At 58.7% G+C, this 56,563-nt stretch carries 53 protein-coding genes and 1 pseudogene (2 of these 54 running past the window's edge); 29 read left to right on the top strand and 25 right to left on the bottom strand.

The window, feature by feature from the left end:
• Both M5G18_RS26970 and mfd read right to left on the bottom strand, forming a co-directional pair.
• Positions 1–51, bottom strand: the 5' portion of a protein-coding gene (locus M5G18_RS26970; RefSeq protein WP_007953029.1) for a CsiV family protein. It extends 516 nt beyond the left edge of the window; 51 of the gene's 567 nt are visible here — the first part of the coding sequence; its start codon is at positions 49–51; its stop codon lies off the left edge, out of view.
• Between the two features lie 10 nt (positions 52–61).
• Positions 62–3,511: a transcription-repair coupling factor gene (gene mfd / locus M5G18_RS26975; RefSeq protein ID WP_273900303.1), complete on the bottom strand. Its 3,450-nt coding sequence runs from the start codon at positions 3,509–3,511 to the stop codon at positions 62–64.
• Between the two features lie 354 nt (positions 3,512–3,865).
• Between mfd and M5G18_RS26980 the strand changes: the two genes are divergently transcribed.
• Positions 3,866–5,329: a glyceraldehyde-3-phosphate dehydrogenase gene (locus tag M5G18_RS26980; protein ID WP_127799034.1), complete on the top strand. Its 1,464-nt coding sequence runs from the start codon at positions 3,866–3,868 to the stop codon at positions 5,327–5,329.
• A 65-nt stretch (positions 5,330–5,394) separates the two neighbouring features.
• On the opposite strand, the gene tcuC is transcribed toward M5G18_RS26980, so the two are convergent.
• On the bottom strand, positions 5,395–6,687 hold the full coding sequence (gene tcuC / locus M5G18_RS26985; protein ID WP_007953024.1) for an MFS transporter: 1,293 nt from the start codon (positions 6,685–6,687) through the stop codon (positions 5,395–5,397).
• 53 nt (positions 6,688–6,740) lie between these two features.
• Here tcuC and M5G18_RS26990 point away from each other — a divergent pair, with 53 nt between their 5' ends.
• Both M5G18_RS26990 and sthA read left to right on the top strand, forming a co-directional pair.
• Entirely contained in the window at positions 6,741–7,790 is a 1,050-nt protein-coding gene (locus M5G18_RS26990; protein ID WP_273900302.1) for an FAD:protein FMN transferase, read from the top strand.
• A gap of 197 nt (positions 7,791–7,987) precedes the next feature.
• Positions 7,988–9,382, top strand: coding sequence for a Si-specific NAD(P)(+) transhydrogenase (sthA, locus tag M5G18_RS26995; protein WP_007953019.1), 1,395 nt, complete (start codon positions 7,988–7,990; stop codon positions 9,380–9,382).
• Between the two features lie 42 nt (positions 9,383–9,424).
• Here sthA and M5G18_RS27000 read toward each other — a convergent pair whose 3' ends face one another.
• Both M5G18_RS27000 and M5G18_RS27005 read right to left on the bottom strand, forming a co-directional pair.
• Entirely contained in the window at positions 9,425–10,147 is a 723-nt protein-coding gene (locus M5G18_RS27000) for a glycerophosphodiester phosphodiesterase (protein ID WP_007953017.1), read from the bottom strand.
• Positions 10,148–10,161: 14 nt separating this feature from the next.
• Positions 10,162–10,743 carry a PilZ domain-containing protein gene (locus tag M5G18_RS27005; RefSeq protein WP_207983433.1) on the bottom strand — a complete coding sequence of 194 codons (582 nt, stop codon included), beginning with the start codon at positions 10,741–10,743 and terminating at the stop codon, positions 10,162–10,164.
• Positions 10,744–10,837: 94 nt separating this feature from the next.
• Here M5G18_RS27005 and M5G18_RS27010 point away from each other — a divergent pair, with 94 nt between their 5' ends.
• The 3 genes from M5G18_RS27010 to M5G18_RS27020 all read left to right on the top strand — a co-directional run bounded on the left by M5G18_RS27010 (position 10,838) and on the right by M5G18_RS27020 (position 14,087).
• Complete coding sequence (locus M5G18_RS27010) at positions 10,838–12,088, top strand: lipoprotein-releasing ABC transporter permease subunit (RefSeq protein ID WP_011335182.1); 1,251 nt, start codon at positions 10,838–10,840, stop codon at positions 12,086–12,088.
• A gap of 7 nt (positions 12,089–12,095) precedes the next feature.
• Positions 12,096–12,779, top strand: coding sequence for a lipoprotein-releasing ABC transporter ATP-binding protein LolD (lolD, locus tag M5G18_RS27015; protein WP_162831788.1), 684 nt, complete (start codon positions 12,096–12,098; stop codon positions 12,777–12,779).
• Between the two features lie 63 nt (positions 12,780–12,842).
• Complete coding sequence (locus M5G18_RS27020; RefSeq protein WP_085686803.1) at positions 12,843–14,087, top strand: lipoprotein-releasing ABC transporter permease subunit; 1,245 nt, start codon at positions 12,843–12,845, stop codon at positions 14,085–14,087.
• Positions 14,088–14,117: 30 nt separating this feature from the next.
• On the opposite strand, the gene M5G18_RS27025 is transcribed toward M5G18_RS27020, so the two are convergent.
• Together M5G18_RS27025 and M5G18_RS27030 are read right to left on the bottom strand one after the other, a co-directional pair.
• Positions 14,118–15,458 (bottom strand): heavy metal sensor histidine kinase, encoded by a 1,341-nt coding sequence (locus M5G18_RS27025; RefSeq protein ID WP_273900301.1) that lies wholly within the window; start codon positions 15,456–15,458, stop codon positions 14,118–14,120.
• The gene (locus M5G18_RS27030; RefSeq protein WP_011335179.1) at positions 15,458–16,138 is read right to left on the bottom strand and encodes a heavy metal response regulator transcription factor; all 681 of its coding nucleotides are present in this window, start codon (positions 16,136–16,138) and stop codon (positions 15,458–15,460) included. The genes M5G18_RS27025 and M5G18_RS27030 overlap by 1 nt, the downstream gene beginning before the upstream one ends.
• A 154-nt stretch (positions 16,139–16,292) precedes the next feature.
• Between M5G18_RS27030 and copI the strand changes: the two genes are divergently transcribed.
• Positions 16,293–16,826 carry a copper-resistant cuproprotein CopI gene (gene copI / locus M5G18_RS27035; RefSeq protein WP_273900300.1) on the top strand — a complete coding sequence of 178 codons (534 nt, stop codon included), beginning with the start codon at positions 16,293–16,295 and terminating at the stop codon, positions 16,824–16,826.
• Positions 16,827–16,887: 61 nt separating this feature from the next.
• Positions 16,888–17,718, top strand: a complete 831-nt coding sequence (gene queF, locus M5G18_RS27040; protein WP_085608218.1) for an NADPH-dependent 7-cyano-7-deazaguanine reductase QueF — start codon at positions 16,888–16,890, stop codon at positions 17,716–17,718.
• A 63-nt stretch (positions 17,719–17,781) separates the two neighbouring features.
• Here queF and M5G18_RS27045 read toward each other — a convergent pair whose 3' ends face one another.
• Together M5G18_RS27045 and M5G18_RS27050 are read right to left on the bottom strand one after the other, a co-directional pair.
• The gene (locus M5G18_RS27045) at positions 17,782–18,045 is read right to left on the bottom strand and encodes a DUF4404 family protein (protein ID WP_179694268.1); all 264 of its coding nucleotides are present in this window, start codon (positions 18,043–18,045) and stop codon (positions 17,782–17,784) included.
• A gap of 108 nt (positions 18,046–18,153) precedes the next feature.
• Positions 18,154–18,774: an HAD superfamily inactivated hydrolase PcrP gene (locus M5G18_RS27050; RefSeq protein ID WP_127799026.1), complete on the bottom strand. Its 621-nt coding sequence runs from the start codon at positions 18,772–18,774 to the stop codon at positions 18,154–18,156.
• Positions 18,775–18,959: 185 nt separating this feature from the next.
• On the opposite strand from M5G18_RS27050, the gene M5G18_RS27055 reads away from it, so the two are divergent.
• The 3 genes from M5G18_RS27055 (at position 18,960) to rssC (ending at position 21,635) form a co-directional block, all read left to right on the top strand.
• On the top strand, positions 18,960–19,649 hold the full coding sequence (locus M5G18_RS27055; protein ID WP_085608221.1) for an MlaA family lipoprotein: 690 nt from the start codon (positions 18,960–18,962) through the stop codon (positions 19,647–19,649).
• Between the two features lie 322 nt (positions 19,650–19,971).
• Entirely contained in the window at positions 19,972–21,153 is a 1,182-nt protein-coding gene (gene rssB, locus M5G18_RS27060; protein WP_273900299.1) for a two-component system response regulator RssB, read from the top strand.
• Positions 21,153–21,635, top strand: a complete 483-nt coding sequence (gene rssC, locus M5G18_RS27065) for an anti-sigma factor antagonist RssC (RefSeq protein ID WP_003226553.1) — start codon at positions 21,153–21,155, stop codon at positions 21,633–21,635. Before rssB ends, rssC begins: the two co-directional genes overlap by 1 nt.
• 73 nt (positions 21,636–21,708) lie before the next feature.
• Here the strand turns inward: rssC and tal are convergent, their stop codons facing one another.
• Positions 21,709–22,635: a transaldolase gene (gene tal, locus M5G18_RS27070; protein WP_273900298.1), complete on the bottom strand. Its 927-nt coding sequence runs from the start codon at positions 22,633–22,635 to the stop codon at positions 21,709–21,711.
• Between the two features lie 190 nt (positions 22,636–22,825).
• On the bottom strand, positions 22,826–23,770 hold the full coding sequence (locus M5G18_RS27075) for a glycosyl hydrolase family 5 (protein WP_273900297.1): 945 nt from the start codon (positions 23,768–23,770) through the stop codon (positions 22,826–22,828).
• Positions 23,771–24,061: 291 nt separating this feature from the next.
• Here M5G18_RS27075 and M5G18_RS27080 point away from each other — a divergent pair, with 291 nt between their 5' ends.
• Genes M5G18_RS27080 through M5G18_RS27115 form a run of 8 tightly spaced genes read left to right on the top strand, consistent with a single transcriptional unit; the run spans position 24,062 to position 33,548 of the window.
• On the top strand, positions 24,062–24,502 hold the full coding sequence (locus M5G18_RS27080; RefSeq protein ID WP_273900296.1) for a low molecular weight protein-tyrosine-phosphatase: 441 nt from the start codon (positions 24,062–24,064) through the stop codon (positions 24,500–24,502).
• 38 nt (positions 24,503–24,540) lie between these two features.
• Positions 24,541–26,763, top strand: coding sequence for a polysaccharide biosynthesis tyrosine autokinase (locus tag M5G18_RS27085; RefSeq protein ID WP_273900295.1), 2,223 nt, complete (start codon positions 24,541–24,543; stop codon positions 26,761–26,763).
• Between the two features lie 41 nt (positions 26,764–26,804).
• Positions 26,805–27,881, top strand: coding sequence for a glycosyltransferase (locus M5G18_RS27090; protein ID WP_273900294.1), 1,077 nt, complete (start codon positions 26,805–26,807; stop codon positions 27,879–27,881).
• 14 nt (positions 27,882–27,895) lie between these two features.
• Positions 27,896–29,008: a polysaccharide pyruvyl transferase family protein gene (locus tag M5G18_RS27095; protein ID WP_273900293.1), complete on the top strand. Its 1,113-nt coding sequence runs from the start codon at positions 27,896–27,898 to the stop codon at positions 29,006–29,008.
• A complete protein-coding gene (locus tag M5G18_RS27100; protein WP_273900292.1) occupies positions 29,005–30,237 on the top strand; it encodes an MATE family efflux transporter in 1,233 nt (410 codons plus the stop codon). The genes M5G18_RS27095 and M5G18_RS27100 overlap by 4 nt, the downstream gene beginning before the upstream one ends.
• Complete coding sequence (locus tag M5G18_RS27105) at positions 30,228–31,331, top strand: hypothetical protein (protein WP_007951624.1); 1,104 nt, start codon at positions 30,228–30,230, stop codon at positions 31,329–31,331. Before M5G18_RS27100 ends, M5G18_RS27105 begins: the two co-directional genes overlap by 10 nt.
• Positions 31,332–31,343: 12 nt before the next feature.
• A complete protein-coding gene (locus M5G18_RS27110) occupies positions 31,344–32,387 on the top strand; it encodes an acyltransferase family protein (RefSeq protein WP_273900291.1) in 1,044 nt (347 codons plus the stop codon).
• A 12-nt stretch (positions 32,388–32,399) separates the two neighbouring features.
• The gene (locus tag M5G18_RS27115) at positions 32,400–33,548 is read left to right on the top strand and encodes an SGNH/GDSL hydrolase family protein (RefSeq protein WP_273900290.1); all 1,149 of its coding nucleotides are present in this window, start codon (positions 32,400–32,402) and stop codon (positions 33,546–33,548) included.
• 3 nt (positions 33,549–33,551) lie between these two features.
• Here M5G18_RS27115 and M5G18_RS27120 read toward each other — a convergent pair whose 3' ends face one another.
• A complete protein-coding gene (locus M5G18_RS27120) occupies positions 33,552–33,959 on the bottom strand; it encodes a phosphohexomutase domain-containing protein (RefSeq protein WP_085748361.1) in 408 nt (135 codons plus the stop codon).
• A gap of 47 nt (positions 33,960–34,006) precedes the next feature.
• Positions 34,007–34,840 carry a UTP--glucose-1-phosphate uridylyltransferase GalU gene (galU, locus tag M5G18_RS27125; RefSeq protein WP_011335161.1) on the bottom strand — a complete coding sequence of 278 codons (834 nt, stop codon included), beginning with the start codon at positions 34,838–34,840 and terminating at the stop codon, positions 34,007–34,009.
• 380 nt (positions 34,841–35,220) lie between these two features.
• On the opposite strand from galU, the gene galE reads away from it, so the two are divergent.
• From galE to M5G18_RS27155, 6 genes are all read left to right on the top strand, one after another.
• Positions 35,221–36,237 carry a UDP-glucose 4-epimerase GalE gene (gene galE, locus M5G18_RS27130; RefSeq protein WP_221533886.1) on the top strand — a complete coding sequence of 339 codons (1,017 nt, stop codon included), beginning with the start codon at positions 35,221–35,223 and terminating at the stop codon, positions 36,235–36,237.
• A 226-nt stretch (positions 36,238–36,463) separates the two neighbouring features.
• Entirely contained in the window at positions 36,464–36,700 is a 237-nt protein-coding gene (locus M5G18_RS27135) for a hypothetical protein (RefSeq protein WP_003226528.1), read from the top strand.
• Positions 36,701–36,790: 90 nt separating this feature from the next.
• Positions 36,791–37,906 carry a polysaccharide biosynthesis/export family protein gene (locus M5G18_RS27140; protein ID WP_177323239.1) on the top strand — a complete coding sequence of 372 codons (1,116 nt, stop codon included), beginning with the start codon at positions 36,791–36,793 and terminating at the stop codon, positions 37,904–37,906.
• 11 nt (positions 37,907–37,917) lie between these two features.
• A complete protein-coding gene (locus M5G18_RS27145; RefSeq protein WP_273900289.1) occupies positions 37,918–38,583 on the top strand; it encodes a YjbF family lipoprotein in 666 nt (221 codons plus the stop codon).
• 29 nt (positions 38,584–38,612) lie between these two features.
• Positions 38,613–39,344, top strand: a complete 732-nt coding sequence (locus M5G18_RS27150; RefSeq protein ID WP_273900338.1) for a capsule biosynthesis GfcC family protein — start codon at positions 38,613–38,615, stop codon at positions 39,342–39,344.
• Positions 39,341–41,419, top strand: a complete 2,079-nt coding sequence (locus tag M5G18_RS27155; RefSeq protein WP_273900288.1) for a YjbH domain-containing protein — start codon at positions 39,341–39,343, stop codon at positions 41,417–41,419. Before M5G18_RS27150 ends, M5G18_RS27155 begins: the two co-directional genes overlap by 4 nt.
• Before the next feature lie 361 nt (positions 41,420–41,780).
• Here the strand turns inward: M5G18_RS27155 and M5G18_RS27160 are convergent, their stop codons facing one another.
• From M5G18_RS27160 to M5G18_RS27170, 3 genes are all read right to left on the bottom strand, one after another.
• Positions 41,781–43,175 carry an undecaprenyl-phosphate glucose phosphotransferase gene (locus tag M5G18_RS27160; protein ID WP_273900287.1) on the bottom strand — a complete coding sequence of 465 codons (1,395 nt, stop codon included), beginning with the start codon at positions 43,173–43,175 and terminating at the stop codon, positions 41,781–41,783.
• A gap of 382 nt (positions 43,176–43,557) precedes the next feature.
• Positions 43,558–44,217, bottom strand: coding sequence for a winged helix-turn-helix domain-containing protein (locus tag M5G18_RS27165; RefSeq protein WP_273900286.1), 660 nt, complete (start codon positions 44,215–44,217; stop codon positions 43,558–43,560).
• 292 nt (positions 44,218–44,509) lie between these two features.
• The gene (locus M5G18_RS27170) at positions 44,510–45,250 is read right to left on the bottom strand and encodes a winged helix-turn-helix domain-containing protein (RefSeq protein WP_273900285.1); all 741 of its coding nucleotides are present in this window, start codon (positions 45,248–45,250) and stop codon (positions 44,510–44,512) included.
• Positions 45,251–45,756: 506 nt separating this feature from the next.
• Between M5G18_RS27170 and M5G18_RS27175 the strand changes: the two genes are divergently transcribed.
• A complete protein-coding gene (locus M5G18_RS27175; RefSeq protein WP_262160508.1) occupies positions 45,757–46,590 on the top strand; it encodes an undecaprenyl-diphosphate phosphatase in 834 nt (277 codons plus the stop codon).
• A gap of 22 nt (positions 46,591–46,612) precedes the next feature.
• On the opposite strand, the gene dusA is transcribed toward M5G18_RS27175, so the two are convergent.
• A complete protein-coding gene (dusA, locus tag M5G18_RS27180; RefSeq protein WP_273900284.1) occupies positions 46,613–47,599 on the bottom strand; it encodes a tRNA dihydrouridine(20/20a) synthase DusA in 987 nt (328 codons plus the stop codon).
• Positions 47,600–47,940: 341 nt separating this feature from the next.
• Here dusA and M5G18_RS27185 point away from each other — a divergent pair, with 341 nt between their 5' ends.
• Entirely contained in the window at positions 47,941–49,818 is a 1,878-nt protein-coding gene (locus tag M5G18_RS27185; protein WP_273900283.1) for a DNA cytosine methyltransferase, read from the top strand.
• 63 nt (positions 49,819–49,881) lie between these two features.
• Here the strand turns inward: M5G18_RS27185 and M5G18_RS27190 are convergent, their stop codons facing one another.
• Positions 49,882–50,862: an HNH endonuclease gene (locus tag M5G18_RS27190; RefSeq protein WP_273900282.1), complete on the bottom strand. Its 981-nt coding sequence runs from the start codon at positions 50,860–50,862 to the stop codon at positions 49,882–49,884.
• A 716-nt stretch (positions 50,863–51,578) separates the two neighbouring features.
• Here M5G18_RS27190 and M5G18_RS27195 point away from each other — a divergent pair.
• Positions 51,579–51,868: pseudogene (locus M5G18_RS27195) on the top strand (DUF6124 family protein); the annotation flags it as partial.
• Between the two features lie 25 nt (positions 51,869–51,893).
• Here the strand turns inward: M5G18_RS27195 and M5G18_RS29070 are convergent.
• Entirely contained in the window at positions 51,894–52,298 is a 405-nt protein-coding gene (locus tag M5G18_RS29070; RefSeq protein ID WP_273900281.1) for a DUF7079 family protein, read from the bottom strand.
• 143 nt (positions 52,299–52,441) lie between these two features.
• Complete coding sequence (locus tag M5G18_RS27205; RefSeq protein WP_273900279.1) at positions 52,442–53,107, bottom strand: TIGR02466 family protein; 666 nt, start codon at positions 53,105–53,107, stop codon at positions 52,442–52,444.
• Positions 53,108–53,293: 186 nt separating this feature from the next.
• Between M5G18_RS27205 and M5G18_RS27210 the strand changes: the two genes are divergently transcribed.
• Positions 53,294–53,503, top strand: coding sequence for a hypothetical protein (locus M5G18_RS27210; RefSeq protein WP_085648165.1), 210 nt, complete (start codon positions 53,294–53,296; stop codon positions 53,501–53,503).
• Positions 53,504–53,506: 3 nt separating this feature from the next.
• Here the strand turns inward: M5G18_RS27210 and M5G18_RS27215 are convergent, their stop codons facing one another.
• The 5 genes in view from M5G18_RS27215 to M5G18_RS27235 are tightly spaced (at most 59 nt apart) and all read right to left on the bottom strand, a layout consistent with a single transcriptional unit that may run on beyond the window.
• On the bottom strand, positions 53,507–54,298 hold the full coding sequence (locus M5G18_RS27215; protein ID WP_273900277.1) for a transporter substrate-binding domain-containing protein: 792 nt from the start codon (positions 54,296–54,298) through the stop codon (positions 53,507–53,509).
• A gap of 59 nt (positions 54,299–54,357) precedes the next feature.
• On the bottom strand, positions 54,358–55,221 hold the full coding sequence (gene copD, locus M5G18_RS27220) for a copper homeostasis membrane protein CopD (RefSeq protein ID WP_273900276.1): 864 nt from the start codon (positions 55,219–55,221) through the stop codon (positions 54,358–54,360).
• Positions 55,222–55,224: 3 nt separating this feature from the next.
• On the bottom strand, positions 55,225–55,599 hold the full coding sequence (gene copC / locus M5G18_RS27225) for a copper homeostasis periplasmic binding protein CopC (RefSeq protein ID WP_273900275.1): 375 nt from the start codon (positions 55,597–55,599) through the stop codon (positions 55,225–55,227).
• A gap of 30 nt (positions 55,600–55,629) precedes the next feature.
• On the bottom strand, positions 55,630–56,487 hold the full coding sequence (locus M5G18_RS27230; RefSeq protein ID WP_273900274.1) for a copper resistance protein B: 858 nt from the start codon (positions 56,485–56,487) through the stop codon (positions 55,630–55,632).
• Between the two features lie 11 nt (positions 56,488–56,498).
• On the bottom strand, positions 56,499–56,563 hold the end of the coding sequence (locus tag M5G18_RS27235; RefSeq protein ID WP_273900273.1) for a copper resistance system multicopper oxidase. It continues 1,654 nt past the right edge of the window; 65 of the gene's 1,719 nt are visible here — the last part of the coding sequence; the start codon falls outside the window, past its right edge; the stop codon is at positions 56,499–56,501.

A 56,563-nucleotide genomic window follows, 5' to 3' on the forward strand; every position in this document is an offset into this window, starting at 1 on the left:
CGTAGGTGCCACCAGAGTCAGTAGCAAAGTCAGAGAGCGAAACAGGCGCATGCGGCGTCCTTCAAGCAGTTTTCGGGATGAGGCGCTCGAACAGCGCCTCCACAGTATTAAAGCGCTCTTCCGGGCGCTCCATCGGCACCTGGAACTTGAACATCGTGGCGCCTTCGAATTTGTAGCGTTTTGGCTGGCTCTGGATCAGTTTGATCAGGGTCATCGGGTCGACCGGCGTCTGCGCCGCGAACTCGATGCGTCCGCCTTGCGGGCCGCCATCGACTTTCTTGATGCCCAGCTGCTCGGCCTGCAATTTCAGCGCCGTGATGCGCACCAGATTCTTGGTCGGTTCCGGCAACAGGCCAAAGCGGTCGATCATCTCCACTTGCAGATCCTTCAGGCCTTCTTCGTCGGTGGCCGAAGCGATGCGCTTGTACAGGATCAGGCGTGCATGCACGTCCGGCAGATAATCTTCCGGAATCAGCGCCGGTACCCGCAGGTTGACCTCCGGGCCACCGCCGAGCGGTTGATCGAGGTTCGGCTGTTCGCCCTTGCGGATCGACTTCACCGCGCGCTCGAGCATCTCCATGTACAGCGTGAATCCGACCGCCTGAATCTGCCCGCTCTGACCGTCGCCCAGCAGTTCGCCGGCGCCACGGATTTCCAGGTCGTTGGTGGCCAGCACGAAGCCCGCACCCAGATCCTGAGTATTGGCAATCGCCTCCAGGCGTTTTTCCGCATCGCCGGTGATTTGCTGGCGCGGCGGGGTCAGCAGGTAGGCGTAAGCCTGGTGATGGCTACGACCAACGCGACCGCGCAACTGGTGCAACTGCGCCAGACCGAACTTGTCGGCGCGCTCGATGATGATGGTGTTGGCGCTCGGCACGTCGATGCCGGTCTCGATGATGGTCGAGGCGATCAGCACGTTGAAGCGCTTGTGGTAGAAGTCGCTCATCACCTGTTCGAGTTCGCGTTCGCGCATCTGCCCGTGGCCGATGCCGATCCGCGCTTCCGGCACCAGTTCGGCCAGGTCGGCGGCGCACTTCTCGATGGTTTTCACGTCGTTGTGCAGGTAATAGACCTGACCGCCGCGCAGCAGCTCACGCAGCAAGGCCTCTTTGACCGTGCTCTTGTTCTGCTCCATGACGAAGGTGCGCACCGACAGGCGTCGCGCCGGCGGCGTGGCGATGATCGACAGGTCGCGCATGCCCGACACCGCCATGTTCAGCGTGCGCGGAATCGGCGTGGCGGTCAGCGTAAGAATGTCGACTTCGCTGCGCAGGGCTTTGAGCTGTTCCTTCTGACGGACGCCGAAACGGTGCTCTTCGTCGATGATCACCAGTCCGAGGTTTTTGATCTTGACGTCGTCCTGCAGCAGCTTGTGCGTGCCGATGACGATGTCGATATTGCCTTCGGCCAATTCGGCTACCGCAGCGTTCACTTCCTTGGCCGACTTGAAACGGCTCATCACTTCCACGGTCACTGGCCAGTCGGCGAAGCGGTCGCGGAAGCTGTTGTAGTGCTGCTGGGCGAGCAGGGTGGTCGGCACCAGAATCGCCACTTGCTTGCCACCATGCACGGCGATGAACGCGGCGCGCATGGCCACTTCGGTCTTGCCGAAGCCGACGTCGCCGCAGACCAGTCGATCCATCGGTTTCGGCGCGAGCATGTCTTCGCGCACGGCTTCGATGGTGGATTGCTGGTCCGGGGTTTCTTCGAACGGGAAACCGGCGCTGAAGGTCGCGTAGTCGGCCTTCGGATCGGCGAACGCATAACCTTCGCGGGCGGCGCGACGGGCGTAGATATCGAGCAGTTCGGCAGCCACGTCGCGCACTTGCTCGGCGGCCTTGCGCTTGGCTTTCTGCCAGGTCTCGGAGCCGAGGCGGTGCAGCGGAGCCAACGCATCGTCGCTGCCGGTGTAACGGGCGATCAAATGCAGGTTGGCCACCGGCACGTAGAGCTTGGCATTCTCGGCGTATTCGAGGGTCAGGAATTCGGCAGCCTGATTGTCGATTTCCAGAATCGTCAGGCCGAGATAACGACCGACACCGTGGTCGATGTGCACCACCGGCGCGCCTTCGCGCAGCTCGGTGAGGTTCTTGATCACCGCATCGTTGTTGGCGTCGGCGCGTTTTTCGCGACGACGACGCTGCATCACGCGCTGGCCGAACAGCGGACTCTCCGCGACCAGTGCCAGCGCCGGGTGGTCCAGCATCAGGCCTTCGTCGAGCGGGGCGATGGTGATCGCCAGGCGATCCTTGCTCGCGACGAAGTCCGGCCAGCTGTCGACGGTTTTCGGGCGCAGCTTCAGGCGATCCAGCAACTCCAGCAGCACTTCGCGACGGCCCGCGGATTCGGCGGTGAACAGCACGCGACCCGGGAACTCGTCGAGGAAGGCCGACAGCGCGGCCAGCGGCTGGGTGGCCTTGGCTTCGATCGCCAGGTTCGGCAAGGCCTGCGCCGGAAAGCGCTCACGACCGGCGCCGGATTCAACGTCCTGCTGACTGGCGACCACGCGCGGCCAGTTCTTCAGGCGGGCAAAGCAGTCTTCCACCGGCAGGAACAGTTCGGCCGGCGGCAATAGAGGACGGGATGGATCGACGCGACGCTCTTCATAACGATTGCGCACATCATTCCAGAAGTTTTCCGCCGCCTGCTCGATGCCCGGCAGCGAGAACACTTGCGTGTCCTGCGGCAGGTAATCGAACAGGGTCGAGGTTTCTTCGAAGAACAGCGGCAGGTAGTACTCGATACCGGCCGGTGTGATGCCGCTGCTCAGGTCCTGGAAGATCGGGCAGCGACGGAAATCGACGTCGAAACGCTCGCGAAAGCGCGCCTTGAAGCGGGTGACCGCGTCTTTCTGCAGCGGAAATTCTTTGGCCGGCAGCAGCTTGACCGAATCGACCTTGTCGATGGAGCGCTGGTTTTCCGGATCGAAGGTACGCAGGGTTTCGATTTCGTCGTCGAACAGGTCGATGCGATAAGGCAGTTTGCTGCCCATCGGGAACAGGTCGATCAACGCGCCACGCACCGTGAACTCGCCGTGCTCGTAGACCGTGTCGACGTAGCGATAGCCGCTGGCTTCGAGCCGCGAGCGCATTTGCTCGACATCGAGTTTCTGCCCGACATCCAGCACCAGGCTGCTGCCGAGCAGGAATTTGGTCGGCGCCAGACGGTGCAGGGCGGTGGTGATTGGCACCACCAGCACGCCATGTTCCAGCTCCGGCAGTCTATAAAGGCTGGCGATGCGCTGGGAGATGATGTCCTGGTGCGGCGAAAACAGGTCGTAGGGCAGGGTTTCCCAGTCGGGGAAATGCAGTACCGGCAAATCCGGGGCGAAGAAACTCAGCTCCTGCTCCAGCCGTTCGGCACTCTGGCTGTCGGCGGTCAAAAGCAGCGTGAAGCGCTTGGCAGCGCTGGCAGCCTCGGCAATCGCCAGGCTCAGGGCGGCACCGGGGAGGTTGCCCCAGTGCTGTTTACCTGCCGCGGCAGGGAGAAGCGGTAGACGCAGAACAGGCACGGAAGGTTGAGCTCCAGGCGTTGCGACAAAGTCGGTAATTGTAGCGGCGTCCGGTGCCGCCTGTCAGTTGCAGGATGCGTCTATCTGCGCTGTTTGGGAAAAATGTAGTGGTAACCATAAAAACCAGCGCTTTTTTTACGGTTATGTAGTGCCAAATGTCGGTGGTGTTACGGAGGGTTACAGACATCGTCTAACAGTCGTCGAAAAAATGGCTGCGCTGGAAGCCCCGGTTTTACTGGGCTGGCGGGGAGCGTTATTTTTTTGGACGGATTTTTGTTACCGATTGCGCGACAAGCGCGCATTGCTACAAGAGGTTCTCGGCGGCATAATGTAGCCCCTTTTTTCTGCCCCTACATGTGGAAGGTTACCGTGACTCAGAAGCCCGACCAGTGTCTTGGTGAATGGATCGACCGTGAAGCACTCGCAGAAGCGATGATTCCGCTTATCGGTCAGCTCTACCGCAACAACAACGTGGTGAGCTCGATCTATGGCCGCAGCCTGATCAACCAGTCTGTCATCGCGATTCTCAAAGCTCACCGCTTTGCTCGCCACCGCTCTGCCGACGACAGCGAACTCTCCGTCCACGAAACATTCCCGCTGCTCAAGGCCATGAGCGAGCTCAAGCTCGGCGCGGCCTCGGTAGATCTGGGCAAACTGGCGTACAAATTCCGCAACGAAGGCAACGGCCGCACCGCCGAGCAATTCGTTCGCGAAGAAATGGCTGACGTGGTTGGCCAGCAAAACGCTTCGGCACGCAAAGGCACCGACGTTGTGCTGTACGGCTTCGGTCGTATCGGCCGTCTGCTGGCACGTATCCTGATCGAGAAAACCGGTGGCGGCGACGGCCTGCGTCTGCGTGCCATCGTGGTGCGCAAGGGCGCCGAAAACGACCTGACCAAACGCGCCAGTCTGCTGCGTCGCGATTCGGTACACGGTTCGTTCAACGGCACCATCACCATCGACGAAGAAAACAACACCATCACCGCCAACGGCAACCTGATCCAGGTTATCTACGCGAAGAACCCTACCGAAGTGGATTACACCCAGTACGGCATCAAAGATGCGCTGCTGGTGGACAACACCGGTGTATGGCGTGATGCCGATGGCCTGGGTCAGCACTTGCAGTGCCCGGGTATCGACCGCGTTGTTCTGACCGCGCCTGGCAAGGGCAAGCTGAAGAACATCGTTCACGGTATCAACCACAGCGAAATCACTGCTGACGACAAGATCGTGTCCGCCGCTTCCTGCACCACCAACGCCATCGTGCCGGTGCTGAAAGCCGTGAATGACAAGTTCGGCATCATCAACGGTCACGTCGAAACCGTTCACTCGTACACCAACGACCAGAACCTGATCGACAACTTCCACAAGGGCGATCGCCGTGGCCGTAGCGCCGCGCTGAACATGGTGATCACCGAGACCGGTGCTGCCACCGCTGCTGCCAAGGCCCTGCCTGAGCTGGCCGGCAAGCTGACCGGTAACGCGATCCGTGTTCCGACGCCGAACGTGTCGATGGCCATTCTCAACCTGAACCTTGAGAAAGCCGCCTCCCGTGAAGAGATGAACGAGTACCTGCGCTACATGGCGCTGCACTCCGATCTGCACAAGCAAATCGACTTCGTCAACTCGCAGGAAGTGGTTTCGACCGACTTCGTGGGCTCGCGCCACGCCGGTGTGGTCGACGCTGAAGCGACCATCGTTCAGGACAACCGCGTTGTTCTGTACGTCTGGTACGACAACGAGTTCGGCTACAGCTGCCAGGTGATCCGCGTGATGGAAGACATGGCCGGTGTAAACCCGCCAGCGTTCCCGCGCTAAGCCTTGGCTGCAAATGAAAACGCCCCGACTTAGGTCGGGGCGTTTTTGTTTGTGCGCGATTTGCCTTAGCGGGGGATGGCGGCTTGCGCTGTGCGCAGTTCGTGCCTGTTGCCACGGAACAGCACCAGTGTGGCGATCAGGCCCAATACGGCTGCGCCACTGAGCCAGATGCCCGGTGCCGCCTTGTTGTCCAGCACATGGATCAGATAAGTGCAGGCCGCCGGCGTAAATCCGCCGAAGGTTGCGGTCGCCAGGCTGTAGGCCAGCGAGAAACCGGTCGTACGAACTTCCACCGGCATGATCTCGGTAAGCGCCACCACCATCGCCCCGTTGTACGAGCCGTACAGGAACGACAGCCACAACTCGACGATCAGCAAATGGCTGAAGCTCGGGTTCGCCACCAGCCACGACAACGCCGGGTAAGCGGTCAGGATCGCCAGAATCGTCGCCGCCAACAGTAGGGGTTTACGCCCGACCTTGTCAGATACCGCGCCCATCACCGGCAGCCAGAAGAAGTTCGACAGACCGATGCACACGGTCACCAGCAACGCATCGAAGTCCGACAAGTGCAGTTCCGCCTTGCCGAACGTCGGCGTGTAGGCGGTGATCAGGTAGAACGACACCGTCGTCATGACCACCAGCGCCATGCCGGCGATGACGATGCCAAAGTTCTGACCGATCGAACGGACGATTTCCTGCAGGGTAGGGCGATGTTTGCGCGCCTGGAACTCCGGGGTTTCCTCCAGCGAGCGGCGGATGACGAAAATCACCGGGACGATCATGCAGCCGATCAGGAACGGCACGCGCCAACCCCATTCGCCCATCTGTTCCGGGCTCAGCCAGTGGTTGAGGCCGACACCGAGCAGCCCGGCAAATACCACCGCTGCCTGCTGGCTGGCGGACTGCCAGCTGACGAAAAAGCCCTTGCGGCCCGGAGTGGCGATTTCCGCCAGATACACCGACACACCGCCCAGTTCCACGCCGGCCGAGAAACCTTGCAGCAATCGGCCGAACAGCACGATCAGCGGCGCGGCTACCCCAAGGGTGGCGTAGCCCGGCACGCAGGCAATCAGCACGGTGCCGGCCGCCATCAGGGCCAATGTGATGATCAGGCCCTGACGTCGGCCGTGACGGTCGATGTAGGCGCCGAGAAAAATCGCCCCCAACGGGCGCATCAGGAAGCCTGCGCCGAACGTGGCCAGGGCGAGCATCAGGGAAGCGAAGGCGCTGTCGGTGGGAAAGAAGGTCTTGGCAATGGCCGTGGCGTAGAAGCCGTAGACCATGAAGTCGAACATCTCGAGAAAGTTGCCGCTGACAACGCGAAAAATCGCCTTGCCTTTGCCGGTCGTGGAGGACATGGGTAGGTACTCACTCTAAATCTTGTAAGAAAGCGTTGCGCTCGTAGCCCATAATGGCCGGCGCGGTTTTGCGGGGAGATGAAGAATTGTTAACTGGACGGTGGGGGATTCTCGTGCTGCTGACCGGCTTTTTGTCCGGCTGCGGCAGTGGCGATTCCCTTGAGACTTTCGGCGGCCCGACGATGGGCAGCACCTATTCGATCAAGTACGTGCGCCACGCCAATCTGCCTGCCCCGCAGGAGGTGCGTGTCGAAGTGGAAAAAGTCCTCGCGGACGTCGACCGGCAGATGTCGACTTACCGCGCAGACTCCGACATCTCGCGCTTCAATGCATTGCCGGCTGATCGCTGTCAGGTCATGCCCGCGCCGATCCTTGAATTGATCCGCGTGGGCGAGCAGCTGTCGCAACAAAGCGAAGGCTCCTACGACCTCACGGTAGAACCGCTGATGAATCTGTGGGGGTTCGGCCCGCAGGGGCGTGAAGAAAAAGTCCCGGATGCGGCGGCGCTGGCCGAAGTGCGGCAGCGAGTCGGTCATCAGCACCTGCGCATCGACGGCGACCGGTTGTGCAAGGACGCGGCGGCCGAGGTGGATTTCAACAGCATCGCCGCCGGTTACGCAGTCGACACCATTGCCGCGCGGCTCGAGGCCCTGGGCATTCATGATTACCTTGCCGAAGCCACCGGCGAGCTAAAGGCATCCGGCAAGAAGCCCGATGGTTCGCCATGGCGTATCGCTCTGGAAGAGCCGCGTGACGATCAGCAAGTGGCAGAGCGTGTCATTAATATCGATGGCTACGGCCTGTCCACGTCCGGCGACTACCGCAACTATTTTCAGCAGGATGGCCGGCGCTATTCCCACACCTTCGATGCCCGGACCGGGGCGCCCGTCCTACACGATCTGGCGTCGGTCACGGTGATTCATCCTTCAGCGCTGATGGCCGATGGACTATCGACGCTGTTGCTGATTCTCGGGCCTGAAAGGGCCTGGGACTATGCCGAAAAACACGACATTGGTGCATTCTTTGTGATTCGTGCCGATACAGGTTTCGTCACACGCACCAGTCACGCTTTCGAACGGCTCAGTGGCGCAAAAGTTGACTGAGAACAGTACGAAAGCTGGCGTTGTAGTGCAGGCAAAAGTAGCCTACGACGCGACCAAGGGTTAATGTGCGCGGCGTTGACGCTTCTATAGACTGTGTCCGGGTTTTCTACTGGCCCCCAATTGTTCCTTCGCGCCGTCGTTCGGCGTGATTTAGCCGCCGGTGCTGCTGGCACCGCGGCCTGTTCTGAGGAGTACGCATGGCTGTCTACAACTACGACGTGGTGGTGCTGGGTTCCGGCCCGGCGGGAGAAGGCGCGGCAATGAACGCCGCCAAAGCAGGGCGCAAGGTGGCGATGGTCGACAGCCGTCGCCAGGTCGGCGGCAACTGCACCCACCTGGGCACCATCCCGTCCAAGGCCCTGCGTCACTCGGTGCGGCAGATCATGCAGTTCAACACCAACCCGATGTTCCGCGCGATCGGCGAGCCGCGCTGGTTCTCCTTCCCGGACGTGTTGAAAAGCGCCGAGAAAGTCATCTCCAAGCAAGTCGCTTCGCGTACCGGCTACTACGCCCGTAACCGCGTCGACGTGTTCTTCGGCACCGGCAGCTTCGCCGACGAGCAAACCATCGAAGTGGTCTGCGCCAACGGCGTTGTCGAGAAACTGGTGGCCAAGCACATCATCATCGCCACCGGTTCGCGTCCTTATCGCCCGGCGGACATCGATTTCCACCACCCGCGTATCTACGATAGCGACACCATCCTCAGCCTCGGCCACACCCCGCGCAAACTGATCGTTTACGGCGCCGGCGTGATCGGTTGTGAATACGCTTCGATCTTCAGCGGTCTGGGTGTACTGGTCGAGCTGGTGGACAACCGCGGCCAGTTGCTGAGCTTCCTCGACTCGGAAATCTCCCAGGCGTTGAGCTACCACTTCAGCAACAACAACATCACCGTACGTCACAACGAAGAGTATGACCGCGTCGAAGGCGTGGACAACGGTGTGATCCTGCACCTGAAGTCCGGCAAAAAGATCAAGGCCGACGCCTTGCTCTGGTGCAACGGCCGTACCGGCAACACCGATCAGTTGGGTCTGGAGAACATCGGGGTCAAGGTCAACAGCCGTGGCCAGATCGAAGTCGACGAGAACTACCGCACCTGCGTGCAGAACATCTACGGCGCCGGTGACGTGATCGGCTGGCCGAGCCTGGCCAGTGCTGCCCACGACCAGGGTCGTTCGGCCGCTGGCAGCATCGTCGACAATGGCAGCTGGCGTTTCGTGAATGACGTGCCGACCGGCATCTACACCATTCCGGAGATCAGCTCGATCGGCAAGAACGAGCAGGAACTGACCCAGGCCAAAGTGCCGTACGAAGTGGGCAAGGCGTTCTTCAAGAGCATGGCGCGTGCACAGATCGCCGGCGAGCCGCAAGGCATGCTGAAGATCCTGTTCCACCGTGAAACCCTGGAAGTGCTGGGCGTTCACTGCTTCGGTTATCAGGCGTCGGAGATCGTGCACATCGGTCAGGCGATCATGAACCAGCCGGGCGAACTGAATACCCTGAAGTACTTCGTCAACACGACGTTCAACTACCCGACCATGGCCGAAGCTTATCGGGTAGCGGCGTACGACGGCCTCAACCGGCTTTTTTGACGGGCTCCGGCCGGTGGCCTGAGCCGGCCGGGGAGACCGATTTCAGCAATTCCCGAGGGTGGCAGTGGCCAAACCGGGAAAGTCTGTAATCAGGCTGTCAACGCCGAAGTCGGCGAGTCTGCGCATCAGCGCAGGCTCGTTGACGGTCCACACCGACACATGCAGCCCCTGGCGCTGCGCCTTTTGCAGGCGTTCCGGCGTACACAGCGTCCAGTTCAACGCCAGAATCTCGCAACCGTAACTTTGCGCGACCTTCAACGGGTCGAGCCAGGCGTATTCGGCCACCAGGCCGCGTGACACGTCAGGCACCAGATCCAGCGCAGCCTTCAATACTTCCCGGGAACTCGAGGTGATCGTCACCTTGTCGAGCAGCCCGTGCCTGACCGCCATTTCACGGATGGCCAGCACGGTAGTCGCGGCGCGGGTGCGCGAAGCGCTTTTGACTTCCAGCTGCCAGTGCTCGAAGTCGCACTTTTCGAACAGCTCTTCCAGCGTCGGAATCGGGCACGGCTTGATCCAGCCCGGGCCGCCCTTGCGCGCGTCGTAGGTCACCAGATCGGCGGCGGTGTGCTCGACAACCTTGCCGCGACGGTCGGTGGTGCGCTTGAGGGTCGGGTCGTGGATGACCATCAGCTCGCCGTCCTTGGACAGGTGCAGGTCCAGCTCGCAACGGCGCACGCCGTGCTTGAGACATTCCTGAAAGCTGCTCAGGGTGTTTTCCGGTGCTTCGCCCTTGGCGCCGCGGTGGCCGTAGATAAGGGTCACGGTTCTTCCTTAATTTAGATGCCTGATTCGTTCTGTTCGCGGGCCAGACGTCGTTCCTGGGCCTGCTTCTGCAAGATATAGCGGGCGAGCAACTGGCGCTGGGCGTCGGTCAGGTGTTCGAACTCGGTGCCGACGTCGTAACCGTCGCCCTTGCGGTCGCAATGGGTTACACGGGCGCGCAGCAACAGGCCAAGCGCCTGAGGCATCAGCACCAGTTTCACCGACAGGTGGGCGCCGGTGGCGATCGGGGTCGGGTGCTGAAAGTCGATGCCGCCCTCGGAGATGATCACCGGTTGCGGCTCGCCGATATGGCCGAGCACGGTCAGGGCGATCACCTGACTGAGCAGGTCGATGCGTTTGTTCTGGGATTTCAGGAACGCCGAGATGGCGCGGTCGCGTTCACTGATCTGGCGCAGCAGGTGCTGCGACTCGAATTCGCTCAGGTGCAATTCGCTGAGCAGGTTGAACAGTGGAGAAGCATCCTGCAACACTTCCTGGCCTGCGGCTTCGGGAGCGGACAGGGGCCGAATTTCCAGTGCGATCGTGTCCTCGATACGGTAGTATTCGCGGCGATCTTCTTCATCTAATGTCGACATGGCGAACCCATGGTAGCGGCGGTGGTCTGAGTGTAAAGCTGGTTATCGCCCCCCGCCACAAGGACGTTCCTTTTCCCTCCGAACAAGCCCCGACATGTTCAGACCTCTCTTCGTATTTATCGGCACGCGTTATACCCGTGCAAAGCGTCGCAATCATTTTGTGTCATTCATTTCCCTGACTTCGATGATCGGGCTCGCCCTTGGCGTGGTCGTGATGATCGTGGTGTTGTCGGTGATGAACGGCTTCGATCATGAGATGCGCACCCGCGTGCTGGGCATGGTGCCCCACGCGACCATCGAGTCCGGTGAAGCCATCAACGACTGGCCGAGCCTGGCCGCCAAGGTCAAGCAGAACCCGCAGGTAGCGGCGGTTGCGCCGTTCACCCAGATGCAGGGGTTGCTGACCAACAACGGCCAGGTGTCCAAGGTGTTGCTCAATGCCATTGATCCGGCGCTGGAGCGCAACGTCTCGATCATCGACAACTTCATGAAGCAGGGCAAACTCGACGATCTGACGCCGGGCAGCTTCGGCATCGTGATCGGCGACAAGGCCGCGACCAAACTCGGCGTGGGCATCGGTGACAAGATCACCTTCGTCGCGCCGGAGGTCAGCGTGACCCCGGCCGGGATGTTCCCGCGCATGAAGCGCTTCACCGTGGTCGGCATCTTCCATGTCGGCGCCGGTGAGCTCGACGGCTACCTGGGCGTCACCAACCTGCAGGATCTGGCGAAGATGCACCGCTGGAAACCTGATCAGGTGCAGGGCCTGCGTCTGAAGTTCGACGATTTGTTCCAGGCGCCGCGTGAAGCATGGAACATCGCCCAACGCCTCGGCGAAGACCGTTACTACGCCCGCGACTGGACCCGTACCCACGGCAATCTGTATCAGGCGATCCGTATGGAAAAAGCCATGATCGGCCTGCTGTTGCTGCTGATCGTCGCGGTCGCTGCGTTCAACATCATTTCCACGCTGGTGATGGTGGTGAACGACAAGAAGGGCGACATCGCCATTTTGCGCACACTGGGCGCCACGCCGGGCACGATCATGCGCACGTTCATGGTGCAGGGCACGGTGATCGGCGTGGTCGGCACAGCCATCGGCGCCGTGGTCGGGATCTTCGCCGCGCTCAACGTCAGCGCCGCGATTTCGGCCCTCGAAGGCGTGATCGGACACAAATTCCTCAACGCCGACGTGTATTTCATCGATTACCTGCCGTCGCAGGTGCAGAGCCAGGACGTGGTCATGGTCTGCGCCGCTGCGTTGGTCCTGAGTTTCCTCGCCACCCTGTATCCAGCCTGGCGTGCCGCGCGCACCCAGCCGGCGGAGGCGCTACGTTATGAGTGAGTCGGGCATGAGTGAAAAAGCAATCTTGAGCTGCCGCAACCTGGGCAAATCCTACGAGGAAGGCCCGGAGTCGGTGGAAGTGCTGGCCAACCTGCAACTGGAGTTGCATCCGGGGGAGCGGGTGGCGATCGTCGGCAAATCCGGTTCGGGCAAAAGTACCTTGCTCAACCTGCTGGGCGGTCTTGACACGCCGACCAAGGGTGGTGTCTGGCTCGACGGTGAAGAACTCTCGGCGCTGAGCGAGAAGAAGCGTGGCCTGCTGCGTAACCGCGCCCTTGGGTTCGTGTACCAGTTCCACCACTTGCTGCCGGAATTCACCGCGTTGGAAAACGTCTGCATGCCGTTGCTGATCGGCAAGACCGCGATCCCGGAAGCGCGTCAGCGTGCCACGGCGCTGCTGGAGCGGGTTGGTCTGGGCCATCGCCTGGAACACAAGCCGGCAGAACTGTCCGGTGGCGAACGCCAGCGTGTGGCCATCGCCCGGGCACTGGTGAACAATCCAGGCCTGGTGATGCTCGACGAGCCGACCGGCAACCTCGACTCCCATACCGCCGAAGGCATTCAGGATCTGATGCTGGAACTCAGCACTTCGATGCGCACGGCGTTTCTGGTGGTGACTCACGACATGAACCTGGCTCGCCAGATGGACCGCGTCCTGCAGTTGCAGGAAGGTTGCCTGACCCCCATCTGACGGCTTGAAACCCGGTGCCTGAAAAGGCATCGGGTCTTTTATTTTTATACGGTGCCCCAGCGAATGTTCAGACCGTTATCGATCTTTATCGGCACGCGCTATACCCGCGCCAAGCGCCGCAATCGCTTTGTTTCGTTCATTTCGATGACCTCGATGATCGGTCTCGCCCTCGGCGTGCTGGCGATGATCGTAGTGTTGTCGGTGATGAACGGCTTCCAGCGCGAAATGAGCTCGCGCATCCTCGGCATGGTGCCTCACGCGACCATCGTCGGCGTCAAGCCGATCGACGACTGGCAGCCAGTGGCCGCCGCCGCGATGAAGAACCCGGAAGTGACGGCCGCCGTGCCGTTCACCGAGATGGAAGGCATGCTGTCCTACAAGGGTATGATGCAGCCGATCCAGATCAGCGGCGTCGATCCGGCCCAGGAGGGCAAGGTGTCGATCGTTGCCCAGCACATAGTTCAGGGCCGTCTCGATGCCTTGAAGCCTGGCGAATTCGGCGTAGTGCTCGGCGAAATCACCGCCCGGCGTTTCCGCCTCAATGTCGGCGACAAGATCACCCTGATCGTGCCGGAAGTCAGCACCGCGCCGGGCGGTATCACCCCGCGCATGCAGCGTCTGAATGTTGTCGGCGTGTTCAAGGTCGGTGCCGAACTTGACGGTTCCATGGGCCTGATCCACGTCTCCGACGCCGCGACCATGCAGCACTGGGAGCCGAATCAGGTGCAGAGCGTGCGTCTGGCGGTGAAGGATCTGTACGCCGCGCCGAAGGTTTCGTCGGACATTGCCAGCGGCCTCGGCACCGATTTCAAGGCTGACGACTGGACCCACACCCAGGGCAGCCTGTTCAGCGCGATGAAGATGGAAAAAACCATGATCGGCCTGTTGCTGCTGATGATTGTCGCGGTGGCGGCGTTCAACATCATCGCGACCCTGATCATGGTGGTGAACGACAAGGGCGCGGACATCGCGATCCTGCGCACCATCGGCGCCACACCACGGCAGATCATGGCGATCTTCATGGTGCAGGGCACGGTGATCGGCATCGTCGGCACCATCATCGGAGGTGTGCTGGGCGTGATTGCCGCGCTGAATGTCAGTGAGATGGTGGGCTGGGTCGAGCGCGTGACCGGGCAGCACATCTTCAGTTCGGACGTGTACTTCGTCAGCAACCTGCCATCGGAGTTGCAGGGCGGCGACGTGCTGCTGATCTGCTCGGCGGGCTTCATCCTCAGCTTCCTGGCCACGGTTTACCCGGCGTGGCGGGCGGCGAAGATCGAACCGGCGCACGCGTTGCGCTATTCGTGAGTTCCCGCATTGAGGCCGGCATTGCCGGCCTCAATCGTTTTTCGGCAACTCAATCACAAACCGCGTCCAGCCCTGAGCCGATTCGCAATGAATCTGCCCGCCATGGGCCCGGATGATCGACTGAGTAATCGCCAGCCCCAATCCCGCATGCTCGCTGCTGCCTTCCTGGCGCGCTGGATCCGCCCGGTAGAACCGGTCGAACAAACGCGGCAACAACTCAGCAGAAATCCCCTCGCCACTGTTCTCCACCGTCACGCTCAAGGATTTCGCCTGCTCGGCCACCCGCACGCGCAGCTCGCCATTAGCAGGGGTAAAGCGCAACGCGTTATCCAGCAGGTTCGACAGCGCCCGACGCAACATCGCGCGATCACCCGCAAACTGCCCCGCACCCTCACGACTCAGGCTGACCTGAGCGTCTTCGGCCAGCGGCGCAAAAAATTCCAGCAACGCGTCGGCTTCTTCCGCCAGCTCCAGCGGTTCACGCTTGGGCACCAGCAAACCGTGGTCAGCCTTGGCCAGGTAAAGCATGTCGTTCACTAACTGCGCCATCCATTGCAGCTCTTCGAGGTTGCTGTGCAGCGCCTCGCGATAGTCTTCGAGGGGGCGAGGGCGGGTCAGGGTGACCTGGGTGTGGGTCAGCAGGTTCGACAATGGGGTGCGCAGCTCATGGGCGATGTCGGCGGAGAACGCTGACAGCCGCTGAAAGGAGTCATCGAGGCGTCCGAGCATGGCGTTGAAGCTGTGGGCCAATTCCGCGAGTTCTGCGGGCATCCGCGCTTCCGGCAGTCGGGCATTCAGCGATTGCGCCGAAATCCCCCGAGCTACGGCACTCATTCGTCGTAGCGGGCGTAAACCGCTGCGAGCAGCCCAGGCGCCGAGCAGCGCGGTAGCCAGCGCCGAAAGGCCGACGGTCAGCCAGATCAGATGCTGCATGCGTTGCAGAAAGTGCTGGTGGTGGGTGATGTCCAGCAGCAAGGTCAATTGCGGGGAATCCGGTTTTTCCGGTTCAAGCGCGGCGTTGAGCAGGCGATAGTCGGTGCCGTTGTCGTTGATGGTGGCCAGACCGGGCTGCTGCGGCAGGTTTGCCGGGGTGTGCAACGAGCGGCCGAACCAGCGCTGCCCCTCAGGGCTGCTGATGCGCAGCGAGACATCGCCCTGCTGGCTCAACTCGTCGGTGATGTGCGCAGCGTCGCTACCACTCAGCAGCGTCTGACGTACGCTGAGCAGTTTTCCTTCGAGCAGTTGCTGGTCGAGTTCGATGAAGTGGCCCTCGCTGGCCCGATTGAAAACCACCCCGGCGACCAGCGAAACCACTGCGGTACAGCCGGCGAACAACAGCGCCAGCCGGCCGCTCAAGGACAGTCGGCGCATCAGTCGGCACGCTCTTCAAGGACGTAACCCATGCCGCGCACGGTGTGAATCAGCTTGTTGGGGAAATCGTCATCGATCTTCAGGCGCAGTCGGCGAATCGCCACTTCGATCACATTGGTGTCACTGTCGAAGTTCATGTCCCAGACCTGCGAGGCGATCAGCGACTTGGGCAGCACTTCGCCCTGGCGGCGCAGGAGCATTTCCAGCAGGGCGAACTCCTTGGCGGTGAGGTCGATGCGTTGGCCGCTGCGTTCCACCCGGCGGCGGATCAGGTCCAGGCTCAGGTCGGCCAGGCGCAGGCTGGTTTCCTGAGGCGTGGAACTGCCGCGGCGTAACAGGCTGCGCACCCGGGCCAGCAGTTCAGAGAAGGCGAACGGCTTGACCAGATAATCGTCGGCGCCCAGTTCCAGGCCGTGAACCCGGTCTTCCACGGTGTCTTTGGCGGTCAAAAACAGGATCGGCGTTTCCAGACCGGCGCTGCGCACCGCTTGCAGGATCTGCCAGCCATTGCGACCGGGCAGCATTACGTCGAGGATCAGCAGCGCATAGTCGCCGCTCAACGCCAATTGTTGGCCGGTGGTGCCGTCGGCCACCAGTTCGGTGTTGAAACCGGCCTCGGTCAGGCCCTGGCGCAGGTACTGGCCGGTTTTGGGTTGGTCTTCGACGATCAGCAGTTTCATGGGCGACTCGGGTTGCGGGAACGAGGACGTTATACCGTGGGCAAACGCGGTGAGCGCCAACCTGACAAAGTTGTAATCTGCCTGTCAGGTCGCTGCCAGCGCAGGCGGGCTAGAGTTTCCCACAGGCTGAACCTTGATTTGTTGGAGTACGACTATGTTTTTGCGCAACCGTCTGGCCCTTGCCGCGTGTCTGCTGGCGCTGAGTTCGCCGCTGTGGGCATCGCCGGCGCACACCTATGACTTCGGGCAGCCGGCCCCGGCGGCCAAGGCCACCCGCAGCATCGAAGTGGTGATGGGCGACATGAGCTTCGATCCGAAGGCGATCGAGATCAAGGCCGGTGAGACCGTTCGTTTTGTGCTGGTGAATAAAGGCCAGTTGCTGCACGAATTCAACCTCGGCGACGCAACGATGCATGCAAAACATCAGCAGGAAATGTTGCAGATGCAGCAAAGCGGCATGCTGACGCCGACCGGCATGAAGGAAATGTCCCACGACATGGCGGGCATGGATCACGGCTCGAAGGGGCATGGCATGAAGCACGACGACCCCAACAGCGTGCTGGTGGAGCCGGGCAAGACCGCCGAGCTGACCTGGACCTTCAGCAAAGCGGTGAACCTGGAATTTGCCTGCAATATTCCCGGGCATTACCAGGCCGGAATGGTCGGCAAACTGACTGTCAGTCAGTAAGCACTCAAAGGCGGGAGCAAAGGCTGGTAGAATCCGCTGATTCTTCAGTCAGGTTTCCGCCATGCATCCCGCAGCCGAACATTCGCCGCTGGGCAAATCCAGCGAATACATCGCCACGTACACGCCGTCCTTGCTGTTCCCGATCCCACGCACCGCGAAATGGGCCGAGCTGGGCCTGACCGCCGAAACCCTGCCGTATAAAGGCGTGGATTTCTGGAACTGCTTCGAGCTGTCGTGGCTGCTGCCGTCGGGCAAACCGGTGGTGGCGATCGGTGAATTCAGCATTCCGGCGGACTCGCCGAACATCATCGAATCCAAGTCGTTCAAGCTGTACCTGAACTCGCTGAACCAGACGCCGTTCGCCGACATCGCGAGCCTCGAAGCGACGCTGGTCAAGGACTTGTCCGCTGCTGCCGGCAAACCGGTGGGCGTGCGGGTTCGCAGCCTGAAAGACGTCGAAGCCGAAGGCGTCGTGGCGTTGCCGGGCGTGTGCATCGACGATCTGGACATCAGCGTCAGCAACTACGAGCATCCGCGTCCTGAACTGCTGCGATGCGACGATTCGCGCGTGGTGGAGGAGAGCGTGCACAGCCATCTGCTCAAATCCAACTGTCCGGTGACCAGCCAGCCGGACTGGGGCAGCGTGGTGGTGGAGTACCGTGGCGCGGCGCTGGATCACGCCAGCCTGCTGGAATACATCGTCAGCTTCCGGCAGCACTCGGACTTCCACGAACAGTGCGTGGAGCGGATCTTCCTCGACCTGCAGCGCCTGCTGAAGCCGGAAAAACTCACGGTGTTTGCGCGTTATGTGCGCCGGGGCGGGCTGGACATCAACCCGTACCGCAGCACTGAAAGCGTGCAATTGCCGAACCACCGTCTGGTTCGTCAGTAACCCGCCTCGCGGACATGAAAAAGCCCTGCCAGTGATGGCAGGGCTTTTTTGCATTCGCGGGTTTCAGATGCCCATGCTGACCAGGGAATTCATGATGTTGCGCAACGTGCCGGCAATGGCGGGATGTTCGAGTTCGAAGCGATCAACTGCCAGATTCACTCCGTCGGCAATGCTGGAGTCCTGGGTCTTCGTTTCCAGTTCAAGTTCCAGTTCGATCTGTTCCATCAGCGCATGTAGATCAGCGCGCTCGGCTTCGGTCAGCGGAGGATTTTGATCCAGTTGCTCGCGCAGGGCATTGAGCTGTTTTTGCAGTTCTTGAGCGGGCATGGTTGTTTCCTTTTATCGAGAGGCACTGGCATAGACCGCAGCCGTGCGCCAAAGGTCTATGGCTCTCCTTAAGACTAATCCACTCTTGGCCAACCTGCATGATCCCGGTCAGGGCTTTTCGCCTTTGAGACGACGCAGGCTGATGTCCGCCAGACAAGTGTCGAGCTCGCCCAGATGATCGATCACCGAGTGCACGCCCAGGCCGAACAGTTGCACCGTCGCCTTGCCGCGCAGCTGTTCGCGCTCCTTCTGGCTCAGGGCCTGCCATTCGCTGGGCGCCAGCCCGCACAATGAACCGCAGGACGCCAGGCCAATGGTCCACAACCCGGCATTCAAGCCCGATTGCAGCAGGCGCGGTTCGCCGCTGACCAGCACGCAACCGTCGAGGCGATCGACATTCAAGCCCATCAACGCTTGCCAGCAGGCATTAGGCGCCGGCCATGGATTGATTGTTGCCGAATGTTGCGACGGTTTGATCCAGTCAGGCAGCGCCGAGGACAGGACTTGAGTGCAGGCCGTCGACAGCTCATCGAGCCAGGCACAGGGGATTTGCTGGCGCTGAAGGCTGCGCAGGCTGTCGAGGGCGCCGGGTGTGACGTCGGCGTGTTCCGGGCCGACGCTGGTGTGATGACGGGCGCGGGCGCCGAAGTCCACCAGACAGCCGCTAAGTCCGAACAGCACGGCGGTCAGCGTCGGTGCCGCGAGGGGCAAGGCTTCGGCTTGAGGCATGGAAAACGTCCCTGAAATAGCGATCAGGCTAGGCAACATCGGTGACAGTTGCATGACAGGCCAATGACGAAGCGTCCTACAGAGGGATTCACCGGGGAACTGCCTAAAGCAGCATTTCCGTCTTATACTGACGCACTTATCGTCGCGGCCCAGGTGCTGCGTCCGTACTATCCAAGGAGTTTTCTATGCGCTGGAGCCATCCTCTTGCTCAGCTTTGTGTATGTGCCAGCGTGATGCTGGTGCCGTTCGCCGCTCAGGCCGCAACGGAAGAAGACCCTTGGGAAAGCGTCAACCGTCCGATCTTCGAGTTCAACGATTTCGTCGACACCTATGCGCTGAAGCCTTTGGCGCAAGGCTACGAATTTGTTACTCCGCAATTCCTGGAAGACGGCATCCACAACATGTTCCGCAACGTCGGTGATGTCACCAACCTGGCGAACAACATTCTTCAGGCCAAGCCCGCTGCCGCTGGCGTCGACACCGCGCGCCTGATCTTCAACACCACGTTCGGCCTGCTCGGTTTCTTCGACGTCGGCACCAAGATGGGCCTGAACCGCAGCGACGAAGACTTCGGCCAGACCCTCGGCTACTGGGGCGTTGGCAGCGGTCCTTACGTGATGCTGCCGCTGATGGGCCCGAGCACCCTGCGCGACGCGCCGTCCAAGTACGTCGACAGCTTCACCGGCCCGTACCGCTACATTAACGATGTGCCGGTGCGTAACTCGATTTTCGGCCTGAACATCGTCGACACCCGCGCCAGCCTGCTGTCGAGCGAGAAGCTGATCAGCGGCGACAAGTACACCTTCATCCGCAACGCCTACCTGCAGAACCGCGAGTTCAAGGTCAAGGACGGGCAGGTCGAAGACGATTTCTGATCTCGATTGATCAGTACAAAAGGGCGACCGCGAGGTCGCCTTTTTTGTGGGCGCGTCCAATGATTGGGTTACGGTTGAAGCCGTTCTTATAACTGCGAGTGATTTGACAAACAAAGTCTCCAAGCGACCATCGGCGCATGCTTGAAACGCTCGAAGGATGGGAGTACCGTCTGCGCCTTAGAAGGGCACCTCTGGTGCAACCGTGTGCGGGGCAAACGCTCCGAAGCGGTGCAGCAGAGAGGCTAGAAAGCGAATCCAGTAGTCTGCGCCGGGCCGTTGCCCCGCCTGCTACGCCAACCTAATTCTGGCGCCGTTTGCCCACATGCCAAAAACCAGTGCCACGCTGCTGATAATCGATGATGACGAAGTAGTGCGCGCGAGCCTCGCGGCCTATTTGGAAGACAGTGGTTTCAGCGTCTTGCAGGCCAGTAACGGCCAGCAGGGTCTTCAGGTATTCGAGCAAGACACGCCCGACTTGGTCATCTGCGATCTGCGCATGCCGCAGATGGGCGGTCTCGAACTCATCCGTCAGGTCACTGAGCGGTCACCGCAGACACCGGTGATCGTGGTCTCGGGCGCCGGCGTGATGAACGACGCGGTCGAGGCCCTGCGCCTGGGCGCGGCGGATTACCTGATCAAGCCTCTCGAAGATCTGGCCGTGCTCGAGCATTCCGTGCGCCGGGCCCTGGATCGTGCGCGTCTGCTGCTGGAAAACCAGCGCTACCGCGAGAAACTGGAAAAGGCCAACCGCGAACTCGAAGCCAGCCTGAACCTGCTCCAGGAAGACCAGAACGCCGGTCGCCAGGTGCAGATGAACATGCTGCCGGAAAGTCCGTGGAGCATCGACGAGTTCAGGTTCGCGCACCAGATCATCCCGTCGCTGTACCTGTCGGGTGATTTTGTCGACTATTTCCGGGTCGACGAGCGCCGGGTTGCGTTCTACCTGGCGGATGTTTCGGGTCATGGCGCCTCTTCAGCGTTTGTCACCGTGCTGCTGAAGTTCATGACCACGCGCCTGCTGTTCGAATCCAAGCGCAACGGCACGCTGCCGGAATTCAAGCCTTCGGAAGTCCTCGGTCATATCAACCGGGGGCTGATCAGTTGTAAGCTGGGTAAACACGTCACAATGGTCGGTGGAGTCATCGACGAGGAGACCGGTTTGTTGACCTATAGCATCGGCGGCCATCTGCCGTTGCCTGTGTTGTACACGCCTGACAGTGTTCGCTACCTCGAGGGGCGCGGTCTGCCTGTGGGGCTTTTCAACGAAGCCACCTACGAAGACCACGTGCTCGAGCTGCCACCGACGTTCAGCCTGACGCTGATGTCTGATGGCATTCTGGATCTTTTGCCAGAACCCACACTCAAAGAAAAAGAAGCCGCCTTGCCCGAACGGGTCAAGTCGGCGGGCGGCAGCCTGGATGGTCTGCGGCAGGTTTTTGGATTGGCCACGCTAGGGGAGATGCCGGATGATATCGCCCTGTTGGTGTTGAGCAGGAATCTTTAATGAGTACCGGTAGAATCCAGTTCGCCGAGCAGGACGGCACCTTCGTCCTGAAGTTCGTCGGTGAAGTTCGCCTGACCCTGTGTTCGGCGTTGGATGCGACTATTGAAAAAATCTTCACCGCGCTGAATTTCAACGCGATCGTGATCGATTTGACCGAAACCCGCAGTATCGACAGCACCACGTTGGGCCTGCTGGCCAAACTGTCGATCCTGTCGCGGCAGAAGGTCGGCCTGCTGCCGACCGTGGTCACCACCCACGAAGACATCACCCGTCTGTTGCAGTCGATGGGTTTCGAGCAGGTGTTCAATATCGTCAACCATCCCGTGCCGTGCCCGGAATGCCTCGATGACCTGCCGGACCAGGATCAGTCGGAAGAGGTGGTGCGGATCAAGGTGCTCGAAGCGCACAAGATCCTCATGGGCCTGAACGACTCCAACCGCGAAGCGTTCCATGACCTGGTGAATGCCCTCGAACGGCACTGATCAGCCAGACCGCGAGGCACAAAAAAGGGCGAACCTGTGAGGGTTCGCCCTTTTTGCGTTTGCGCTCGGCCGATTACAGCTTGGCTTGCAGCAGCGCCTCGAGTTTTTCCTGGTCGCGGGCAAACTGACGGATGCCTTCGGCCAGTTTCTCGGTGGCCATCGCGTCTTCGTTGGACAACCAGCGGAATTGCGCTTCGTTGAGGCTCAGACGTGCCTCGCCAGCGTGGCCCGGAGCGAGTTTGCGTTCCAGCTTGCCGGTGTCGGCTGCCAGTTTCTCGATCAGGTCCGGGCTGATGGTCAGGCGGTCGCAGCCGGCCAGTTGCTCGATCTGATTGAGGTTACGGAAGCTCGCGCCCATGACCACGGTCTTGTAGTCATTGGCCTTGTAGTAGTTGTAGATGCGCGTCACGGACTGCACGCCCGGATCTTCGGCACCGGTGTAGTCGTTGCCGTTGGCCTTCTTGTACCAGTCGTAGATGCGGCCTACGAACGGCGAGATCAGGAACACGCCGGCATCGGCGCAGGCCGCGGCCTGAGCGAAGGAGAACAGCAGGGTCAGGTTGGTCTGGATGCCTTCCTTCTCGAGGATCTCGGCGGCGCGGATGCCTTCCCAGGTCGAGGCGATCTTGATCAGCACGCGGTCACGGCCGACGCCGGCCTTGTCGTACAGCTCGATCAGACGGTGCGCACGCTTGAGCACCGCGTCCTGGTCGAACGACAGGCGCGCATCCACTTCGGTGGAAATGCGGCCCGGAATGACCTTGAGGATTTCCTGACCGACCGCGACGCCGAAACGGTCGCTGGCCAGGCCGACATCGCCCTTGCAGTCGCGCACGCTGGCGTTCAGCAGTTCGGCGTAGGCCGGAATGGCTGCGGCCTTGAGCAGCAGGGAAGGGTTGGTGGTGGCGTCGACCGGTTTGACCCGGGCAATCGCTTCGAAGTCGCCGGTGTCGGCCACGACGGTGGTGAACTGTTTGAGTTGTTCCAGCTTGGAAGTCATGAGCGTGCTCTGTCCTATGGGTCTGGTGACATTACCCGAGCGTCGGCAGCCACTCAAGGGCATGTCGGCGTATCGAGCGCCCCGCTGGCAACAACCTGAAAACGGCTGTTTGAAAGGCGGGGCGCGTTATCGATCAATACGATGCCAAAAAGAACCACAGGTTCAAAGCAACCGACCCGTTGCGCAGCGCCTATTCGGCGTTGAGCTGGGTCGAGGCCGCCGTTTGTGCCGGTTTCGACTGGCCGTCGGAGGTCAGCAAGCCGAAATTCTTCTCCCGGTCGTTACTGCCCGACTCGCTGTTCTTCCATTCGTAAATCGACGTCAGCGGGATGTTGAGTTTTTTAACATCGGCAATGAACGCAGAGATTTTACTCGCTTGCCCTTCCGGCCCGCCGTTGGAGGCGAGCGCTGAGATGCCCCATTCACTGATGACGCCCGGCAGATGGAAGTTTTGCTGGATGAAGGTTTGCGCGTTGCTGATCTGCGTCGCGGTCATGCCGTAGGGGTGGTAGGAAATGGCATCCAGGCACTGCGGATAAGTGCCGAGGATGCTGTTGAGTGCCACGGTCGAGGCGGAGCCGGCCGTCGGCGGGCGGGCGAATCCGAATCCCACCAGAGGCGTCGATTGCGGCTTGCCTTGCAGCGTCTTGCACATGGCCGTCATGAACGGCACGAAGGTGTTTTTGAAGTCTCCGGTGGGCCAGTAGGTGTCGAGATCCGGCTCGTTCCAGATTTCGATCCCCACCAGTTGCGTGCTCCAGGTTTGCTCGAGCCCGGTCACCGCGTTGGCGAACGCTTCACCGGCGCTCGTCAGGTCGCCGGTCAACGGTTTGGTGGCGCGCACGGTCATCAAGACTGGCAGCCCGGCAGACCGCGCCGCCGCGAACGCATCGCTGATCTGTTTCTGATAGGCCTTGGCGCCGAGGCTGTCGCTCCACACGCCGAAGCGCACAAAGCTGAATCCGGCCGCTTTGATCTGCTCGGCATCGGCCGGGGTGAAGTTCTGGATCTTGACCTGAACGCCGATGGTTCTGGCGGGCAGTGACGGGAACAACGCGCTGGCGTGAACCTGCGCGGTAGCACTGAGCATCAACAGGGCGGCGGCACCAAGATGTTTGAGATGTGCTGATTTCATGTCTGCTCTCCTGATGAGAATGACATCTAGCCAATAGTTATCTCGTTGCCTGTATTTCGATGACGAAGAGGGCGCGAAGTGCACGAATGTTATTTTTTGTCGGAAAACTTTCGCCCGAAAATCACAGTTATTTTTAGTCCGGTAATTCTGGTTGGGGGACTTTTAGAGGCCGTGGTACTTAATGCACCGGTATTAACGGGTGAATCTATTTCCGAGTGAAGGAAGGTCTTGCGGGTTCATTCGAATGTGCAAGGCATGTTGGCCGATTGACATTACACGGGAAAGTAAACCTTGTTCAAAAAGATTCTTGTCGTTTGCGTAGGCAATATCTGCCGAAGTCCGACAGCGGAACTTCTGTTGCGCAATGCACTGACACCTTCGGCGATCAGCGTGACCTCCGCAGGCCTGTCTGCGCGGGTCGGCGAAGGCATGGAGTCGACCGCACGCCAGGTTCTGGAAGACCGTGGCCACAGTGCCGACGGGTTTACGGCGCGGCAACTGACAGCGGACATCGTCAATGAATCAGACCTGATTCTGGTCATGGAAAAACAACATGTTAATCAAGTACTGAAGATTGCCTCTCACGCCAGGGGCAAAGTGTTTCTGCTGGGCAAGTGGCAGAGCGAACGAGAAATACAGGACCCGTATCGTCAGGGGCAAGCCGCTTTTATTCATGCCCATGCATTGATTGAAGATGCTGTTAGCTCATGGGCGCAACGCCTGGCGCGTTGATGAATATTCTTCAGTTCAGTGAATGGTAAGAAAGACTTATGCAGTTACCGTCAGTAATCGGCACCCGCGACAACGATCAAGACAGTATTGATCTTCTCGGCATCTTCGGCAGCCTGATCGATCAGAAATGGTTGATCGGTGCGTTCACCGGCGCGTTCATGATGACCGGTGTGGCCTATGCGATTTTGGCCACGCCGGTGTATCTGGCCAACGCGCTGGTGCAGGTCGAACCGAAAAAGAACGACATGCTCGGTTTTTCCGACCTTAACAGCATGCTCGGCGGGCAATCGCCGTCGGTGACCGAAATCGGCATCATCAAATCCCGCGCGGTGATCGGCAAGACGGTCGACGATCTGCGCCTGGACATCGACGTCACCCCCAACACCTTTCCGCTGATCGGCGGCTTTCTTTCCCGGCGCTATCGCGGCGAGAGCGAACTCAGCGTCGCGCTGCCGCGTTTCGGCCTGAGCAGCTACGCCTGGGGCGGTGAACGCCTGGAGTTTGCAAAGCTCAATCTGCCCAAGGAGCTGCTGGGCAAGAAACTCACCCTGATCGCCGGCGAACAACATCGCTTCCAACTGCTCGACGACAACGACAACCTGCTGGTCGACGGCGTGGCGGGCGAAGCCTTCGCGCAGGACGGCGTAGAAGGGCAGGTCGCACAACTGTTGGCCAACCCCGGGACCCGTTTCGAAGTGGTGCGCTACCCGCGCATCGTGACCATTCAGGGTTATCAGGACGCGCTGGACATCTCCGAGCAAGGCAAGGAGTCCGGAATCATACGTCTGGCCCTGGCCAGCAGCGACGCCGCCGAAGCGGTGAAGATCCTCAACAAGATTGCTTCGCTGTACGTGGATCAGAACGTACGCCGCACCTCGGCCGAAGCCGCGCAAAGCCTGGCCTTCCTGCAAAGTCAGTTGCCGCAGGTCAAACGCGATCTGGCCAAGGCCAGCGATGCGCTGAACGCCTACCAGACCCACGGCAAGACCGTGAACATCTCGCTGGAAACCCAATCGGTGCTCGGCCAGTCCGTCGCGCTTGAAACGCGGATTTCCGAGCTGAAACTGCAACAGGCGGAGATGGATCGCAAGTTCACCAAACAGCACCCGGCCTATCGCGCGCTGATGACCCAGATCGGTGAACTGACCCAGCAACAGCGTTCGCTGGAAGGCAAGGTTCAGGACCTGCCGGCCACGCAGCAGGAATTGCTCAACCTGACCCGCGATGTCGAAGTCGCCTCGCAGATCTACACCCAGTTGCTGAACAAATCCCAGGAGCTCGACATCATCCGCGCCGGTGCCGTGGGTAACGTGCGTCTGGTGGATACGGCGGATGTCGACCTGACCAGCCCGGTCAAACCGAAAAAAGCCCTGATCGTGCTGATCGCCACTTTCCTCGGCGCCTTCGTCGGCGTGGCGCTGGTGCTGTTGCGCAAATCCCTGAGCAAGGGCCTGGAAGGGCCGGAAGCGATCGAGCAACTCGGCTTGCCGGTCTACGCGTCGATTCCCTACAGCACCCTGCAACAGGAAGAGGACAGCAAAAAAGTCCGGGCCAAAGTCGCGGCAGACACGCCGGCGTATCTGCTGGCCCTGCGCAACCCGACGGACCTGTCCATCGAGTCGATCCGCAGCCTGCGCACCTGCCTGCACTTCGCGGCGCTGGATTCGACCAACAACCGGATCATGATTTCCGGCCCGAGCCCGCAGGTCGGCAAGACCTTCGTCTCTTCCAACCTCGCGGCGGTCATGGCCCAGAGCGGGCAGCGGGTGGTGCTGATCGACGCCGACATGCGCAAGGGGCATCTGCACAAGACCTTGAACACGCCGATCACCAACGGTCTGTCGGATCTGCTGGTCAAGCGCTGCACCCTCGATCAGGCGATCAACAAGGTCGAAGTCGACAACCTGCACTTCATCAGCCGTGGCCAGGTTCCACCGAACCCTTCCGAACTGTTGATGCACGCCAATTTCCGCGAACTGCTGGCGCAACTCAGTGAGCGCTATGACGTGGTGATCATCGACACGCCACCGCTGCTGGCCGTGACGGATGCGGCGATTGTCGGTCGCGAAGCCGGCATCAGCCTGATCGTTGCGCGGTTTGGGGTGAACCCGGCCAAGGAAATCGAAATGACGATCCGTCGTTTCGCCCAGAACGGTATCGAGTTGAAGGGCGCGGTGTTCAACGGCGTCGAGAAGCGCGCGGCCAGCTATTACGGCAACGGCAGCTATTACAACTACGAATACGCGTCCGACCAGTCCTGAATCTCAGCGACGGTCCTTACAGGCATGAAAGTGGGTGGGTTGTGAAAAAAATACTGCACGTGGCGGAAACGATCAAAGGCGGGGTGGCGACGGTCATCCGCACGATTTCGGCGGCTCCGGAAGACGGGCGCTATGAGCTGGTGTATCTGGTCCCGCTCGACCAGAAGAAAGAACTGCACGGCATCGATGCACAGCAGATCCGCACCTTCGCCCGAAGCGGGCGGAATGTGCCGTCGCTGCTGCGTTTTGCCGGGCAACTGGCGCGGGTCCTGCTCAAGGAAAAACCCGACGTGGTGCATTTGCACAGCACCTTTTCCGGGGTGATCGGCCGTTGCGTGTGCGTGCTCCTGCGGCCGTGGCGCAAGCCGAAAATCGTCTACTGCCCCCATGCGTTTTCGTTCCTGATGGAAAGCTCGCCGATCAAGCAGAAAGTCTATGCGTGGATCGAGCGGGTGCTGCAGAAGGTCACGGACAAGATCATCTGCGTCAGCCAGTTCGAGCTGGACAAGGCCGCGAAGTTTGGCATCGAGCGCCAGCGCATGACGCTGATCTACAACGGCATCGATCACAAGCATGACGAACGCAAGGCCAACGATCCGGCACCGATTCATCTGCTGTTCGTCGGTCGCCTCGACTACCAGAAAGGCTTCGACGTGTTGCTCAAGGCCTACAGCGAAGCAAAACGCAGCGACCTGAAACTGACGGTGGTGGGCAGCGCGGTGAACGAGGACGTTGTCGAATGTCCTCCGCTGGACGGGGTGGAATACCTGCCTTGGGTGACGCCAACCGAAGTGCACGCGCTGTATCAGAAAGCCGATGCGCTGATCGTGCCGAGCCGCTGGGAAGGCTTTGCCATGGTGCCGCTGGAAGGCATGGCGCTGGGCCTGCCGGTGATCGCCAGCGATTGCACGTCGTTGCCTGAACTGGTCACCCATGGTGTGTCCGGTTACGTGTTTCCTGCCGGTGATCACCAAGCGTTGGCCGATCGGTTGAAGAAAATCCAGAAGCCTGCGTTGTCGGCCCTCGGCATCGAAGGTCGGCGCATCGTCCGCGAGCGTTTCAGCGCCGCGTTGATGATCCGCCAGACCTACGACGTGTATTCCGCTCCCTCTTATTAAGTAGAACTCCGCTCATGAACGTAACGATTTTGCATGGCTACAGTGCCTCCAACTCCGGCGATGGTCTGCTGGTCGATCTGGCCATTGCGCTGGTGCAGCGCAACTTTGGCGAAGAGACCGCGATCAGCGTTGTGGCGTCCGATCCGGACTCTTTCAAATACCTGCCGCACCCGCGTTTCGACGCGCCGGTGATGGCGGCCAAGGGGCTGGGCCGGGTCAAAGAAGCGGTATTCCTCAATCAGTCCTACGCGGGGCTGGCGGATCTGTTGAAGAAAACCGATCTGATCGTCGGCGTCGGCGGCGGCTACATGCGTTCGAAGAGCGCCTTCGAGCACATCAAGCTGAAACTCGGCCACGCCAAGCAGCTGGAAACCGCGATCCTCAGCAAAGTGCCGTCGGTGTACTTGCCGCAAAGCATCGGGCCGTTCCACGGCGACAGCGACAAGATCGTCGGCCATTACGCCAGCGCCGATGCGGTGTTCGTGCGCGATAACCGTTCCTCCGCGCTGTTCGATGCCTGTGAAAATGTCTACCGCGCACCGGACCTCGCAGTGCAGGCGCTGGCCGGCAAGATCCTTCAGCAACCCAAGTTCACCCGCTGCGCCTCGACGCCGGCCACGGTGTGCGTTGTACTGCGCAAACCACCAGCGTGGAGCAAGGAAAAGAAACTCGCCTACGTGGCCAACCTGAAAGTGCTGCTGCAGCGCTTGAAGAACAAAAGCAAAGTGGTCTGCGCCGTACAGAGCGCCGTGCGCGGTAACGATGACGGCGCGTTCTATCGCGAGCTGGGCATCACCGAAGACCTGCTGCCGCTGAAGGCGACGCTGGCCAAATACCAACCGGACCTGGTGATTTCCGTGCGCCTGCACGGCGCGATCGAATCGCTGCTCTCGGGTGTGCCGGCGTACCACATCAGCTACGAGCGCAAAGGCTTCGGCGCCTATCAGGACATGGGCGTCGAGGACTGGGTCATCAACGGCGGCGACATCAATGTCGACACCATCATCGACACGGTTTACGCACCTGACGCGCTGTCGAATTTCGGCAAACGCCTGACCGACACCTGCCGCGAGATCGAGGCGAAAACCGTGGCCATGGACGACATCATCAAGGGCGTCATTCGATGATATTCCGGCTGTTGCTGCGGGGCGGGGCACTGGGCGCGAAGTTCTTGCTGGTGCTCGCCATCACCCATTACCTCGGTTACGAGGCACTGGGTTTTTACGGCGTGGTGGTCGCGGCGTCGTTGATCGCGTCGAAGTTCTACAGCGTCGGTTTCAGTTCCGAGATCAACCGGCTGATCAGCGTGGGCGGCAGTTCCCGCCGGGTCGTGGACAAGGTGCTGCTGCTGTACCTGGCCGTGGGCCTGGCGTTGTCGGTGCTGACGGTGGTGATTTATTCGCTGTTCCAGTCGGTTGAAGCGACCACCGCGTTGATCGCGTGCGTGACGCTCGTGCTGCTCACCGAACACCTGTCGTTCGAGATCAACTCGTTCGTGTTTTCCGCGCAGAAAGCCACGGCGGGTGCGCTGCTGTTCTTCATCAAGACCGGGCTCTGGGCATTACTGGCCGTGGGCGGCATGGCGCTTGGTTGGGTGTCCGCAATCGCCAGCGTGTTGTGGCTGTGGGTCATCGCCAACGTGCTGGTGATCGTCGCCGGTTACCTGATCGTGGTGAACGTCCATCGCGGGCGGGAAGAGGGGACGCTGGCCACCGCCGCAGTGTGGAAAGCCGGGTTGCCGTTTTATCTCGGCACGGGTCTGATCGCCCTGAGTCAATACGCCGAGCGCTTTCTGATCATCGACCTCGAACCTTACGCCAGCCTCGGTAAATACGTGTACGCGTGGTCAGCGGCCAACACCTTGCAGGCGTTGTCTTACGCGGTGGTGGCGGTGGTCGGCATTCCGCTGCTCGCCAAGCGTTATCAGGCCGATCAGCAACCGTTCACGGTCCGGCAGTTGTTCGTGAACAAATGGGTCGCACGTTCGCTGGCGGTATCGGCGGCGGTCGCGGTGGGGATTTATCTGTTCTTCAACGTGGTGCTCGATTACGTCGCCACCAGCGTTCCGCGTCCGGACAACGGCATCCTCGGCGTGCTGATTTTCTCCTTCGCCCTGCGCGCCATTGGCGACATCGTCTGGGGCGGGTTGATCGCCTCGAAAAACAGTCGGGTATCCCTCGCCAGCGCGGCCATTTGTCTGATGGTTTCAGTGCCGGTCAGTTACCTGCTGATCAAGCACTACTCGATCTACGGCGCGGCCTGGGGCAACGTCTTTGCGATCATCGTGCAGCTCGGGGTGATTGCGCTGCTGACTCGTGCCACGTGCGCAAAAAAGGCTGTCGTGTCATGGGCCTGAAACTGCCGTGCATCGAGTTTCGCGGCCGCCGTCTCGATTCTTCGTTGTCGTTCCTGATCCTGTTCACCGGGCTGTTTCTGTCGGTGGCGATGCCGCTGCTGATTCCCCGCGATCCCGGCCCGGATGCGATGACCTTGTGGTCGTCCTACGCCCGGGCCGACAACTGCAATTTCTGGAACCCGTTCTCGCCGGATCGCTCGTCCTACGAGTGTTCGGCGTTCCTGCTGCGGCCCACCGGGATCAACCTGACCAACGCCTGGGCCTACGGGATGTTCTGCAACTTCTTCCTCACGGCAATTCCCGTAGTGGTGTTCCGGCGCATGCCGCTGACCATCTTCGGAACCCTGTGCCTGTGGGGCATCGTGCGTTCGTTTTTTCTGGAAAACCTGACCAAGGAAATCATCGTGTCGGTGGCGGTGCTGAGCATTCTGTTCAGCTCGCTGACGCGCAAATATCGCGGCGGATTTTTCCTCTCGGCGGTGATCTACGGCGTTCTGATCCGGCCGTACTGGATTCTGTTTTCGCTGTCGTGGGTCGGCGTCTGCGTGATGAAGAAATACGTCTCGCGCACGACCTTCTTCCTGATGCTGTTCCTGTTCTACCTGGCGGTTGCGATGGCGATCCAGCTGGCGCTGGGTTTTCCGGTGTCGTCGATTCGCGCCAGCAACAACGAACTGCGCACGGCGGGCGAAGAGGGGTCCAAATCGCTGATCGTCTCGTGGCTCAGCGGCAGCGACTTCGTCTCGCAGGCCCTGGACTCGATGATCATTTTCTTCCGGTTGTCGTTTCCCGTTGAGCTGATCCTGCTGTCCGGGCCGGGCCAGGTGATCTTCGTCGCGTTGATGATCATGACCGCGTTGCTGCTGTTCAAAGTCATCACCTCGACCGATTACAAGGGCGCGCCGATCCAGACCAAGCCCAAGGAACTGATCGCGATTCCGCTGGCGTTCCTGCTGGTTCAAGGCTTGTTCGAACCGGACTTCGGCTCGTTCGCCCGGCACTTTTCGATGGTGGTGCCGGTGCTGTTCGTGGGCCTGGGGTTGATGTTGCGGGCGAACAAACCGGTGAAGGTTGAATCAAGAATTCTGAATTGAGGCGGGTGCTTTATGTCGAGCAAGAAAAAGTCCCTGGAGATCGAAACCCTGCGTGGCCTGGCGTGCCTGTTGCTGGTGCTCTATCACGTGATCGGGCCGCTGGGCGGTGGTTTGAAAATCGACATCGGCTCGCCGTTCCGGGTGATCGCCGATTCGATGGTGTACGTGCGCATGCCGCTGTTCACTTTCATTTCCGGCTACATCTATTCCATCTACAAGATTCGCGGCAATGACTTTTCCACGTTCTTCAGCGGCAAGGTGCGGCGCCTGATCGTGCCGCTGTTCTGCGTGGGTGTGCCGTTCTCGGTGTTGCAGGCGGTGGGGCCGGGCGTGAACAAGGACGTCAGCGTCATCGATGCGCTGTTGTCGTTCTATGTGCCGATCAACCACTTCTGGTTCCTGCAGGCGGTGTTCATCATTTTCATGTTCGTCGGCCTGCTGGAATGGCGCGGGTTGCTGCGTACACCGACGCGTCTGTATCTGCTATTCGCGTTCGCGGCGGCGGTGTTCCTGTTGCCGCCGTTTCCGCTGGACGCGTTCGGCATCAACGGGGCGATTTATCTGCTGCCGTTCTTTGTGGCGGGCATGATCGGCCAGGAGAAAGTCAGCGAGCTGAAGCAGACGTTCAAGGTGATCGGCCCGCTGGTGTTTGTGCTGATCTCGGTGACGCTGTTGTACGTGGCGTCGGTGGACCGCGAGCTGATCGTCGACCGCCGCAGCCTGATCGGCCTGACGGTGGGCTGCGTGTCGTGCATCGCGTTGCTGTCGAGTGACATGCGCTCGAAGGCGCTGACCTGGCTCGGCGGTTATTCCTATGCGATTTTCCTGTTTCACGTGTTGTTCGCCGCCACGTCGCGCTCGATCCTCGGCCGCCTCGGCGTGAAAGACGAAAGCGTGCTGGTGTTCTGCGGCGTGACCTGTGGCTTGCTCGGACCGGTGGTGTTGTCGATGATTTTCAGTCGATTCAACTTCACCTCCGTGCTGTTCCTCGGCGAACGTGCCGCGACGAAAAAGAAACCGGCGGCGACCATCGCACCGGTGGCGCAGACCCGATGAAGGAAGCGATTCATGCTGGCTGTTGATGATGTCCCGCCGGTAGCGGCGTCGGTGGTGCAGGTCGGCGACGCTCGCGAGCGGTTTGGCCAGTGGCGTGAAGGCAAGGCCGGCAAGGTGTTGTCGATCTCGGTGATCGGCGACAGCTACAGCGCCGGGCAGGATTTCTACCTGAACAAACTGGTGCAACGGGTGGCCGGGGAGGTCGGGTTTGCCGGGCCGGGTTATGTCGGCTTCAACCACGGCGCAGCGCTGGGCGGCACGCATTTCAAGTACACCCGCAGCAGCGAGAAATACTTCGGCGGTGACTGGCAGGTCTCCGGTCTCGGCCAAGCCAGCCCCGACAGCCGCACGGTGACCGGACGCCCCGGCGCCTGGCTGCAAGTCGAGGCCAGCCCGACGCCTGCCATCAACACCGCCGTCACTCAGGCGAAACTGCTCTACCTCGGCAACGGCGAGTCCAGCGAGTTGCGTTATCGCTGGTCACCCTCTGCCGACTGGCAGCCGTTGAAACTCGCAGGCGAGGGCGTTCAGGAAGTTCCGCTTCCCGGCACGTCGTCCGCGACCGACTGGGCTTTCAGACTGGAAGTGCTGAAGGGCGCGCCGACCCTGTTCGGCCTGTGGCTGAGCAACGATCAAAACGGGGTTCGGGTATCGAAACTGGCAGCGTCCGGTGCGGCGTCGGCTGATTTCTATCACGACGATGCGCGCTGGCAGGCGCAGTGGAAAGCCGTGGTGTCGAAGATCCCCGCAGACATTTACCTGATCATGCTCGGTGGCAACGATCAGGGTATTGGCGTGAAGCCCGAGCAGTATCTGCATAACGTTCAGGGGCTGGTCGGCATGCTCCGCGAGATTCAACCGGCGGCGAGCATCAACCTGATCCTGCGTCAGGACACCACCCGCTCCAGCGCCTATCCGATGTCGGCTTATGCGCAGGTCATCGAGCCCTGGGCCCGTGAGCAACAGCTGGGTTACGCCAATCTACAATGCGCGTTCGGCACCGACGTCAAACGCTACGCGGCGGCCATGATCGGGCCGGACAAGATTCATCCGGTGCCGGCCACAGGCGGGCGGGTGATTGCCGATTACTTCTATCGTTGGGTCGTGGGCGGACAGCAAAAAGTCTCGCCACAGGACAGCTGTGGCGAGACTTCGAAGTAGCCGTCAGTTGTCGAACAGATCCAGATGGCTCAGCAGCTCTGCGGTTTTCTGCGGCATCAACTGCGTCACGCAACGGGTTTCCACGTTGACGATGATCGCCGGGTCGTTGCAGCAGATCCGCACGCGAAAACGCCAGTCGCTGAAAATCACTTTCAGGCCGTCGCGGTCATCGACCTCCAGCGCTTGCTCGCCGTAGATCCGTTTCAGGTGGGCGAGCAGGGGATAGGGATCGCGCATCGGTCGGCGTATGTCCCCGGACGAGGGAAACACGCCGAGGCGATCGACCAGCAGCAGGGTGCCCAGCCACGGGCCATTGGCGCTGGGCAATGGCTGATGGCGGGATAACCAGCTCATCACCCCGAGGTTGTCCACCTCACGTTCAATCTCTGCGGAATGTTGTGCAATGTTCATGGTTGCCTCGTTGGATGTGCGTGCTGCAATGAATCAGTGGGGGCCGCTCAGCGGCCCTTGAGGTAAACGTTCTCGTAGCAGAAGTTGGTCGCTTGCAGGTAACCCTCGGCGTCGCCGCAGTCGAAGCGCAAGCCCTTGAACTTGTAGGCCAGCACGCAACCGTTCTGCGCCTGTTTCATCAAGGCGTCGGTGATCTGGATTTCGCCGCCCTTGCCCGGCTCGGTGTCGGCGATCAGGTCGAAGATGTCCGGCGTGAGGATGTAGCGGCCGATGATCGCCAGGTTCGACGGTGCGTCTTGCGGGGCCGGTTTTTCCACCATGTGGTTGACCCGGTAGATGCCCTCGGAAATCGCCTCGCCGGCGATCACGCCGTACTTGTGGGTCTGGTCGCGCGGGACTTCCTGGATGGCGACGATCGAGCAGCGGAATTTCTTGTACAGCTCGATCATCTGCGTGAGCACGCCGTCGCCTTCGAGGTTCAGGCACAGGTCGTCCGCCAGCACCACGGCGAAAGGCTCGTCACCGATCAGCGGGCGGCCGCTGAGAATCGCGTGGCCCAGGCCTTTCATTTCCACCTGACGGGTGTAGGAGAAGGTGCAGGTGTCGATCAGCTCGCGAGTGCCGGCCAGGAATTTCTCTTTCTCGGTGCCGCGAATCTGGTGTTCGAGTTCGTAGCTGATGTCGAAGTGGTCTTCCAGTGCGCGCTTGCCCCGTCCGGTGACGATGGCCATGTGTTGCAGGCCGGCGTCCCGTGCTTCTTCAACGGCGTATTCGATCAACGGCTTGTTGACGATCGGCAGCATTTCCTTGGGCATGGCTTTGGTGGCCGGCAAGAAACGCGTGCCATAACCGGCAGCGGGGAACAAACATTTACGGATCATAAAAGTTTCCTGGTCATTCATGGCGCACTGCCATCGTTTATTGCAATAACGAAAGGTTGCAAGTTATTGAAGCTGTACTTTAATACCTGACTCGGGAGATGAGTGGCAAATAGCAATGAGTGTAAAACACGACAATGTTATGAGATGTCGGTTTGACAGTTATTGGTTATTTTTAGTCGGCATCCGTTGATAGTGATGAATGCGCGGGAGTGCTAATAAGTACCAGGCAATACAGTTTGGCTTGTAAAAATATTTATAGCCAGTGATTGAACTGTTTTTGTTTCTGGTTGTTGTCGCGCTGTTTGTGTGAATCAAGACACACATTAAACAAACAGCGCTTGACACGCGAGTTGGCACTTTTCCCACTTATGGACCGCGCTATGAAGATTCTGGTAACGGGTGGCGCCGGCTATATCGGCTCGCACACCACACTTGCACTACTTGAAGCAGGTTATGAAGTTGTAGTTCTGGATAATCTTTGCAACAGCAGCGACGCCGCCTTGCACGCGGTGGAAGCCATTTGCGGCAAAAGTGCGCTGATGATTCGCGGGGATGTCTGTGACCGGGCCCTGCTGGACCGGATCTTCCAGCAGCACGCCATCGATGCCGTGCTGCATTTCGCCGGGCTCAAGGCCGTGGGCGAGAGCGTGCGCAAGCCGCTCGAATACTACGAAACCAACGTCAGCGGCAGCATCACGCTGTGCCAGGCGATGGCAGCGGCGGGGGTGTTCCGGCTGGTATTCAGCTCGTCCGCCACGGTCTACGGCGAGCCGGCGCAGATGCCGATTCGCGAGGATTTCCCTACCGGCAATCCGACCAATCCCTACGGCCAGTCCAAGCTGATCGTCGAGAACGTGCTGCGCGACCTGTGCCAGTCCGAACCGCGCTGGAGCATTGCTCTGCTGCGCTACTTCAACCCGATCGGCGCGCACCACAGCGGCCAGATGGGTGAAGACCCCAACGGCATTCCGAACAATCTGGTGCCTTACATCAGCCAGGTGGCGGTCGGCAGCCTGAAGGAATTGTCGATCTTCGGCGACGATTACCCGACGGTCGACGGCACCGGCGTGCGTGACTACATCCACGTGGTCGATCTGGCGGACGGGCACTTGAAAGCCCTGCAATCGATCGCCGACCGCACCGGCATTCATACCTGGAACCTCGGCACCGGCGACGGCTACAGCGTGTTGCAGGTGCTGCGGGCCTTTGAGCAGGCCTGCGGGCAGCCAGTGCCGTTCCGGGTGATGCCACGGCGTTCCGGGGATATTGCCGAGAGCTGGGCCGATGCCTCCAAGGCGGCGAAGGAACTCGGCTGGAAAGCCACGCGCAACTTGCAGGACATGGTCACCGACACCTGGCGCTGGCAATCGAATCATCCACGGGGTTATCAGGGATGATGGCGTTTTAGTGCAATGTTAGTTTCAGTCAGGTTGTTAGATATCGTCGGGAAATTAGACTGGCAATGCCTTTTGCAAGTCCGTAGATATAAACCTGCCGTTCGACTTTTATCAGTTGGGTAAGACTGTGAAAGAACAACGGATCTTGTTCGCGCTTTTTGCGACTTGAACTCTACCACCTCTAACGAACACCCGATGTTAGGTGCGATGTTAGAAAGGAGTTGATATGAAGAAAGTGATGGCGATCGCCCTGTTGACGATGTTGAGCAACTGGGCCTCCGCAGCTGAAGCGCCGCTTACAGCAGTGACCAATGTATCTGGCAGTGTCGCGGCTTCTACAGCGCCTGCTGCCAGTACTGCCATGGTCGCCAGTGCTGTAGCGGCGTCCAACAGTGGTGGAAGTGCCAACGGCGGTACAACGGGTACCACCGGTACCACGGGTACAACCGGCACGCACAACTAACTGAAGTATCTGTTGGTGCAGTACAAGGTCGCCCGACGAAAGTCGGGTGACTTTGTTTTTGGATTCGCCCTTGAATAGCGTAGTGCCATTATGACCCGTCGTTTTTCGCTTTTATTGTTGGCAAGTTTCGCTTTGCAAGGTTGCATGTTCTCCCCCGGCCAGTACCTGAGCACCAGTAGCATCACGCGCCAGGGCGCCAGCGAAAGCAGCCGGGTCGAACTCATTCAGATCACCCCCAAGCTCATCGCCATGAACCGGGCCACGTACAAGCGTGAGTCGGTGCCGGCGGAGTTGTTGGCGACCCCGGCCGAATACCGCATCGGCAGCAACGATGTGCTGTACATCACGGTCTGGGATCACCCCGAGCTGACCGCCCCCTCGGGTGCGCAGCAGCAGATCGATGCCAACGGCCGTCTGGTGCGCTCCGACGGCACGTTGTATTACCCGTACATCAAGGAAGTCCAGGCCGCCGGCAAAACCATCCAGCAGCTGCGTTCGGACATCGAGCAACGCCTCTCGGCGTTCATTGCCGAGCCGCAAGTGGATGTCGCGGTGCTGCGCTTCGCCAGCCAGAAAGTCGTGGTCTCGGGCGCCGTGGCCAAGGCCGGCCCCCAGGCCATTTCGACCAACCCGCTGAGCGTGGTCGAAGCCCTCGGGTCGGCCGGTGTCGATACCAACAATGCCGATTTGTCGGGGCTGATGCTGACGCGCAACGGGCGGGTCTATCCGCTCAATCTCGACGCCCTCAATCAGCAGGATTCCGAATTGCAGAACGTCTACCTCAAGGGTGGCGATCAGCTGTATCTCCCGTACAACGACAACAAGCGCATCTACGTGATGGGCGAGGTCAACCAGCCCCGTGCGCTGAGCTTCAAGACCGCCACCATGAACCTGTCCGACGTGCTCGGTTCGGTCGGTGGCTTGAGCCAGACCACCTCCAACGGCAACGCCGTGTACGTGATTCGCGGGGTGGAAAACCTCGATGTCGAGCCGGCGAAAATCTATCAGCTGGAAGCCGAGTCGCCGACCGCCATGGCGCTCGCCTCGCACTTTGAAGTGCGGCCCCAGGACGTGGTCTATGTCGGGCCTGCCAACGTGACTCGCTGGAATCGCCTGATCAGCCAGTTGGTGCCGTCGGCATCGATTGTCGGGACGGGGGCTTCCGCTGCGAAGAACTGGAGCGAATACAGTAACAACAGCAAATAAGGCCGCCGACTGTGAAAACGTTGAAAGTGGGCGTGTGCCTGATGGCGGCCGTTTTGTTGAGTGGCTGCAATCCGCTGATGAGCGCTTCGTTGAACAACCTCAAGGCGTCGGTCATCGGGCCGGATGAGCTCGATGTGTCGGCGGAGCAGGTGGCCGGGGTCAAGTATCCCCAGCTCAAACTGACCACGCCGTCCGGCTCCGGGGTGCTGGCGCTGGTGCGCGAGCGTGAGGATCTGCAGTTCTGGGTCGCCTCCGGCAAGCAGGTGCTGCTGATGCGCGACGGCTTGGCCATGCGCAGCATCGGCCTGGGCGCGGAGGGTGATCTTGACGGCACGCGCCTGTCTGATGACTCGCCGTTCAAACAGGGTCTGCACCGAATCACCGACGGCTACACCAGCCGCCGCTGGATCGACCTCTACAAGGGCCAGGAAGTCGGGATCATCCTCAACAGCCGCTTCTCCCGCCGCGCCCTCGAAACCCTCGAGATTCTCGACAAGGAATACACCGTGCTGCGTGTCGATGAGCAGATTGACGCGCCGGCCATCGGCCTGCGCGCGACCAATCGTTACTGGGTCGATCCGGTGGACGGTTTCATTGTGCAGAGTGAACAGCAACTGACCTCGCAGTTGCGGGTCAGGATCGTGCAGCTGACCCCTGACCGCAGGCATATCCCGTGAAGCGGCTCAGAGCGCTCTCGGCGTGCTTGATGTTACTCACCGGGATCAGCGAGGCAGCGGTCATCGTCAGCGGTGATGTCGCCAACCCGGGCCCGATCGAATTGCCGGCGGGCGGGCGTTTGCGCGATGTGATCGGTGAGGCCGTACCGAATGCCGAAGGCTATTGGCTGGCAGGCGTCCTGTTGCGTCAGTCGCTGCTGGAAGAACAGACGCGGCTGAAGGTCGGCGTGCTGTTCGATCTGGATGTGCTGCAACGCATGGCCATGCTGTTCGACAAGCCGAGCCGAGCGGCGCTGGCACAGCGCCTGGCCGAGCAGGTCCGACAGATGCCGGTGACCGGGCGGCAGATTGCCGATCTCGATCCGGTGGCGGTGGAGGTCGGTTTCGCCCACAACATTCGTCTCGACGATGGCGATCAACTGATCTACCCGAAACGGGTCGACGAAGTCGAAGTGCTGGGCGCGGTCGCCGAGCCGTGCCGCCTGCCTTACCAGCCGTTGCAGGAGGCTCGCGAATACCTGCAGGGCTGCACGTTGCTGGAGGCCGACGCCGATGCCGACTATCTGTGGCTGATCCAGCCCAACGGCGAATCGCGGCGGGTCGGCATCGCCCACTGGAACCGCGAGAGCGGGCAGATGCCCGTGGCCGGCAGCAAGATTCTGGTGCCGGTGAAAAACGATGATCTGGATCCGCCTGTCCCTGAACTGAATCAGCAGTTGGCCGAATTGATTGCCACGCAGTTGGCTGAGGTGGTTCGTTGAATTTGCGTTTTGCAGCTGTGTTGTTATTGCCGTGTGGCCTGGTGCATGCCGAGCCACGCATTACCCAGAATGACTTCGGCGGCGTCGGTCTGTTGCAGACCCCGACCGCACGCATGTCGCCCGCCGGTGAGTTGAGCGTCAACGCCAACCGCACCGAACCGTACAGCCGATACAGCGTTTCGCTGCAGCCGCTCGACTGGCTGGAAGGTTCGTTTCGCTACACCGCCATCACCAACCGTCCGTACGGTTCCGAAGCGCTGAGTGGCAGCCAGAGCTATAAGGACAAGGCGGTCGACGCCAAGGTCCGGCTGTGGCAGGAAAGCCACTGGGCGCCGGAAGTGGCGCTGGGCTTTCGAGACATCGGTGGTACCGGTTTGTTTGCCAGTGAATTCTTCGTGGCCAACAAGCGCTATGACAATTTCGACTTCAGCGCCGGCATCGCCTGGGGTTACATCGGTAATCGCGGCGACTTCGACAACCCGTTGGGCTGGGCCAGTGATCGCTTCAAGACCCGCCCGGACCTGGAAGGCACCGGTGACGTCAACGCCGGGTCGTACTTTCGCGGCAAGCCTGCGTTTTTCGGCGGCGTGAGTTACCAGACACCCTGGGATCGCCTCAGCCTGAAACTCGAATACGAAGGCAACGACTACAAGCACGAGCCGAAGGACAACATCATCAAGCAAGACTCGCCGATCAACCTCGGCGCGGTGTTCAAGGTGACCGATTCCCTCGACCTGAGTGCCGCGTGGGAGCGGGGCAACACGGCGATGTTCGGCGTGACGTTCCACACCAACTTCGTCAGCCGCAAGGCCCCGGCCAAGACCTTCGATCCACCGGCCGAACCGTTGCCGGCGAAGGCTCCGTCCACGACGATGGAGGAGGTCAACTGGGCCGACGTGTCGCGCCGCTTGCAGCAGAACGCTGGTTACAAGGTCGAGCGCATCACCCAGCGCGATTCCGAACTGATCGTGTACGGCGAGCAGCAGCGCTATTTCCATTCGCCCAAGGCTGTCGGCCGCGCGAGCCGTATTCTCGACAACAGCGTCAACGACGACATCGACTGGTTCACCGTGGTCAACAAGCGCTACGATCTGCCGTTGGAAGAAACCAGCGTGCCCCGGCAGACCTTCCGCGAAGTGCTCAACAATGAGGAGCCGCTGGAGTCGCTGCACCGCACCACCGAGATCAACCCGGCGATGCCGCGCAACGAGAAAACCCTCTACACCGAAGCGCCGCAGCACTTCAATTACGGCGTCGGCTTGGGCTTCAAACAGAACGTCGGCGGCCCCGATGGTTTGCTCTATCAGTTCACTGCCGATCTGGACGCCGAGTACCGCTTCAACCGCAACACCTGGTGGAACGGTTTGCTCAGTCAGAACCTGATCAACAACTTCGACAAGTTCACCTACGACGCGCCCAGCGGCCTGCCGCGTGTGCGCACCGACTTGCGTCAGTACCTGACCACGTCGGACACCACCATGCCGCTGTTCCAGGTCAGCCACGCCGAGCAACTGGACAAGGATTTGTACGGCATGGTCTACGGCGGTTATCTGGAATCGATGTTCGCCGGGGTCGGGGGCGAGGTGCTGTTTCGTCCGACCGGCAAGCGCTGGTCGATCGGTGCGGACCTGAACTACGTGCGTCAGCGTGAATTCGACCAGGGTTTCGGCCTGCAGGATTACTCGGTCTGGACCGGCCACATCACCGGCTACACCGACCTGCCATTCGACACGCTTGCCGCGGTCAGCGTCGGGCGTTACCTGGCGGGCGACTTTGGCGGCACGGTGGATATCTCTCGCGAGTTCTTCAACGGCGTGCGCTTTGGCGCCTGGGCGACGATCACCACCGCCGGCAGCGCCGAGTATGGCGAGGGTAGTTTCGACAAGGGGCTGTACCTGTCGATTCCGTTCGACGAAATGATGAGCATGTCGACCATGCGCCGCGCCAACCTGGTGTGGGCACCGCTGACCCGTGACGGTGGCGCGAGGCTCAATCGCAGCTTCCAGCTGCATTCGATGACGGACAGTCGGGAAGGGGACATGTTTTACCGGAACTTCGGGAAGATTACCGAGTAGGTTCGGGAGAGGGGGGAGTTAAAACGGGAGCCTGATGGCTCCCGTTTTTGTTTGTGGTGAAGGGGGGCTTGATCTAGCCATCATTGCTGGGGAGTTGGTGTGTTCTAGGTTCAAACCTGATGGTGAATGATCCGGCGCTTTCGCGGGCAAGCCCGCTCCCACAGGTTATCGAGTGAGGTCGCAATCTTCAGCATTCCCCTAATCCCTGTGGGAGCGGGCTTGCCCGCGAAGGCGTCCGCTCAGCCGACATCAAAACATCAGACTCTCTTTGGCCGCAGAGCCCTCCGCCAACCCCCAAATCCCGCCCACAAAAAAGGGGACTTTCGTCCCCTTGCGGTGTTGCCTTCTCAAGTCCTGCGTCTCAGTAAATATCCTTCGACAGCAGGGTGAACGGCGTCTTCACCAGGATCTTCACATCCAGCCACAGCGACCAGTTGTTGATGTACTTCAGATCGATCTCAACACGCTTTTCCATCTTGTCGAGAGTGTCCGTCTCACCCCGGCAACCGCTGATCTGCGCCAGGCCAGTGATGCCCGGTTTGATTCGGTGACGGGCCATGTAAGCGAGGATCTTGCCCGAGTAGTAGTTGTTGTGCGCCACGGCGTGCGGACGTGGGCCGACCAGTGCCATGTGGCCTTGCAGCACGTTGAACAGTTGCGGCAGCTCGTCCAGCGAAGTGCGACGGATAAAGCGACCGACCGGAGTGATGCGCGAATCGTTGCGGCTGGCCTGTTTGACGTCACGGTCATCGTGCACGCGCATCGAGCGGAATTTCCAGACCTTGATCACCTTGCCGTTCCAGCCGTGGCGATCCTGCTTGAAAAACACCGGGCCCGGCGAAGTGAGCTTCACCGCCAGAGCCACGGCCAGCAGCACCGGGCTCAACAGAATGATGGCCAGCAGGGCGACGGCTTTTTCCACCAGGCTTTTGCTCAGCGCAGCGGTCGGGCGGCTGGTCAGCGGGCTTTCGTTGAGGTAGATCGCCGGCAGACCGTCCACGACTTTCACCGAGTGGTTGAGCAGCGTCAGGCTGTTCAGGTCCGGCACCCAGACCACGTCAACGTTGGCATCCAGCAGATCGACGTACATGGCTTCGATGTTGGCGGCTTCCGACAGCGGCAAGGTGATGTACAAGCGGCGGATGTCGTGGGTCTGGATCAGCTCGAGCAATTCGTCCTGAGCGCCGACGACGCGCGGGGCGTCCGCTTCCAGAGAAGGCTTGTCGCCGTTGCTGACCAGGCCGACCAGCGGCAGGTTTTCGTGCTGGCTCAACTTCTTCGCCAGACCCAGAGCCAGTTCGCCGGTGCCGACGATCAGGGTCTTGTGTTCGCTTTTGCGCGAACGCTGGTAGAACTTCGAGAACGCATGCAGTGGTGCGTACAGCAGCGCCTGACCGAGGAAACCGTACACCGCCCACTCAAGAATCACCTGGCGGGAAAACAGCGCATCGGCCTTGCAGATGAAGGCGATGAACGCCAGCCCGGCCATGGTCATGAACCAGCCCACGAACAGTCGACCCAATCCGGTCAGGTAATTGTCTCGCTTTCGGTACGCGCCGCTGAAGGTATAAGCCGGCACCGAGGCCAGTACCGCCAGGATCGTGCACATCCGATAGTAGAACTCGACGGTGCCCGTGTGCTGTTCGGCCAATATGAACAACAGTGAAACAATGAAACTCTGTGCAAGCGCCCATTGGCCCCAAAAGGTCAGTCCCTTGAGGCCGGTGTTTCGATTGATACGAAGAGAAAGATCCATACGATATCCCCAAAAGATGTCCATTCAGGTTTCGACAGTAGAAAACCGAGTTGTTAAGCAGACTTGTTATTGTTGTTTGAGCCAGTGTCCTGAGGTAACAACGCCGGTATGCGGAACTGTCGTCAGTCAATAGACTAAGTTATTGCCGGGGATGCTGTCTGACGAGTTCTAACAAGATGGCACAGTGCCAACTTATTTAAATTTCAAATATTCAAACGTTAGAAAAGGTCGAAAGGCAGGGGGTGAATAATCAATCTTGTGTTTGCTATCGTAGGTGGGGTCAGGAGGCGGGTATAACCAGGGAGGGGTGAAACCAAACAGAGTGCTTTTTTATTTTTGTAATCGCACTTGTATCTGTTTGTCTTGTAGTGGGGGATGTTGTTTAGGCAACAACTTCCTGGATCAGGCAATAACCGCGATTGCGCACGGCACGAAACAATCGTTCACCGTTGCTGGCGTTCTTGAATTTGTCTTGAAGACGGCTCAGGCACATTTCCAGTCCCCGGTATTGCTCCGGCTCGCGGCCGATGCTGAGGATCAGATCGTCCCGACTGACAACACGTTCTTCATGGTGGAGCATTTTACGGACCAGTGCGGTTTCGAGCCCGGTGAGACTGATTTCGACACCCTCTTTCGTCAATGCACCCTGATCATTGTCCAGGTGCCAGGCTTCTGTGCAGGGCGCGTCGGACTCGATCGTTCCGGAAGTGTCAGTGGGGTCTTCGGACATGGCCGTGGAACTGTGGAACGAATGCGCCGATTGTGCGGCCAGCCATTCCGATTCGAGAGTGGCCAATATGCGCTGGGTATCATGTTCGATGCTACGTGCGACATGCTTCCTTGTGCCGCGTGGGTAAGTGAACTCCATCAGCATCGGAGTGGAAGAGGGCGAAGCAACACCTTCAATAAACATTTGTGCCTGGGACGTGCCAAACGAATTGAAACGCTCGCTGGAGAGGATGTTCTCAAGTTCACGTTGCGACGCCGAGCTATTAGTCACGACAACAAAGTATTTTCTTGGGAGGGTTGTGCTGGTTTCCATGTCTCTCTCCTAAAGTACACACCAAATTTGGCGAAAAAATAATGGGCAGGCGAGCAATGTTTTCCTCGGAAATAATCGACGGGCAGGGTCTGGGCCCAATGATGGCCCTCGATAAGTTCCACTCGGTCTGCTTTTAGAGTAATGGTTTATTGTTATGTTTAAGTGTTGCAGCGCTCATGCAATTGACAGCTTTTTATTAGATATGTGACGCAGTTAAAACAGTGAGACATCGGATATTTAGTGCGTTGCATCAGACGTTCCCTCGTAAGCTGCAAAAGAGTGATTCCCTGAATCAGGCGGTCGAGATCAACCCCCTCATCAGACGATAGCCATACCCGCGAATGCTCTGTATGGCGTTCGTACCGTACACGTCCTTGATTTTCCCACGCAAGCGGCTGATGGATTTTTCCAGCGCCCGAGGATCGTAGAAATGGGTGTTGAGCCCCATGATGCTGGCGATTTCATCATGGCTGAGAATGTGATTGCCGGTCTGCGCAAAGGCTTGCAGGATCTTCATTTCGGCAAAGGAGATATCGAGTTTCTTGCTGGTGTCCGAGAGACAGATGCGGGTGGGGTCCAGCACCAGGCTGATATCACGCTGCCATTCTTCACTGTTGAAGAACTCGCCCAGCAGCTCACCGCTTTCATCGGACAAGGTATTGAGTTTGATACAGAAGTCGGCACCGGCCAGGAAGTACTTGATCTTGTTGAAGGCGCCGCGCCCGGTGATTACCGCACAAATGATCGGCTTCAAGTTGTCACTGCGCAGGCTTTCCACCCGTGCCAGGTTGTCTTCGAGTGCCTGAGGGCTGTCGATGACAATGAATATGGCACGATACAAGTCGTGATATTCATTTTGCTGATATGAACTAGCGTAAGAGTCGGCCTCAATGGCCAGATCAGTCTGCACATGCTTCGCGATTAGCGCGCTAAAGTGTTCAGCCACGCCACGGGTACGACCCAGAGTGAGAACACCTGGTTCGTCGCTTGTGCGGCGCGGGCTTCTAGTCGCTAAGTTACCTGTGAGCATCATGCATTGACTCGAAAAGGTGCTGACATCGGGATGTTAAAGCACCGGTTCTCATCTGTGACTGACAATTGGTAACATTTGCGCGGATTTTAGACGTGGCTCCCGAGTTTTCTAACAATAATTAAGCTTTTCAAGCTTTTAGTTGCTTTTCTCGGGGCTCTGAACTAACGAAAGAGGGCTCGTTAGATGGTGGCAATGTGCAATGGTGCCACTATTTTGTAATTGTGGCGACCTGTTTTTATGTCCCTTGGCCACTACCCATTTGGACGCCAGTACAGGGAGTGTGAGGTGGATCACATTTTAAGGGGCGATGTGATTTTTAGCTATAACACCAACAAGTTCACACACGGACGTTTATTAACATGCCTTGAGCGTGGCTTTTGATAAGACATATTCTCCGTCCCCGAGTCGGGCAATGGGTGTGCATCTGCCAATTGTTTTACTTCAGATACTCAATGCCTGAATGCACTTAACGGCGCGCCCTCAAAGAGCGTGCCGACGGAGGATTAATGGATTTACTGACCTTGTTCAAGGTGCTGATTCTTGGGGCGGTAGAAGGCCTGACCGAGTTCCTGCCCATTTCCAGTACGGGCCACCAGATTATTGTTGCCGACTTGCTGGAGTTCGGCGGCGAACGCGCCATGGCGTTCAACATCATTATTCAACTGGGCGCCATTCTGGCCGTGGTCTGGGAGTTTCGCCCGAAGATCTTCGAGATCGTCAAAGGCCTGCCGACCCAGAATAATGCCCAGCGTTTTACCCGCAATCTGCTGATCGCCTTTTTCCCGGCGGTCATTCTCGGCGTGTTATTCGCCGACACGATTCATGAATACCTGTTCAACCCGATCACCGTTGCCGTTGCATTGGTGGTGGGCGGCATCGTGATGTTGTGGGCCGAGCAGCGGGATCATGTAGTGAGTGTCGACCATGTGGACGACATGAAGTGGGCTGACGCGCTGAAGATCGGTTGCGTGCAATGTCTGGCGATGATTCCGGGCACTTCGCGCTCCGGTTCCACCATCATTGGCGGTCTGCTGTTCGGCCTGTCACGCAAGGCCGCCACGGAGTTCTCGTTCTTCCTGGCGATGCCGACCATGGTCGGCGCTGCGGTGTATTCCGGCTACAAGTACCGCGAACTGTTCCAGAGCAGCGACCTGCCAGTCTTCGCCCTGGGCTTCGTCGTAGCGTTCATTTTCGCAATGATCGCCGTGCGCGGCCTGCTGAAGTTCATTGCGAACCACAGCTACGCCACCTTCGCCTGGTACCGCATCGCCTTCGGCTTGCTGATCCTCGCCACCTGGCAGTTTGGCTGGGTGAACTGGACGGCGGCCGCAGCCGCCTGACCTCAACCGCGCAGGTCGGGCCTCAACGCCCGGCCAGCAACTCCGCCGCCTGATCCAGCAACGCCAGCGGATCCTTGGCCTTGTGGATATCCACCGACAACAACTGACGAAACTTGCGCGCCCCCGGGAACCCGGTGCCCAGGCCCAGCACATGCCGGGTGATGTGATGCATCGCGCCGCCGGCCAGCAAATGCTCGGCTATATAAGGCCGCAACTGCGCCAGCGCCTCGGCCCGGCTGATCACCGGCGCGCTGCTGCCGAACAACTGCTGATCCACCTCGGCCAGCAGATAAGGATTGTGATACGCCTCGCGCCCCAGCATCACCCCGTCAAAAGTCTGCAAATGCTCGTGGCAGGCCTCCATCGTCTTGATCCCGCCGTTCAGAATGAACTCCAGTTCCGGAAAGTCCGCCTTCAACCGCGCCGCCACGTCATAACGCAACGGCGGAATGTCCCGGTTCTCCTTCGGCGACAACCCCTCCAGAATCGCAATCCGCGCATGCACCGTAAAACTCGTGCACCCGGAATCCCGCACCGTGCCGACGAAATCGCACAGCTCCTCATAACTGTCCCGCCCATTGATCCCGATCCGATGCTTCACCGTCACCGGAATCGACACCGCATCACGCATCGCCTTCACACAATCCGCCACCAACTGCGGATGCCCCATCAGGCACGCCCCGATCATATTGTTCTGCACCCGATCACTCGGGCAGCCAACGTTCAGATTCACCTCGTCGTAACCGTGCTCCTGCGCCATGCGCGCACAGGCGGCGAGGTCCAACGGAACACTACCGCCCAACTGCAACGCCAGCGGGTGCTCGGCTTCATTGTGACGAAGGAAACGCTCGTGATCGCCGTTGAGCAGCGCGCCGGTGGTGACCATCTCGGTGTAGAGCAGGGCGTTTTTCGACAGGATGCGTAGGAAGTACCGGCAGTGGCGGTCAGTCCAATCCATCATCGGCGCGACGGAGAAACGGCGGGAGAGTGGGGGTGTCTTTAAATACATTGGATGGCAAAATTGAAAAGGAAAAGGGAGTTTATCAGGTCGATGTCTGCGGACCATAGGCCAAATACATTGGGAAACCATTCTGCACATAAATAATGATGTCTATTACCACTGGTCGGTGTAGCAATGATTTTGAGTTGACTGGGGATGTCTGTACTGTATATTTGTACAGTCTGTAATCATTTGATATTCCTTGAATCAAAAATGCGCGTTAACGGTGCTATATAATTTTTAATTGTCTAATATATCTTGATTTTGTTCGCTCGCTTTAGATGTGAAAATAGTATAAAATGACAGTTATTGTAGGTTTAGTTTGGTGTTGTTTTTAATTGGGGCTGATGATGCGTAATATAAAGACATTAAGTTTGTTTTCTGGTGCAGGAGGGCTTGATGTTGGCTTTCATATGGCAGGGTTTAAAATTGTTGCCTGTGTAGAGTTAGAGGCTAAATATTGTCGCTCGCTTGAATCTAATAAACAGCGCGGTATTCTTTTTGATAAGGATACAGTAGTTCATAATCTAGATATACGTAAGTTTGATCCTGGTCTTTACAAGGACTACGGCATTGAATGCATTATCGGCGGTCCTCCATGTCAGACATTTTCTGCTGCTGGTCGCCGTTCTGGTGGAGTTATTGGAACTCAAGACCTAAGGGGCCAGTTGTATGAAGAGTACTGTCATATTCTGGATGTAATAAAACCTCGGGTTTTTGTTTTTGAAAACGTTTATGGGTTGCCGGGAGCCAACAACGGAGAGCCTTGGCGACAAATAGTAAAGGCGTTTTCTGAGCATGGATATGATCTTCATGCTGAAGTAATAGATGCGGCAGATTACGGTGTTCCTCAACATCGAGAACGGTTGGTGATGGTTGGTGTGAAAGCAGGAGATTTTAAGTTTCCTATGCCTACCCATGGGCCGGATTCTGTGAGTGGAAAACCATTGGTTTCTGTAGAAAAGGCAATATTTGATCTTCAGATTCCTGGTGAGAAACCAAGTGCAGGGCTGGGTGGTTTATATGGGCATTTATTGCCGGATGTTCCAGAAGGGCTGAACTATGCTTACTTCACTGCTGAAATGGGGCATCCAGAACCCGTTTTTGCATGGCGCTCTAAATTTCATGATCTTTTGTATAAAGTTAACAGGCATGAGCCTTGTCGTACTCTTAAAGCAAGTCCGGGAAAGTTCACAGGACCCTTCCATTGGAATAGCCGGCACTTTACGGTTGACGAATTAAAACGCCTTCAATCGTTTCCTGATGAGTATATCATTGAGGGGTCTTACGGGCAGTGCGTTGAGCAAATTGGAAACTCTGTACCTCCACGGCTCGCTTATTGCATTGCAATGAGTGTTAAAGAACAGATTTTTTCTTTTGAAAGCAGTGGGGAATTTCAATCGCGTCCACTTCTTTTTAAATCGAGCTTTCGACAGCGTCAGAGAGAAAGGAGCTTATCTTTCAAGGTTGTAGCTGCTGAAGCAATAAAGAGTAAGTATGGATCCTTAACTAATTATTTGGACCCCGTTGCGGTAGCTCCTAAAACTACTAAGTCTTATATAGTTAGGGGCAATAGGTATAAGCGGGAGGTTCTGGCTAAGAAGCCTGGTAAAGATATTTTGCAGTATTCTCAGCTGGTTTTGACCGAGGGGGGGAGCCATATACGTCTCGATATGGACGAATGTTCGAATGTTGGGAGGTCATTGATTCATATTGAGATTAGATTGTCTGGGTTGAAGAAGTATCTGCCTAGTTTCGAAAGCTTGTCGCTTTCTGCTAATGTGCGGCGTGTAGACGATATTTTTAGTTGTTGGAAAGAGATTGAAGTAGGGCTGGTTGAACGGTCGAAGTTTTTTACCTTGATTGATATATATGGTCATTATGCTAATCGAGGTGATGTAGTTGATGTTGAGACTGTAGTAACTAGGGATAGCGACTCGCCCTTGTTGCGTGCTGTCGAGTTTTTTGGGCAGACACGTAATTGTGGCGATTTCTTAACAGAGGAATCGCTAATGTCTAGTTTGCATGTGACTAGGAAGGAGCTTGAGTCTTTAATAGAGGCTATGAGGGAGCTAAGGTATGATATTAGAACCTCTCAAAGTCATCCTATTATTGGAAAAGGTCGAGTGCTTTGTACATATCCTTTCCCATTGCTGTCTCCCAAAGCAATGGTGGAAAGTAAGGTGAAGTTTACAGCGATAGAAGAAGCTGTTGCTGTAGAAGTTTAATCTGTGTTTTTTGATAATTAGCCGGTATTAAGCATGGTCGCCGTCGGCGGCCATGCTTGCTTTTTACATCCAGTTATATAGTTCGGAAAAATATGAGTATCGCTCTAAAAACATTTGTGCATTAGGCTGGTGTCGTGCCTGGTCTGGTACTCTTAAATGAGTCCACGTCGAGTTTACAAAATTAGCGGTCCCATGGTTGTATCGTGCATCCTCTCGAAGTGATGGATGTAGAATAATTTCATTAGTATGTGGGATGACTCCAATCAAGTGAAGATCAAATGCCTTGTGATGGTTGTAGCACAGGCTTAATCCATTCCAAATTTCATCAGTTGACCCAGGTGCTTCAACTGGATAAATATGAGCGCCTTGGATAAGCCCCGATCCCAAGCCACACATAGCGCACTGGTCTCCGTAAGCTCTTCGAATACGCTTTCCCGCTCCAGCCTTTCGTGTGAGGACATTAATCGCTTTTGTGGCTCTTAGGCCTGCCCATGCTTGATAGTTAATATCGGTCTGTGGATCCATTACGCCAGATGCTATAGCCATCTCAGCAATTTCACTTGGAGGGATGTCTTCGTTTTGAATGATTTGCTCAATGAAAGCAGGTAATAGCATGGGGACAAAAGCGCATACTTTTTCTCCAGTGGATGAAGTATAAGTAGCCCAGCCGTTTCTTCGAGCCTCGCTGATGATTCTTTGATGAAAAAGCACCGAGAATCTAGTTGCCCGTCCTACACGGCTCCTACCATCGGTGGCTACATATATTTGATTAATTTGAGTGTCGTCAATTCCAAGAAGTATAGGTAATGCTGTACCAAGTTCATCTGAAACTACTCTGTTTTCACCAGCAGGATTTTGAAAGCGCAATTCATAAGGCGCCCGGCTGTGTGGTGATATGCTTGATACATGTAGTGCAATAGGTAGCTGTTGGTTCGAAAGCTGGACGTAAAACGTACCAGGCCAACCGTCTCTTGAGTTGGCACCGCTTGCTAAAGGACCTAAGGTATTTATTACATTTATAAATTTCTGCGATCGTGTTGTCATTCTCTTCGCTCATTGGATCCAATTTGCGTATCAAATTTTGAGCGAATTTTTAGGAAATGGCAAGGTGCCACTTATTTTTGTTCGCATAGTTCTTGTCTACCAAGACTAAAGTCTTAGATGACTCTAAGCCGTAAGGTACTGCAGAGGTGAGTTGCAATTTTTTATCTTGAGCCCTCACGGAGCAGGTAATTTATCGGCACCCGAAGCAACAAAAGCTTTCCCATGAGCGGCTAATCGCTCTGAGAAGCTCGGTGCGGTGGGGGTAGTGTGCTTGAGCTTACATATATCGTATTGGATGTCCACATCTATATCTCTCAGAGAAGCCTAAACAATGAAATTGCAATTGTTTAAGTGATTCCTTATGTCAGCGCATGAACCCTACACCAACTTGCGTCACCCCCTAAACCTAAGACAGAATCCGCCGGCTTGTGCGTCTAACAGGTGGGTTTTATCGTCTCTACGTCGCTGAAAACCAGTGACCGGGTTTGGTAGCCTGCTTCGTGTCTAGATTCATGGCTTCACCGTGAGCAGTCCTTTCTCAGGGCTCGGATTTCATGGTGGTCATGCGTGGGGCTCATTCGTGGGCGCCGGGTTCTAGTGCGACCGGTCTACCAACCCGCGTATGGCCGCCATCCAACGTTTGGTAGCGAAGGGTGATGTAATCGCGTTAGAGGATTCATCCATGACCTACACCGAACCCACCAGAAACCGATCCGATTTCCCCCTACAAATTTCCCGATTCACAAACCCTGCACGAAGCCGCAGCACGCGCCCGCGATCACTACCTCACGCCCAGCAGCGGATCATGGGCAGTCACACCCAACACGATCCGATGTACTTCGCTAACCCGGCCTACGACACCGAATCCCTGCTCGCCAACGCCAGCGAATCCCTGGGATCAGCCTCCGAAATGCTCAACAACTTCGCCGCCACCCTGGAACCCGCCCACCGCAAAACCGCCATCGGCATTGCGCAATTGCTGATGTTGGGAACGTTGGCGGTGAATCTAGAGAATTTGCACACAGCTCAGATTATTTTCGATAGTGCCTGGAGATTTCTTTCCATATGTAGCGATATCGGAACTCAAGCCAACATATCAGCAGTTTGTCTATTTGGCGTCGATAACGGCTGCGCTCTCGGGCTTTCAGATTTTCCCTGATGTCAGACGTTAGTTGTTCAAGGTTGAAAGCAGACCAGATCATCGTGATCACTGTCTCAAGGTTCGAATGGCAGACAGGTGCGACTTCCTCGTAGAGAATTCGCTTTATCTCTTGCGGATCGTAATCTTCGGTCTGGCGCGCGATGGATTCGTAGTTGACCTCGTTGTCTACAAACGCGTCGGAGAGTGCCCAATAGACGTGGCAGCGCTCTTTCTCAGTCGCTGACGCCCAATTGCGCTTTGTGGAAGGCGTCTTCCGAGTTGTTGGTTCAGCCATTTTTGACGTCCTGTCATGCGATGGTGTCAGCCTTGCTTCTAAGGGCGGCCGGGAATGTAGCTCTCAAGCCGCGCAAACAATCCGAGATCGAATTGATTTGCTCTGAAGCTTAGAGCCGTAAACAACCTATCAACTTTGGCATCTCAAGCACCAAAATTAAACGCAATCGAAATCCGCGGTCTCGTCCCTTCAAACCGTCGAACCGAATGCATCAGCCACGACGGAAACATAATGAAAGTACCGCTGCTGGCAGCGCAGGTGCTGCTGAAGCCTGCGGTTATGCAGTCTTCGACGCGCATTCGCAGCGCGGGGTTGTAGGTGGAGGCGACCATGCCGCGTGGGTCTGCGAATTCCAGGTCGCCGCCGACGGTCGGGTCGTCTTCTCGGCCGCCGGCGTCCACCCAGTAGACGCCTGACCAGAAGGCGCCCGGATGTCCGTGGAGGGCGTTGCTGTGGCCTGCGGTATTCACGTTGGCCCAGGCGTTGAGTTTCCATTCGAAACTCGGTTCGGTCAGTCCAAATTGTTCGCTGTGCACTGCTGTCATTTGCACGGCGAACGCTTTGGCGAACTTCACGAGAGCGTCGCTGGCTTCTTCGCCCCAGTCATGGAAGTCGTTCGCGGACTGCCAGCCACCTTCGTTACTGCGCTGGGCGCCGCTGCGATCTTGCGCCATGCGGGTTGTGATGAGGGTTTTGAGTTGGGAATTGAGCTTGGCGGCGTCGGGGTACTGGAGGCTGGCGAGGGGTGTTGTGAACAGTCGTCGAATCTTTATCAGGTCAGGATTTACCAAGTGGCTGTTCGACGGCATTGCGTGTGCTCTAGGTCTCGTAAGTTGCAAAAAACTATACCGAGCGAACTGCAAGGCCGATGTAAACCTTTGTGAAAGGCCGAACCTGAACCCACGCTGAAACCCCCGCAAGTTTCATCTTCCCACCACCCGCGCAGGCCTACGATCCCTCTACAAGATCCCGATCCCACCCGAGCGCCACACACCATGAACAATCCACTCAAAGCGCTGTTGATCGTCGCAACCGTCTCGGTTTTAAGCGCCTGTTCCGGTTCCGGTGGCTTGACCACCACCAGTTGTTTCTCCAGCGACTGTCAGTCGCCGCAGGCGCGTAATGTGAATACGTTGAAGTTTGGCGGGAGCAATATCGGTAACAGTTTCAACCAGTACAGCTCCGGCCTGATGCATGACGACTGAGGTTTACTGAACCGTTGGTACGGCGATCCATTCGCTCAGGACTTTCTGGTATTTGCCGGTGACTTTGCTCAGGTGCAACCACTGGTCGACGTAGAGTTTCCAGCTGATGTCGTCGCGCGGCAGCAGGTAGGCTTTTTCGCCGTATTGCATGAACTGGCTCGGGTTGACGGCGCACAGGCCGGGTTTGAGTTTCTGTTGGTAGAGGGCTTCTGAGGCGTCGGTGATCATCACGTCGGCCTTGTTGTCGAGCAGTTGTTCGAAGATGGTCACGTTGTCGTGCAACGCAAGCTGCGCCTTGGGCAGGAAGGCGTGGACGAAGGCTTCGTTGGTGCCGCCGGCGGGTTCGACCAGGCGCACGTTGGGCTGGTTGATCTGGTCGATGGTCTGGTATTTGGACTGGTCGGCGCAGCGCACCAGCGGGATCTTGCCGTCGACGTCGAGGGTGTTGCTGAAGAAGGCTTTTTTCTGGCGTTCGAGGGTCACCGAGATGCCGCCGACGCCGATGTCGCATTTGCCGGCCTGCATGTCCGGCATCAGGGTTTTCCAGGTGGTCTGCACCCATTCGATCTTGACGCCGAGGCTGTCGGCCAGGGATTGCGCCATGGCGATATCGATGCCTTCGAATCCGCCGTCCGGGCGTTTGAAGGTGTAGGGTTTGTAGTCGCCGGTGGTGCAGACGCGCAACTGGCCTTGTTGCTGAACAGTGTCGAGGTGCGAGGTCGGCTCTTGTGCCTGGGCGGCGCCGGCCATGGCCAGCAGGCCGCAGAAGATCATCGTGCTTTTTGGAATTGTCATGGAGATCGGGCTTGTGCAGTGGGAGTGCGGGCCAGTGTAGTGAATGCGTTTGCCGGGTGTCATCCCGGCTCCGGGCTCAACGTGCCCAGCCACGCCACCAGTGCCACGATCAACAACGCAATCACCAGCTCCAATGCCACGCTGCGGCGCAAGGCGTTTGCCGCCACTTGATGCTGGCCGGCGCGCAACGATTGTTCGAGCAACGGCCCGAGGTGGAAGCGGTTCAGCGCGGCCAGCACCAGCATGCCCCCGAACAACACAACTTTGATCGCCAGCAGAATGCCGTAGGTGCCGAGCAGGATTTCGCCCAGTGTCGGGCCGACGATGAACAGGTAATTCGCCACGCCGGTGACCGACAGGATGAGCACAATCGCCGCGCCGACGCCTTCGAAGCGTTTGACGGAATCCGCCAGCGATCGAATACGCGCCTCGCTGCACAGTGCGTCGAGCCGCGACATCAAGATCAACGCGAGCATGGCGCCCAGCCACGCACCCGCCGCGAGCAGGTGCAGGATGTCGCTGAGCAGATGCCACGCGTTATCCATCGCGCCGTGTCCGCTCCAGGCCAGGGAGGCGAGGGCGTTGGCGCCGGCCATTGATGCCAGCCAAAATCCCGGCCAGATCATCACGACAATCAGCGCAATCATCCGCAGCGTCCACGCCAGCCCGACGTCGGTTTCCAGCACCATCATTTGCAGGTGCGGCCACAGCGCCGCGAACTCCGTTTCGCCACTCATGGCGCGGGTCATCAGCACCAGACTCGCCACTGACAGCAGTGCCCCGATCAACGCCATCCCGCGCAGCATCGGCCGAAACCGCAGCACCGCGTCAGCGCTGTACAGCCCGAACAACGCCAGGCCGAACAACAGCAGCAAATCCACATACAGCGCCAGACGCAGGAGGATGTTGATCAGTTCAGCCATCACTCATTTCACTTTGAACGTGACGTTGCCGGTGATCGGGTGCGTGTCCGACGACACCGCGCGCCATTCGACCTTGTAGGTGCCGGCCGGCAGAGGCGAGAGCGGGGTGACGAGCATGGTTTTTGGGTCGCTGCCGGCGCTGACTTTGGCTTTCATCGGCATGGGCGAGTGGGCCATGCCGGGCATTTCGGTCATCACCAGTTTGGCGCCGGAGAACTGGGTCAGCAGATCCTCCGAAAAACGCAGCTCGATCTTGCCGGGCGCCGCGCCGTCGGCACCTTCGGCCGGAGTCGACGACAGCAGTTTCGGATGGGCCTGGGCCAGTGTGCTCAGGAGCAAACCGCTGGCGATGACGAGGGAGATTTTCAATGTGCGCATGCAAGACCTCGGTGTTGTTTTTGATGGAATTCAGAACCACAGCCGTACGCCGAGGACGAGTCGCGCTTCGCTGCGATCCTCGCCTTCTTCCCGTGCGTAATCGGCGGTGTGGCCGTAAGTGCGGTTCCAGGTCACGCCGATGTAGGGCGCGAATTCGCGGCGGATTTCATAGCGCAGTCGCAATCCGGCTTCGGTGTTCGCGAGGCCCGACCCGATCCCGCGTTGCGGGTCGTTTTTGCCGTAGACGTTGAGTTCGGCGGTCGGCTGCAGGATCAGTCGATTGGTCAGCAGGATGTCGTAGTCGCCCTCCAGCCGCACCGCGCTCTGGCCGTTTTCGCCGATGAAGGCCGTGGCTTCGGCTTCGAAGTTGTACAGCGCCATGCCTTGCAGGCCGAACGCGGCCCAGGTTTGCGGAGCGCCGGGTTTGAAGTCCTGGCGCACGCCGCTGACCACGTCCCACCACGGCGAAATCGCGTGACCCCACAGCGCCTGGATTTCCGCGTCTTCGGTCTTGCCGTTGCTGCGTTCGCCTTCGGAGCGCAGCCACAGCCGATCGATGTCGCCGCCGATCCAGCCGGACAAATCCCAGGCCAGCGTGCTGGCGTCGTCGGCGTCCTGCCATTCGAGTTTGTCGGCGAGGAAGTAAGTGTTGATGGCGCTGTCGTGCACCTGATGCCCTGCGTGACTGGTGAACACGGCGGCGCGGTCGGCGTCAGTCAGCGCCGGGATCGGTGTGCGGCTTTCGGTCGGCGCGGCGGGCTGCATCATGCCGTCGTCCATGCTTTGCAGATCGCCCATCTGGCTGTGATCCATGCCCTGCATGTCGCTGGCGGCGAATGCCGGGGCCATCGACAGAAGTGACAACGAAAACGCGGCAAATCGGATCATGGTCGGCGTCCTCATTCTTCCACCCGCACTTCGCGGAACATGCCCATTTCCATGTGGTACAGGAGATGGCAGTGAT

The organism is Pseudomonas aphyarum, assembly GCF_028657055.1.
Classification (GTDB): domain Bacteria; phylum Pseudomonadota; class Gammaproteobacteria; order Pseudomonadales; family Pseudomonadaceae; genus Aquipseudomonas; species Aquipseudomonas aphyarum.

Bases quoted from the DNA above. Each gene is read 5' to 3' on its own strand.
- M5G18_RS26980 (WP_127799034.1), top strand. From the start codon at position 3,866: ATGTGGAAGGTTACCGTGACTCAGAAGCCCGACCAGTGTCTTGGTGAA.
- tcuC (WP_007953024.1), bottom strand. From the start codon at position 6,687: ATGTCCTCCACGACCGGCAAAGGCAAGGCGATTTTTCGCGTTGTCAGC.
- M5G18_RS26990 (WP_273900302.1), top strand. From the start codon at position 6,741: ATGGCCGGCGCGGTTTTGCGGGGAGATGAAGAATTGTTAACTGGACGG.
- sthA (WP_007953019.1), top strand. From the start codon at position 7,988: ATGGCTGTCTACAACTACGACGTGGTGGTGCTGGGTTCCGGCCCGGCG.
- M5G18_RS27005 (WP_207983433.1), bottom strand. From the start codon at position 10,743: ATGTCGACATTAGATGAAGAAGATCGCCGCGAATACTACCGTATCGAG.
- M5G18_RS27010 (WP_011335182.1), top strand. From the start codon at position 10,838: ATGTTCAGACCTCTCTTCGTATTTATCGGCACGCGTTATACCCGTGCA.
- lolD (WP_162831788.1), top strand. From the start codon at position 12,096: ATGAGTGAAAAAGCAATCTTGAGCTGCCGCAACCTGGGCAAATCCTAC.
- M5G18_RS27020 (WP_085686803.1), top strand. From the start codon at position 12,843: ATGTTCAGACCGTTATCGATCTTTATCGGCACGCGCTATACCCGCGCC.
- M5G18_RS27025 (WP_273900301.1), bottom strand. From the start codon at position 15,458: ATGCGCCGACTGTCCTTGAGCGGCCGGCTGGCGCTGTTGTTCGCCGGC.
- M5G18_RS27030 (WP_011335179.1), bottom strand. From the start codon at position 16,138: ATGAAACTGCTGATCGTCGAAGACCAACCCAAAACCGGCCAGTACCTG.
- copI (WP_273900300.1), top strand. From the start codon at position 16,293: ATGTTTTTGCGCAACCGTCTGGCCCTTGCCGCGTGTCTGCTGGCGCTG.
- queF (WP_085608218.1), top strand. From the start codon at position 16,888: ATGCATCCCGCAGCCGAACATTCGCCGCTGGGCAAATCCAGCGAATAC.
- M5G18_RS27045 (WP_179694268.1), bottom strand. From the start codon at position 18,045: ATGCCCGCTCAAGAACTGCAAAAACAGCTCAATGCCCTGCGCGAGCAA.
- M5G18_RS27050 (WP_127799026.1), bottom strand. From the start codon at position 18,774: ATGCCTCAAGCCGAAGCCTTGCCCCTCGCGGCACCGACGCTGACCGCC.
- M5G18_RS27055 (WP_085608221.1), top strand. From the start codon at position 18,960: ATGCGCTGGAGCCATCCTCTTGCTCAGCTTTGTGTATGTGCCAGCGTG.
- rssB (WP_273900299.1), top strand. From the start codon at position 19,972: ATGCCAAAAACCAGTGCCACGCTGCTGATAATCGATGATGACGAAGTA.
- rssC (WP_003226553.1), top strand. From the start codon at position 21,153: ATGAGTACCGGTAGAATCCAGTTCGCCGAGCAGGACGGCACCTTCGTC.
- tal (WP_273900298.1), bottom strand. From the start codon at position 22,635: ATGACTTCCAAGCTGGAACAACTCAAACAGTTCACCACCGTCGTGGCC.
- M5G18_RS27075 (WP_273900297.1), bottom strand. From the start codon at position 23,770: ATGAAATCAGCACATCTCAAACATCTTGGTGCCGCCGCCCTGTTGATG.
- M5G18_RS27085 (WP_273900295.1), top strand. From the start codon at position 24,541: ATGCAGTTACCGTCAGTAATCGGCACCCGCGACAACGATCAAGACAGT.
- M5G18_RS27095 (WP_273900293.1), top strand. From the start codon at position 27,896: ATGAACGTAACGATTTTGCATGGCTACAGTGCCTCCAACTCCGGCGAT.
- M5G18_RS27100 (WP_273900292.1), top strand. From the start codon at position 29,005: ATGATATTCCGGCTGTTGCTGCGGGGCGGGGCACTGGGCGCGAAGTTC.
- M5G18_RS27105 (WP_007951624.1), top strand. From the start codon at position 30,228: ATGGGCCTGAAACTGCCGTGCATCGAGTTTCGCGGCCGCCGTCTCGAT.
- M5G18_RS27110 (WP_273900291.1), top strand. From the start codon at position 31,344: ATGTCGAGCAAGAAAAAGTCCCTGGAGATCGAAACCCTGCGTGGCCTG.
- M5G18_RS27115 (WP_273900290.1), top strand. From the start codon at position 32,400: ATGCTGGCTGTTGATGATGTCCCGCCGGTAGCGGCGTCGGTGGTGCAG.
- M5G18_RS27120 (WP_085748361.1), bottom strand. From the start codon at position 33,959: ATGAACATTGCACAACATTCCGCAGAGATTGAACGTGAGGTGGACAAC.
- galU (WP_011335161.1), bottom strand. From the start codon at position 34,840: ATGATCCGTAAATGTTTGTTCCCCGCTGCCGGTTATGGCACGCGTTTC.
- galE (WP_221533886.1), top strand. From the start codon at position 35,221: ATGAAGATTCTGGTAACGGGTGGCGCCGGCTATATCGGCTCGCACACC.
- M5G18_RS27135 (WP_003226528.1), top strand. From the start codon at position 36,464: ATGAAGAAAGTGATGGCGATCGCCCTGTTGACGATGTTGAGCAACTGG.
- M5G18_RS27140 (WP_177323239.1), top strand. From the start codon at position 36,791: ATGACCCGTCGTTTTTCGCTTTTATTGTTGGCAAGTTTCGCTTTGCAA.
- M5G18_RS27150 (WP_273900338.1), top strand. From the start codon at position 38,613: ATGTTACTCACCGGGATCAGCGAGGCAGCGGTCATCGTCAGCGGTGAT.
- M5G18_RS27160 (WP_273900287.1), bottom strand. From the start codon at position 43,175: ATGGATCTTTCTCTTCGTATCAATCGAAACACCGGCCTCAAGGGACTG.
- M5G18_RS27165 (WP_273900286.1), bottom strand. From the start codon at position 44,217: ATGGAAACCAGCACAACCCTCCCAAGAAAATACTTTGTTGTCGTGACT.
- M5G18_RS27170 (WP_273900285.1), bottom strand. From the start codon at position 45,250: ATGATGCTCACAGGTAACTTAGCGACTAGAAGCCCGCGCCGCACAAGC.
- M5G18_RS27175 (WP_262160508.1), top strand. From the start codon at position 45,757: ATGGATTTACTGACCTTGTTCAAGGTGCTGATTCTTGGGGCGGTAGAA.
- dusA (WP_273900284.1), bottom strand. From the start codon at position 47,599: ATGTATTTAAAGACACCCCCACTCTCCCGCCGTTTCTCCGTCGCGCCG.
- M5G18_RS27185 (WP_273900283.1), top strand. From the start codon at position 47,941: ATGCGTAATATAAAGACATTAAGTTTGTTTTCTGGTGCAGGAGGGCTT.
- M5G18_RS27190 (WP_273900282.1), bottom strand. From the start codon at position 50,862: ATGACAACACGATCGCAGAAATTTATAAATGTAATAAATACCTTAGGT.
- M5G18_RS29070 (WP_273900281.1), bottom strand. From the start codon at position 52,298: ATGGCTGAACCAACAACTCGGAAGACGCCTTCCACAAAGCGCAATTGG.
- M5G18_RS27205 (WP_273900279.1), bottom strand. From the start codon at position 53,107: ATGCCGTCGAACAGCCACTTGGTAAATCCTGACCTGATAAAGATTCGA.
- M5G18_RS27210 (WP_085648165.1), top strand. From the start codon at position 53,294: ATGAACAATCCACTCAAAGCGCTGTTGATCGTCGCAACCGTCTCGGTT.
- M5G18_RS27215 (WP_273900277.1), bottom strand. From the start codon at position 54,298: ATGACAATTCCAAAAAGCACGATGATCTTCTGCGGCCTGCTGGCCATG.
- copD (WP_273900276.1), bottom strand. From the start codon at position 55,221: ATGGCTGAACTGATCAACATCCTCCTGCGTCTGGCGCTGTATGTGGAT.
- copC (WP_273900275.1), bottom strand. From the start codon at position 55,599: ATGCGCACATTGAAAATCTCCCTCGTCATCGCCAGCGGTTTGCTCCTG.
- M5G18_RS27230 (WP_273900274.1), bottom strand. From the start codon at position 56,487: ATGATCCGATTTGCCGCGTTTTCGTTGTCACTTCTGTCGATGGCCCCG.